Source organism: Nonomuraea sp. B10E15, assembly GCF_039871615.1.
Taxonomy (GTDB): domain Bacteria; phylum Actinomycetota; class Actinomycetes; order Streptosporangiales; family Streptosporangiaceae; genus Nonomuraea.
Map to the genome: position 1 here is coordinate 1 of NZ_JBDPMB010000017.1, position 54394 is coordinate 54394.

61 protein-coding genes (1 of these 61 cut by a window edge) are annotated in these 54394 nt (G+C 72.2%); 26 read left to right on the top strand and 35 right to left on the bottom strand.

The annotated features are described in order from the left end of the window. Positions 1–123 precede the first annotated feature (123 nt). Positions 124–447 (bottom strand): multidrug efflux SMR transporter, encoded by a 324-nt coding sequence (locus ABGB14_RS34800; RefSeq protein ID WP_347648094.1) that lies wholly within the window; start codon positions 445–447, stop codon positions 124–126. 193 nt (positions 448–640) lie between these two features. Here ABGB14_RS34800 and ABGB14_RS34805 point away from each other — a divergent pair, with 193 nt between their 5' ends. After that, positions 641–1594: a radical SAM protein gene (locus ABGB14_RS34805; RefSeq protein ID WP_347648095.1), complete on the top strand. Its 954-nt coding sequence runs from the start codon at positions 641–643 to the stop codon at positions 1592–1594. A gap of 51 nt (positions 1595–1645) precedes the next feature. Beyond that, on the top strand, positions 1646–2374 hold the full coding sequence (locus ABGB14_RS34810; RefSeq protein ID WP_347648096.1) for a phytanoyl-CoA dioxygenase family protein: 729 nt from the start codon (positions 1646–1648) through the stop codon (positions 2372–2374). Positions 2375–2437: 63 nt separating this feature from the next. On the opposite strand, the gene ABGB14_RS34815 is transcribed toward ABGB14_RS34810, so the two are convergent. Together ABGB14_RS34815 and ABGB14_RS34820 are read right to left on the bottom strand one after the other, a co-directional pair. Further along, positions 2438–3088 (bottom strand): response regulator transcription factor, encoded by a 651-nt coding sequence (locus ABGB14_RS34815; protein ID WP_347648097.1) that lies wholly within the window; start codon positions 3086–3088, stop codon positions 2438–2440. Further along, positions 3040–4281, bottom strand: coding sequence for a sensor domain-containing protein (locus tag ABGB14_RS34820; RefSeq protein WP_347648098.1), 1242 nt, complete (start codon positions 4279–4281; stop codon positions 3040–3042). Before ABGB14_RS34820 ends, ABGB14_RS34815 begins: the two co-directional genes overlap by 49 nt. 176 nt (positions 4282–4457) lie before the next feature. Between ABGB14_RS34820 and ABGB14_RS34825 the strand changes: the two genes are divergently transcribed. Further along, entirely contained in the window at positions 4458–5975 is a 1518-nt protein-coding gene (locus ABGB14_RS34825) for an alpha/beta hydrolase (protein ID WP_347648099.1), read from the top strand. 173 nt (positions 5976–6148) lie between these two features. Here ABGB14_RS34825 and ABGB14_RS34830 read toward each other — a convergent pair whose 3' ends face one another. Further along, positions 6149–7132 carry an AraC family transcriptional regulator gene (locus tag ABGB14_RS34830; protein ID WP_347648100.1) on the bottom strand — a complete coding sequence of 328 codons (984 nt, stop codon included), beginning with the start codon at positions 7130–7132 and terminating at the stop codon, positions 6149–6151. Between the two features lie 80 nt (positions 7133–7212). Here ABGB14_RS34830 and ABGB14_RS34835 point away from each other — a divergent pair, with 80 nt between their 5' ends. From ABGB14_RS34835 to ABGB14_RS34850, 4 genes are all read left to right on the top strand, one after another. Next, on the top strand, positions 7213–8058 hold the full coding sequence (locus tag ABGB14_RS34835; protein WP_347648101.1) for an NAD(P)H-binding protein: 846 nt from the start codon (positions 7213–7215) through the stop codon (positions 8056–8058). Between the two features lie 393 nt (positions 8059–8451). Then, entirely contained in the window at positions 8452–8778 is a 327-nt protein-coding gene (locus ABGB14_RS34840) for a PadR family transcriptional regulator (protein ID WP_347648102.1), read from the top strand. After that, positions 8775–9131: a DUF1048 domain-containing protein gene (locus ABGB14_RS34845; RefSeq protein WP_347648103.1), complete on the top strand. Its 357-nt coding sequence runs from the start codon at positions 8775–8777 to the stop codon at positions 9129–9131. Before ABGB14_RS34840 ends, ABGB14_RS34845 begins: the two co-directional genes overlap by 4 nt. Before the next feature lies 1 nt (position 9132). Then, complete coding sequence (locus ABGB14_RS34850; protein WP_347648104.1) at positions 9133–9441, top strand: DUF1048 domain-containing protein; 309 nt, start codon at positions 9133–9135, stop codon at positions 9439–9441. A gap of 318 nt (positions 9442–9759) precedes the next feature. Here the strand turns inward: ABGB14_RS34850 and ABGB14_RS34855 are convergent, their stop codons facing one another. Next, entirely contained in the window at positions 9760–9918 is a 159-nt protein-coding gene (locus tag ABGB14_RS34855; protein WP_347648298.1) for a hypothetical protein, read from the bottom strand. On the opposite strand from ABGB14_RS34855, the gene ABGB14_RS34860 reads away from it, so the two are divergent. From ABGB14_RS34860 to ABGB14_RS34885, 6 genes are all read left to right on the top strand, one after another. Then, entirely contained in the window at positions 9865–10542 is a 678-nt protein-coding gene (locus ABGB14_RS34860) for an alpha/beta fold hydrolase (RefSeq protein ID WP_347648105.1), read from the top strand. The two genes, ABGB14_RS34855 and ABGB14_RS34860, sit on opposite strands and share 54 nt — an antisense overlap. Positions 10543–10751: 209 nt before the next feature. Further along, a complete protein-coding gene (locus ABGB14_RS34865; RefSeq protein WP_347648106.1) occupies positions 10752–11105 on the top strand; it encodes a hypothetical protein in 354 nt (117 codons plus the stop codon). A gap of 336 nt (positions 11106–11441) precedes the next feature. Then, positions 11442–11624, top strand: a complete 183-nt coding sequence (locus ABGB14_RS34870) for a hypothetical protein (protein ID WP_347648107.1) — start codon at positions 11442–11444, stop codon at positions 11622–11624. Next, on the top strand, positions 11621–12034 hold the full coding sequence (locus ABGB14_RS34875; protein WP_347648108.1) for a DUF1048 domain-containing protein: 414 nt from the start codon (positions 11621–11623) through the stop codon (positions 12032–12034). The genes ABGB14_RS34870 and ABGB14_RS34875 overlap by 4 nt, the downstream gene beginning before the upstream one ends. After that, on the top strand, positions 12034–12798 hold the full coding sequence (locus tag ABGB14_RS34880; RefSeq protein WP_347648109.1) for an ATP-binding cassette domain-containing protein: 765 nt from the start codon (positions 12034–12036) through the stop codon (positions 12796–12798). The genes ABGB14_RS34875 and ABGB14_RS34880 overlap by 1 nt, the downstream gene beginning before the upstream one ends. A 9-nt stretch (positions 12799–12807) precedes the next feature. Beyond that, entirely contained in the window at positions 12808–13569 is a 762-nt protein-coding gene (locus ABGB14_RS34885; protein ID WP_347648110.1) for an ABC transporter permease, read from the top strand. Positions 13570–13709: 140 nt separating this feature from the next. On the opposite strand, the gene ABGB14_RS34890 is transcribed toward ABGB14_RS34885, so the two are convergent. The 4 genes from ABGB14_RS34890 to ABGB14_RS34905 all read right to left on the bottom strand — a co-directional run bounded on the left by ABGB14_RS34890 (position 13710) and on the right by ABGB14_RS34905 (position 18559). Beyond that, the gene (locus tag ABGB14_RS34890; RefSeq protein WP_347648111.1) at positions 13710–14474 is read right to left on the bottom strand and encodes a nucleotidyltransferase family protein; all 765 of its coding nucleotides are present in this window, start codon (positions 14472–14474) and stop codon (positions 13710–13712) included. 91 nt (positions 14475–14565) lie between these two features. Then, positions 14566–15066 (bottom strand): GNAT family N-acetyltransferase, encoded by a 501-nt coding sequence (locus ABGB14_RS34895; protein WP_347648112.1) that lies wholly within the window; start codon positions 15064–15066, stop codon positions 14566–14568. A 5-nt stretch (positions 15067–15071) separates the two neighbouring features. Next, positions 15072–16262, bottom strand: coding sequence for an Ig-like domain-containing protein (locus ABGB14_RS34900; protein ID WP_347648113.1), 1191 nt, complete (start codon positions 16260–16262; stop codon positions 15072–15074). Positions 16263–16390: 128 nt separating this feature from the next. Further along, positions 16391–18559, bottom strand: coding sequence for an ATP-dependent RecD-like DNA helicase (locus ABGB14_RS34905; protein ID WP_347648114.1), 2169 nt, complete (start codon positions 18557–18559; stop codon positions 16391–16393). 1064 nt (positions 18560–19623) lie between these two features. Between ABGB14_RS34905 and ABGB14_RS34910 the strand changes: the two genes are divergently transcribed. Continuing rightward, positions 19624–20199, top strand: a complete 576-nt coding sequence (locus ABGB14_RS34910; protein WP_347648115.1) for a DUF4091 domain-containing protein — start codon at positions 19624–19626, stop codon at positions 20197–20199. A 224-nt stretch (positions 20200–20423) separates the two neighbouring features. On the opposite strand, the gene ABGB14_RS34915 is transcribed toward ABGB14_RS34910, so the two are convergent. Both ABGB14_RS34915 and ABGB14_RS34920 read right to left on the bottom strand, forming a co-directional pair. Beyond that, complete coding sequence (locus ABGB14_RS34915) at positions 20424–20882, bottom strand: hypothetical protein (RefSeq protein ID WP_347648116.1); 459 nt, start codon at positions 20880–20882, stop codon at positions 20424–20426. A 93-nt stretch (positions 20883–20975) separates the two neighbouring features. Next, a complete protein-coding gene (locus ABGB14_RS34920) occupies positions 20976–21758 on the bottom strand; it encodes a BTAD domain-containing putative transcriptional regulator (protein WP_347648117.1) in 783 nt (260 codons plus the stop codon). 251 nt (positions 21759–22009) lie between these two features. Here ABGB14_RS34920 and ABGB14_RS34925 point away from each other — a divergent pair, with 251 nt between their 5' ends. The 6 genes from ABGB14_RS34925 (at position 22010) to ABGB14_RS34950 (ending at position 27683) form a co-directional block, all read left to right on the top strand. Next, a complete protein-coding gene (locus ABGB14_RS34925) occupies positions 22010–23341 on the top strand; it encodes a serine hydrolase domain-containing protein (RefSeq protein ID WP_347648118.1) in 1332 nt (443 codons plus the stop codon). 182 nt (positions 23342–23523) lie between these two features. After that, positions 23524–24420 carry an RNA polymerase sigma-70 factor gene (locus ABGB14_RS34930; RefSeq protein WP_347648119.1) on the top strand — a complete coding sequence of 299 codons (897 nt, stop codon included), beginning with the start codon at positions 23524–23526 and terminating at the stop codon, positions 24418–24420. Positions 24421–24508: 88 nt separating this feature from the next. Then, positions 24509–25108 carry a TetR/AcrR family transcriptional regulator gene (locus ABGB14_RS34935; RefSeq protein ID WP_347648120.1) on the top strand — a complete coding sequence of 200 codons (600 nt, stop codon included), beginning with the start codon at positions 24509–24511 and terminating at the stop codon, positions 25106–25108. 109 nt (positions 25109–25217) lie between these two features. Further along, positions 25218–25640, top strand: a complete 423-nt coding sequence (locus ABGB14_RS34940; protein WP_347648121.1) for an SRPBCC family protein — start codon at positions 25218–25220, stop codon at positions 25638–25640. 175 nt (positions 25641–25815) lie between these two features. After that, the gene (locus ABGB14_RS34945) at positions 25816–26457 is read left to right on the top strand and encodes a DUF305 domain-containing protein (protein WP_347648122.1); all 642 of its coding nucleotides are present in this window, start codon (positions 25816–25818) and stop codon (positions 26455–26457) included. 203 nt (positions 26458–26660) lie between these two features. After that, entirely contained in the window at positions 26661–27683 is a 1023-nt protein-coding gene (locus ABGB14_RS34950; protein ID WP_347648123.1) for a zinc-dependent alcohol dehydrogenase family protein, read from the top strand. A 27-nt stretch (positions 27684–27710) separates the two neighbouring features. On the opposite strand, the gene ABGB14_RS34955 is transcribed toward ABGB14_RS34950, so the two are convergent. Genes ABGB14_RS34955 through ABGB14_RS34965 form a run of 3 tightly spaced genes read right to left on the bottom strand, consistent with a single transcriptional unit; the run spans position 27711 to position 30047 of the window. After that, on the bottom strand, positions 27711–28355 hold the full coding sequence (locus ABGB14_RS34955; RefSeq protein ID WP_347648124.1) for a response regulator transcription factor: 645 nt from the start codon (positions 28353–28355) through the stop codon (positions 27711–27713). Then, a complete protein-coding gene (locus tag ABGB14_RS34960; protein ID WP_347648125.1) occupies positions 28346–29446 on the bottom strand; it encodes a histidine kinase in 1101 nt (366 codons plus the stop codon). Before ABGB14_RS34960 ends, ABGB14_RS34955 begins: the two co-directional genes overlap by 10 nt. Next, positions 29430–30047: a DedA family protein gene (locus ABGB14_RS34965; RefSeq protein ID WP_347648126.1), complete on the bottom strand. Its 618-nt coding sequence runs from the start codon at positions 30045–30047 to the stop codon at positions 29430–29432. The genes ABGB14_RS34960 and ABGB14_RS34965 overlap by 17 nt, the downstream gene beginning before the upstream one ends. Before the next feature lie 101 nt (positions 30048–30148). On the opposite strand from ABGB14_RS34965, the gene ABGB14_RS34970 reads away from it, so the two are divergent. The 3 genes from ABGB14_RS34970 to ABGB14_RS34980 all read left to right on the top strand — a co-directional run bounded on the left by ABGB14_RS34970 (position 30149) and on the right by ABGB14_RS34980 (position 34848). Then, on the top strand, positions 30149–32977 hold the full coding sequence (locus ABGB14_RS34970) for a DEAD/DEAH box helicase (protein ID WP_347648127.1): 2829 nt from the start codon (positions 30149–30151) through the stop codon (positions 32975–32977). Beyond that, positions 32974–34176, top strand: coding sequence for an SWIM zinc finger family protein (locus ABGB14_RS34975; RefSeq protein WP_347648128.1), 1203 nt, complete (start codon positions 32974–32976; stop codon positions 34174–34176). Before ABGB14_RS34970 ends, ABGB14_RS34975 begins: the two co-directional genes overlap by 4 nt. Positions 34177–34242: 66 nt before the next feature. After that, entirely contained in the window at positions 34243–34848 is a 606-nt protein-coding gene (locus ABGB14_RS34980; RefSeq protein WP_347648129.1) for a dihydrofolate reductase family protein, read from the top strand. Positions 34849–34948: 100 nt separating this feature from the next. Here the strand turns inward: ABGB14_RS34980 and ABGB14_RS34985 are convergent, their stop codons facing one another. The 9 genes from ABGB14_RS34985 to ABGB14_RS35025 all read right to left on the bottom strand — a co-directional run bounded on the left by ABGB14_RS34985 (position 34949) and on the right by ABGB14_RS35025 (position 41784). Next, on the bottom strand, positions 34949–35347 hold the full coding sequence (locus ABGB14_RS34985; protein WP_347648130.1) for a VOC family protein: 399 nt from the start codon (positions 35345–35347) through the stop codon (positions 34949–34951). Continuing rightward, a complete protein-coding gene (locus ABGB14_RS34990) occupies positions 35344–35964 on the bottom strand; it encodes an SRPBCC family protein (RefSeq protein ID WP_347648131.1) in 621 nt (206 codons plus the stop codon). The genes ABGB14_RS34985 and ABGB14_RS34990 overlap by 4 nt, the downstream gene beginning before the upstream one ends. Then, positions 35964–36314: a metalloregulator ArsR/SmtB family transcription factor gene (locus ABGB14_RS34995; RefSeq protein ID WP_347648132.1), complete on the bottom strand. Its 351-nt coding sequence runs from the start codon at positions 36312–36314 to the stop codon at positions 35964–35966. The genes ABGB14_RS34990 and ABGB14_RS34995 overlap by 1 nt, the downstream gene beginning before the upstream one ends. Before the next feature lie 48 nt (positions 36315–36362). Next, a complete protein-coding gene (locus tag ABGB14_RS35000; protein WP_347648133.1) occupies positions 36363–36968 on the bottom strand; it encodes an energy-coupling factor transporter transmembrane protein EcfT in 606 nt (201 codons plus the stop codon). Continuing rightward, positions 36965–37639 carry an ABC transporter ATP-binding protein gene (locus ABGB14_RS35005; protein ID WP_347648134.1) on the bottom strand — a complete coding sequence of 225 codons (675 nt, stop codon included), beginning with the start codon at positions 37637–37639 and terminating at the stop codon, positions 36965–36967. The genes ABGB14_RS35000 and ABGB14_RS35005 overlap by 4 nt, the downstream gene beginning before the upstream one ends. A 1-nt stretch (position 37640) precedes the next feature. After that, positions 37641–38822, bottom strand: a complete 1182-nt coding sequence (locus ABGB14_RS35010; RefSeq protein WP_347648135.1) for a thiolase family protein — start codon at positions 38820–38822, stop codon at positions 37641–37643. Continuing rightward, positions 38822–40198 carry an AMP-binding protein gene (locus ABGB14_RS35015; RefSeq protein ID WP_347648136.1) on the bottom strand — a complete coding sequence of 459 codons (1377 nt, stop codon included), beginning with the start codon at positions 40196–40198 and terminating at the stop codon, positions 38822–38824. Before ABGB14_RS35015 ends, ABGB14_RS35010 begins: the two co-directional genes overlap by 1 nt. A gap of 7 nt (positions 40199–40205) precedes the next feature. After that, entirely contained in the window at positions 40206–40811 is a 606-nt protein-coding gene (locus tag ABGB14_RS35020) for a biotin transporter BioY (protein WP_347648137.1), read from the bottom strand. 334 nt (positions 40812–41145) lie between these two features. Next, on the bottom strand, positions 41146–41784 hold the full coding sequence (locus tag ABGB14_RS35025; RefSeq protein ID WP_347648138.1) for a TetR family transcriptional regulator C-terminal domain-containing protein: 639 nt from the start codon (positions 41782–41784) through the stop codon (positions 41146–41148). Between the two features lie 94 nt (positions 41785–41878). Between ABGB14_RS35025 and ABGB14_RS35030 the strand changes: the two genes are divergently transcribed. Further along, positions 41879–42547, top strand: coding sequence for a GAP family protein (locus ABGB14_RS35030; RefSeq protein ID WP_347648139.1), 669 nt, complete (start codon positions 41879–41881; stop codon positions 42545–42547). 28 nt (positions 42548–42575) lie between these two features. Here the strand turns inward: ABGB14_RS35030 and ABGB14_RS35035 are convergent, their stop codons facing one another. From ABGB14_RS35035 to ABGB14_RS35045, 3 genes are read right to left on the bottom strand one after another with little or no spacing between them, the layout of a single operon-like run. Next, a complete protein-coding gene (locus ABGB14_RS35035) occupies positions 42576–43814 on the bottom strand; it encodes a DUF6596 domain-containing protein (protein WP_347648140.1) in 1239 nt (412 codons plus the stop codon). Further along, the gene (locus ABGB14_RS35040; protein ID WP_347648141.1) at positions 43811–44182 is read right to left on the bottom strand and encodes a YciI family protein; all 372 of its coding nucleotides are present in this window, start codon (positions 44180–44182) and stop codon (positions 43811–43813) included. The genes ABGB14_RS35035 and ABGB14_RS35040 overlap by 4 nt, the downstream gene beginning before the upstream one ends. Before the next feature lie 44 nt (positions 44183–44226). Beyond that, positions 44227–44880 carry a DUF998 domain-containing protein gene (locus ABGB14_RS35045; RefSeq protein WP_347648142.1) on the bottom strand — a complete coding sequence of 218 codons (654 nt, stop codon included), beginning with the start codon at positions 44878–44880 and terminating at the stop codon, positions 44227–44229. 155 nt (positions 44881–45035) lie between these two features. Here ABGB14_RS35045 and ABGB14_RS35050 point away from each other — a divergent pair, with 155 nt between their 5' ends. Beyond that, positions 45036–45461, top strand: a complete 426-nt coding sequence (locus ABGB14_RS35050; RefSeq protein WP_347648143.1) for a hypothetical protein — start codon at positions 45036–45038, stop codon at positions 45459–45461. Between the two features lie 150 nt (positions 45462–45611). On the opposite strand, the gene ABGB14_RS35055 is transcribed toward ABGB14_RS35050, so the two are convergent. The 5 genes from ABGB14_RS35055 to ABGB14_RS35075 form a co-directional block, all read right to left on the bottom strand. Next, positions 45612–46643, bottom strand: coding sequence for an ABC transporter ATP-binding protein (locus ABGB14_RS35055; RefSeq protein ID WP_347648144.1), 1032 nt, complete (start codon positions 46641–46643; stop codon positions 45612–45614). Next, positions 46640–47401 carry an ABC transporter permease gene (locus ABGB14_RS35060; protein WP_347648294.1) on the bottom strand — a complete coding sequence of 254 codons (762 nt, stop codon included), beginning with the start codon at positions 47399–47401 and terminating at the stop codon, positions 46640–46642. The genes ABGB14_RS35055 and ABGB14_RS35060 overlap by 4 nt, the downstream gene beginning before the upstream one ends. A 99-nt stretch (positions 47402–47500) precedes the next feature. Continuing rightward, positions 47501–48292, bottom strand: coding sequence for a molybdate ABC transporter substrate-binding protein (gene modA / locus ABGB14_RS35065; RefSeq protein WP_347648145.1), 792 nt, complete (start codon positions 48290–48292; stop codon positions 47501–47503). A gap of 10 nt (positions 48293–48302) precedes the next feature. Then, positions 48303–48713 carry a helix-turn-helix transcriptional regulator gene (locus tag ABGB14_RS35070; RefSeq protein WP_347648146.1) on the bottom strand — a complete coding sequence of 137 codons (411 nt, stop codon included), beginning with the start codon at positions 48711–48713 and terminating at the stop codon, positions 48303–48305. A 183-nt stretch (positions 48714–48896) separates the two neighbouring features. After that, positions 48897–50333: an FAD/NAD(P)-binding protein gene (locus ABGB14_RS35075; RefSeq protein ID WP_347648147.1), complete on the bottom strand. Its 1437-nt coding sequence runs from the start codon at positions 50331–50333 to the stop codon at positions 48897–48899. Between the two features lie 193 nt (positions 50334–50526). Here ABGB14_RS35075 and ABGB14_RS35080 point away from each other — a divergent pair, with 193 nt between their 5' ends. Next, positions 50527–51606 (top strand): helix-turn-helix transcriptional regulator, encoded by a 1080-nt coding sequence (locus ABGB14_RS35080; protein WP_347648148.1) that lies wholly within the window; start codon positions 50527–50529, stop codon positions 51604–51606. Between the two features lie 99 nt (positions 51607–51705). Here ABGB14_RS35080 and ABGB14_RS35085 read toward each other — a convergent pair whose 3' ends face one another. The 4 genes from ABGB14_RS35085 to ABGB14_RS35100 form a co-directional block, all read right to left on the bottom strand. Beyond that, positions 51706–52005 carry a DUF6204 family protein gene (locus ABGB14_RS35085; protein ID WP_347648149.1) on the bottom strand — a complete coding sequence of 100 codons (300 nt, stop codon included), beginning with the start codon at positions 52003–52005 and terminating at the stop codon, positions 51706–51708. Then, positions 51993–52646 carry a TetR/AcrR family transcriptional regulator gene (locus tag ABGB14_RS35090; RefSeq protein ID WP_347648150.1) on the bottom strand — a complete coding sequence of 218 codons (654 nt, stop codon included), beginning with the start codon at positions 52644–52646 and terminating at the stop codon, positions 51993–51995. The genes ABGB14_RS35085 and ABGB14_RS35090 overlap by 13 nt, the downstream gene beginning before the upstream one ends. Before the next feature lie 85 nt (positions 52647–52731). Further along, a complete protein-coding gene (locus ABGB14_RS35095; RefSeq protein ID WP_347648151.1) occupies positions 52732–53370 on the bottom strand; it encodes a response regulator transcription factor in 639 nt (212 codons plus the stop codon). Continuing rightward, positions 53358–54394, bottom strand: the 3' portion of a protein-coding gene (locus ABGB14_RS35100) for a sensor domain-containing protein (protein WP_347648152.1). Its footprint extends 196 nt past the window's final position; 1037 of the gene's 1233 nt are visible here — the last part of the coding sequence; its start codon lies off the right edge, out of view; the stop codon is at positions 53358–53360. The genes ABGB14_RS35095 and ABGB14_RS35100 overlap by 13 nt, the downstream gene beginning before the upstream one ends.

A 54394-nucleotide genomic window follows, 5' to 3' on the forward strand; every position in this document is an offset into this window, starting at 1 on the left:
ACGCCACGTCCGGTGGGTGCAGGCGAGCACTTCCCGCTCAGACCGACAGATCCCGTTGAAGACCCGAGGTCAGTCAGAGGGTGGGTCAGGACTGGCGGGAGGTGCTCCCCTACATCATCTCTGTCAGTGGGCGCCCGCGAGGTTGAGGACGACGACGCCGCCGATGATGAGCAGGATGCCGCCGATCTTGAGCGGGGTGAGGGTCTCCCCCAGGAACACGGCGCCGATCAGGGCGATGGCGGCGGTGCCGGCGCCGGACCAGACGGCGTAGGCGGTGCCCACCTCGAGGTGGAGTTTGAGCGCCTGGGCGAGCAGGACGAAGGAGACGATGTAGCCGGCGGCCACGACGGCGCTCCAGCCGAGATGGGTGAAGCCGTTGCCGAGTTTGAGCGCGGAGGTGGCCAGGACCTCGGAGACGATGGCGAGGGCGAGCAGGAGCCAGGCCATGGGTGGTCATCCCCCAGACGGTGAGCGGTGCGGGCGTACCACTTTAGGCCGGGGGTTGTGGCGCGGCTCTGGGCGAGGTGCCGGCCGACGCGTGGCGCGCGCCCCACGTCGCGGCGCGTCCGCCCGGCGGGGAGCGGGCGGGTGTGCGGGAACCGCTTGAAAACGCAGTCGAATGCGTGTTCCACTGGGGGGTGTGGCTTGGGACGCGCTTTCGCTGGTTGAGGCCGCCGACGATCGCCCGCTGATCGAGCGGCGCGCGGTGGTGCGCGGCGGCTTCTACGAGCTGCAGGCCCGCACGATGATCGAGCGGGTGCCGCAGGCCGCGGGCATCGCCCAGAGGTGGGCGCTGTCCCCTTACCGCGGTTGCGCTCATGCCTGTCTCGGGTGCGGCGCCCGTGGCGGGCACCGGCGGCTGGGGCTGGACGCGGGCGGCGATTTCGACACGCGCATCGTGGTCAAGCCCAACGCGGTGGCGCGGTTGCGGGCGGAGCTGGCGCGCTGGGACGGCCGGGAACTGGCCGTCGGGGTCAGCGGCGACTGCTACCAGGCGGCCGAGGAGACCTACCGGCTGATGCCCGGCGTGATCGCGGCGCTGGCAGGGGCGGGGGTGCCGTTCACCGTCTACACCAAAAGCGCGCTGGTGCTGCGCGACGCCGGGCTGCTGGCGCGGGCGGGGGCGCGGGTTGCGGTGTCGATCGCGTTCGTCGACGAGCGGATCCGGCGGGCGGTCGAGCCGGGCGCGCCCGGCGCGCAGGCGCGGCTGGAGCTGGTGTCGGCGCTGGTGGAGGCGGGCGTGGACTGCCGGGTGCTGATGGCCCCGGTGCTGCCGCTGCTCAGCGACGCCGCCGACCAGCTGACGGCCACGGTGCGGCGCATCGCGGGGGCGGGCGCGCGGGCCGTGGAGCCGGTGGTGTTGCGGCTGCCGCCCGGCACCCGGGCGTGGTATGCGCAGTGGCTGGCACGGGCGCATCCGCACCTGGTGGAGCGCTATGAGGAGCTCTACGATCGTGCGGGCCTGCCCTCCCCCGGCTACGAGGAGCGCATCACGGGGCAGATCGCCGGGCTGTGCCAGGTGTACGGGATGGCGTGCGGGGCGCCGCCGCCGCGGCCGCTCGAGCCCAGGGCGGCGCAGCTCGCCCTCGTGTGAGCCCGGAGACGTCGGCAAAAAGGGTTCGACGGCGCTGCTAGCGTGCCGGCCATGAATGTCATCGATGGAGAGGCGTTCGCCGAGCGCGGGTTCGCCAAGGTCGAGGCTGTGGTGCCGCGCGAGGTGGGCGACGCGGCCAGGGCGCTGCTGTGGCAGCGCATCGGCCTGTCTCCCGACGACCCTTCGGGGTGGACCAAGCCGGTGGTGTGGACCGCCGACCTGACCGGTGAGGGGCCGTTCGGGCAGATCATGGGCAGTGAGCGGCTGCGCGCCGCGCTGGACGCGGTGGCGGGGCACGGCAGGTGGGTGCCGCGCGGCAGCGCGGGCAACATCCCGGTGCGGTTCCCGGGGGTGGCGCCGGCCGATGACCGCGGCTGGCACATCGACGCCAACACCGTTCTGCCGGACGGAGGCTACGGGGTGAGCGGGCGTCCGCAGACGCTGCTGCTGCTGGTGCTGTTGTCGGAGGTGGGGCCGGACGACGCGCCGACCAGGGTCCGGGCCGGCAGCCAGCGGGACGTGGCCGCCCTGCTGGACGAGCGGGTGCACGACCCGGCAGAGCTGGGGCCGCTGCTGGACGCGGCGGGGCGGGAACGGCCGGTGGAACTGGCCACCGGCCTGCCGGGAGACGTGTACGTCGTGCATCCGTTCACGGTGCACGCCGCCCAGGAGCATCGGGGTGAGCGGCCGCGGTTCATGGCGCAGGCGCCGGTGTTCCTGGCCGGGCCGCTGGCCCCGGGCGACGACTCCCCGCTGGGCAGGGCCGCGGGCTGGTCGTGACGGCCCGCCTGCGGGGGTGCGCGCCGGAGCGCCCCGGCGGGCGGGTGCGAGGACGCGGGAGGTTCAGCGTGAGCCGGACTGCAGGTAGGTCAGGACGGCTCTCACCCGCCGGTTGTCGTCGTCGGAAGGGGCGAGTCCCAGCTTGAGGAAGATCGCCGTGATGTGCTTGCCGACCGACTTCTCGGTGATGAACAGCCTGCCGGCGATGGCGGCGTTCGAGCGTCCCTCGGCCATGAGCTCGAGCACCTCGCGTTCGCGCGCCGTCAGCCCGGAGAGCGGTTGGTCGCGGCCGCGCCGGGTGAGCAGCTGGGCGATCACTTCGGCGTCCATCGCGGTGCCGCCCGCGGCCACCCTCCGTACGGCGTCGACGAATTCGGCGACCTTGCCGATGCGGTCCTTGAGCAGGTAGCCGACCCCGTTGCCGCTGGAGAGAAGTTCTCTGGCGTAGAGCTGTTCGACGTACTGCGACAGGATCAGCACCGGCAGGCCGGGCTGGGTGCGGCGGGCCTGGACGACCGCGCGCAGGCCGTCGTCGGTGAGGGTGGGCGGCAGCCGTACGTCGACCACGGCGATGTCCGGCCGGTGCCGGGTCAGCGCGTCCAGCAGCAGCGGCCCGGTGGCCACGGCGTCGACGACGTCGAAGTCGTGCGCGCCCAGCAGCCGGATCAGCCCGTCTCTGAGCAGAGCGTGGTCTTCGGCGACGACAACGCGCACGGCACCTCCATGATGATCTCGGTGGGCCCGCCGGCAGGGCTGCGCACGGCGAGGGCGCCGTCGAAGACGGACAGGCGCTCACGGATGCCGGCCAGGCCGCTGCCGTGACGGGGGCGAGCGCCGCCGGCGCCGTCGTCGCCGACGACGAGCCGCAGCACGCCCTCCTCGTACGTCAGGCGCATCCAGGCGCGGCCGGCGCAGCTGTGCTTGGCGATGTTGGCCAGCGTTTCGACGGCGGCGAAGTACATCGCCGACTCCACCGGCGGCGAGGGACGCCCGGCCACGCCGAGGTGCGTGCGCACCGGCACCGGGCACAACATCGCGGCGGCCTCGAGGGCGCCGGGCAGGCCCCGGTCGGCGAGTACGGGCGGGTGAACGCCCCGGACCAGATCCCGCAGCTCGGCCAGCGCGGTGGTCGCCGACTCCCGCGCCTCCACCACGAGCCGGCGCGCGTGCTCGGGGTCGCCGGCGATGGAATGCTCGGCCAGTCCCAGGCTCATCGTGAGCGCGACCAGCCGGGCTTGGGCGCCGTCGTGGAGGTCGCGCTCGATGCGGCGAAGCTCGGCCGCCTGCACGTCGACGGCGGTCGTCCGCGAGGCGGTCAGCTGGGCCACGCGCGCGGCCAGCTCCGCACGGTCGGATGGCATCAGCAGATGCCAGGTCGCCTTCGCCTGCAGGCGGCTCAGCCAGGGCAGCAGGAGCCACGCGGTCAGGAGGAGGAGCGCGGCCACGAACGCCTCGGCCACCTTGCCGGGCAGGTCCTTCGGCTTGCTGATCACCGCCGCGGCCGCGAGCAGCAGCCCCGCCGGCGGGAGCGCGGTGGCGATGGCGAGCGGCCCGAAGGCGAGCAGCCAGCGCAGCTCGCGCCGCGTGCGCGGGTCGCGCAGGCGCGCGCCGAGCCGCCGGACGAGCCCGCCACCGTACGGTGGCCTGACGGTGGGGAGCGGGTCGCCGTGGGCGGCGCCGAGCACGCGCGCGGCCCGTTCGCGCTGCAGCCCGGCCAGCACCCGGACCAGCGCCAGCCCTTCGGCCAGCACGGGCAGGCCCAGACCTGCCACGGGCAGCGCCACCAGCCCGGCCAGGACAAGTGCTGTCAGCGACAACGCCGCGACGCCTGCGGCGAGGCCGAGCGCGAGGTGGCCCGCGGAGGCCGTGCGGCGCCGTGCGTCGGCGCGCAACCGCTGCACGAACATCCTTCGTCTCCCTTCGTCGGGGCCTATTGTCGCGCCCCGCGCATGGCCGCGCAGTAGACCTGGACCCCCCTCCCGGTGGGGGTCCCTGCCCCGGCCGGGAGGAGGTTCAGCTCCGTGGTGGCCGGTGCGGGCGGTCGTGAGGATGGGTCCCATCCCAGCGACGAAGGAGTTCACCCGTGCGCGCACGCCTCACGATCACCGCCGTTTCGGCCCTCGTGGCCGTCTCCCTGCCGGCCACGCACGGGCCGGCCACCGCAGCATGGGCCGCCGACGGGCCGCTGCTCCGCGACCGGGACTGGGGGCCGTGCCCCGCCGGTTCCGCGCCCTCAGGCGGCTGGCCCGCCGAGGCCAGGTGCGCCACCCTGCGGGTGCCCCTGGACTACGGCAGGCCGCGCGGGCGGACGATCGCCATCGCCGTCTCCCGCGTGCCGGCCGCCGGGCCGGGACGGCGGGGCGTGATGTTGTCCAACCCCGGCGGCCCGGGCGTGCCCGGGCTGGCCAGTACGGTCGCCTTCGCCGCCATGGGCCCTCCGGCCGTGCAGCGGGCCTTCGCGCAGTACGACCTGATCGGGTTCGACCCGCGCGGAACCGGCAGGAGCAACCCGATCTCCTGCGGTCTGACCGGCGAGCAGATCATCGACGCCCAGGTGCCGTTCCCGCGGCCCGGCGACGCCTCCATGGCCGAGTCGATCGCCGCCTCCTGCGCGCGCAACGCCGCGCCCGTGTCGGCGCACATCACCACCGCCGACACCGCCAGGGACATGGACCTGCTGCGCAGGGCACTGGGCGAGGAGAAGATCTCCTTCTACGGCAACTCCTACGGCACCTACCTGGGCGTCGCCTACGCCACGATGTTCACCCGGCACACCGACCGCGTCACCCTGGACTCCAACGTCGACAGCCAGCACGGCTGGTACCACCAGAACCGGCTGATCGGACGGGCCACCGAACGCCGCTTCGACGACTTCGCCGCCTGGGCCGCCGGCCAGGGCCTGCCGCTCGGCGCGGACGCCCCCGCCGTCCGCGCCCGCTTCCTGGCGCTGGCCGGACGCCTGGACGCCGACCCGGCGGGCGTCGTCGACCTCACGGTCGACGGCCGCCGGCTGCGCATGGCAGCGTACGCGCTGCTGCGCTCCGACACCACATTCCCCGCCCTGGCCGGGCTGCTCCAGCATCTCGACCGGCTCCCGGGAGCGCCCGGCGAGAAGGCGGTCCACGAGCTTCTGAGCGCGCTGACCGACGCCGTCACCGCAGGCGGCGACGGGGAGGTCTCCGCCTACCTCGCCGTACGGTGCTCCGACACCGCATGGCCGCGCGAGCTGGAGGTGTACCGGCGCAACACCCGGGCCGACGCCAGGCGCTACCCCATCACCCAGGGCGGGTTCGCCGGCGTCGACGCCTGCGCCTTCTGGCCGGGCGGGCCCGCCGGCGAACCGGTCAAGGCCGGCCCCCGCGGCCCGCGCAACATCCTCATGCTCAACAACACCCGCGACCGGATCTCCGACCTCGGCGGGGCGCTGGCCACCCGCCGCGCCTTCGGCAGGAGGGCGGCGTTCGTCACCGTGCAGGGATGGAACCACGGCATTCTCGGCAACGGCAACGGCTGCGCCGACGCCCTCATCGCCGGCTGGATCGGCCGCGGCGCCCTGCCCGGCAAGGACGTGTCCTGTCCGGCCGGCCCTGAAATCCGCTGACCGGCCGGGCGTCACGACCGGGAGCGGAAGGCGGCCACTTCCTCGGCTGCCTCGTTCAGGGGCGGCCCCGGCGTTCGTGGACCCGGAGGGCCGGTGGACCGGTTGGGGCTTGCTGTCCAGACGGCGGATCCGCCGTGGTCGGGGTTCGTCCCGGCGAGGTCACTACGGCGCCGTCAGCCGCGGCGACCCGGGGGCAGGACGGTTGGGGCTGGACCGGCGGGTGTGTGGGGCACGGGTATCGGGCTCCGGTGGTCGCTGGGGCGGGTGCCGCGCAGTCGTTTGAACGCCACGCTCAGTGCGAAGGCATTGGCGTAGCCCACCTTCCTTGCGATCGTGTCCACCGTGTGGTCTGTCTCGCGCAGCAGGTCGGCGGCCAGGGCGATCCGCCAGCTCGCGAGGTAGGACATCGGCGGTTCGCCGACCAGCGCGGTGAAGCGCCGGGCGAGCGCCGCCCGCGACACCCCCACCTTGGAGGCCAGGTCCGCCACCGTCCACGGGTGGGCGGGGGCGTCGTGGAGCAGTCGCAGCGCGGCGCCTGCGACCGGATCGTTCAGCGCGCGGCACCACGCCGGGGCGTTGGTGTCGGGGTTGTCGAACCAGGTGCGCAGCGCGGAGACCAGCATGAGGTCCAGTAGCCGGTCCAGCACCAGCTGTTGTCCCGGACGGTCTTGGGCGATCTCTTCGGCCACCATCTCCGCCGATGGGTAAGGGCCTCCCTCGGTCGACACCACCAGCACAGCGGGCAGGGCCCGCAGCAGCCGGTCACTGAGATCTCCCCAGCGCTCGAAAGCACCGCTGACCAGCACGGGGGCCTCGTCGGATGGCGTTCCGCAGGTCCGGGCGGATCTGAAGGCGTGCTCGACGCCTTCGGCGCCCGGGCAGTAGTCGGCGCTGGTCACCACCAGCGAGGGTGTGGACGCGGGGTCGTCGGCCACGGTGTAGGGCACATCACCGCGGACGACGGCGATGTCGCCGACGCCGATGGGGACCGGTTCGTGCTGGTCGACAACGATCCAGGCGTGACCGTTCAGCATCACGGCCAGGGTCAGCGGGGCGCCGCCGGCCATCCGCAGTGCCCAGGGCGGCCGCATGATGGTCCGCCGGAAGACGGCGCCGCGCGCGCGTACCTCTGCCAGTAGCTGCGACACGGCGTCCACGCCCCCACTGTAGACGCCCAGACATCAAAGTGAGCTATCCAGCCATGGTCTGTCCCGACGGCAGCCGGTTGGCTGGGGCCATGACTGAACTTCCGATCCTGGTGACCGGTGCGACGGGGAAGTCCGGCCGCCGCGTCGTCAGCCAACTGCGGGCCAGGGGCCTGCCGGTTCGCGCGGCGGGCCGCAACGGCGAGCACGTCTTCGACTGGACCGACCGGGGCACCTGGGACGCCGCTCTGGAGGGCGTGCGGTCCATCTACATCGTGCAGTTGGACGGCACCAAGCTCGTCCGCCCGTTCGTCGAGCGGGCGGCGCGGCATGGGGTGCGGCGAATCGTACTGGCCTCCGGGCGCGGGATCGACATGCCCGGCTACGCCCAGGACAGCAGCGGCGTCCTGGAGGGCCTCCTCGACAGCGAGACCGCCGTGCGGGAGAGCGGACTTGAGTGGACGATCAGCAGGCCGGGCTGGTTCGCGCAGAACTTCAGCGAGGGCTTCTTCGCCGACGCCGTCCGTGTCGGTGAACTGCGGCTCCCCGCCGGCGACGGGGCGACCGCCTTTGTCGATGCCGAGGACATCGCCGCGGTGGTGGTCGCCGCGCTGACCGAGGACCGGCACGCGGGCCAGATCTATGAGCTGTCCGGCCCTCGAGCGGTGACGCTGGGCGAGGCGGTCGCCACGATCTCTGAGGCCACCGGCCGCGAAGTACGGTACGTGCCGCTCTCCGTCCAGGGCTACGTCGCCGAACTCGTCCAGCAGGGATGGCCGCCTGCCGACGCCGAAAGCTTCGCGGACGTCATCGAGCCCCTCAGGACGGGCAAGGACGAATACGTCTCCAACGGTGTGCAGCGGGCCCTTGGCCGCCCACCGCGGACCTTCGCCGAATTCGCCAGGTCCACTGCCGCCGCAGGTGGCTGGCCGGCCTGACCTCCTCATCCGGGATGACCCATCAGAACCGGCGGCCATCCAGGGCCATCACGGGCCTGGACGACCGCCGGTTCCCGAGCCGCCGCCCGGCCTCCACCACCGCGCCCCCACCCAGATGAGCGACGCCACCCGGGCAGAGATCACGATCAAGGCCACCGCCACGCCGATCACCTCTGCACGATGACCCGTACGGCGAGGGACGCGGTCGCGGCGCTGCAGAGCGTGATGCGTGCTGACGGCAGCGCCCTGACTCGATGGTGGTGCAGCCGGCGGCGACCAGGTCGAGAATCGTTGCCGTGGTCGGTGCTCGCCGCTTGCCAAGGCACTACTCTTTGGTACCATGTAGTGGTACTCGGTGGCACAATGTACCAGGAGAACCGAAGAGGATCCGCGATGGACGACCTGACGGAGATGCTGAAGGGCACGCTTGAGGGATGCGTGCTTGAAATCATCGGTAGCGAGGAGACCTACGGGTACGCCATCACGCGTCGGCTGAACGAACTCGGCTTCGCCGACGTCGTCGAGGGGACGGTTTACACCATCCTGCTGCGGCTGGAGAAGAACGGGCTCGTCCAGGTCACGAAACGACCGTCCGGGCTGGGGCCGCCGCGCAAGTTCTACGCGCTCAACGACGCGGGACGCGAAAGACTCGCAACGTTCTGGGCGAAATGGGAGTACATCACATCACGGATCGACAAGCTGAAGGAGGGTGGGAGATGAACCTCTGGGAGGCCATGACGGGCAGCGATCTCACCAGGGAATGGAAGGCGTTCGAAGCCCGGGCCGAGGCATTGCCGGCCGACTACCGGGCGGCGTGGGAAGAGATCAAGGTCCATCTTTTTCCCTACTCGGACTTCACAGGTCGAAACCTGATGCCGATTCTCGACGGCGCCCTGGGGCTGCTCGAAGAGACGGCGTCCGGCGGGCGGAGCGTGCGCCAGGTGCTGGGTGACGACTTCGAGGGCTTCTGCGCGGAGCTGGCCGGCGGAGAGAGGGCCCGCAGCTATCGCGACCGGTGGCGCGAGCAGTTGAACAGGAACGTCGCAAGGAAAGTGGGCCGGCTAGGAGGCTGACGTGGGCATCCAAGACGTCATCGAGGGCAAGAGGCGGTGGCGGGCGCACATGGCGCGGGTCAAGGCGCTCCCGCCGGACTATCAGATCGTCTACAAGGAGATGCAGAGGTACCTCTTCAAGGCCGGACCGATCGACTTGCTTGACGGGCCCTCGCTCTCGGGGATCATCGATTTCTTCGAGGAGGGCGTCGCGACCGGCAAGGGAGTCCTGGAACTCGTCGGCAACGATGTCGCTGCCTTCTGCGACGACCTGATCAAGGACTCGCGCGCCCGCGCGGATATTCATCAGGAGTCGGGGGTGGACCTGTAGTGGAACCGGTCCGTACGGTAAGCGCCTTCCCACAGGCCGGGGCAGGGTCCTACAGGACTCGCGCGGGGTCGTTAAGCGTACGTTCCCGTTTCGGCGCAGCCCACCTGTGATCATGGTTTCGGGGTGGATCGGCTGGTGGGTGACGCCTGGCGACGGTGATCTTCGTGTCCTGGCTGTGAGGGTGTCCGTCGACCTCTCGGAAGCGTCCGAAGCCCCGACCGGAATCAACGTTGAAAAACAGCCGTCACCGAGCCGGGTTTCGGTACATGATCGAGGCTATGAGAACGGAGAGCCGATGCCACCAGGTCTCGGTCGACATCAGCCCTTTGACACCGGCTGCTGGATCGCTGGGGCGGCGTCGGCCGGGCCGGCGGCAATGACTGCGTCGAGCATGCCTTGTGACGCCTGCAGGTCTTTGATCGCGTGGGTGATGCGCTCGCGCTCTTTGCGCAATTGCGCTACCAGGTCGGAGCACACGGGCGCAAGGTTCGGGCCGTCGTCGCGGACGCAGGGCAGGACCTGGGCGATGGTGTCGCCACCGCCGTGGAGGAGGGCGTGGAGACCTTCGCCATCGCCGGGTACTCGCTCGGCAGCCCGGTCGCCATCCGGGCCGCCACTCGTCACCCTGATCGCGTGACCGCTCTGGTCCTCACCGCGGGCTTCGCCCACCCCAACCCGCGGTTCCTGCTCGCGGCCCGGATGTGGCGCGACCTGCTCCGCGCGAACGACCTGGAGCACCTGGCCGGCTTCCTGTCCCTCATCGGCCTCAGCGCCCCCGCCCTGGACGCCGTCAGCGAGGACGACCTCGACACGGCCATCAAGACCACCGCGGCCACGACCCCGCCGGGCGCGCCGGAGCACCTCGACCTGCTCATCAACCACGTCGACGTACGGGCTGATCTCACGGCGCTCAGGGTGCCGACCCTCGTCATCTCCACCACGCTCGACCAGCTCGTCACCCCGCACCACCACCGCCAGCTCAGCAACGCCATCCCCGAGGCTCGCTACGCCGAGATCCCCACCGGGCATCTCCCCTTCGTCGAGCAGCCCGAGCAGTGGGGCGCCCTCATCCGCGACTTCCTCCGCGACAGCCGCACCTGACGACAGCCCCGCACCGACGAAGCGCATGCCGTCGATCGCGGCGACCATCCCGCCACCCAGCGCCCGGGCGAAGCCGATGGCGGCCTGGGCCTCGACCAGGTGCGGGTTGGCCGCGGTGAAACCGGCGGCGCGCAGGTAGGTGCGGCCGGCGTGCCCGATCCGGCGCCGGTCCAGCGCGGGTACGCCGGGGCTGGACCGGCCCGTATCCGATGTTGAGGGCTTGGCTGGTCAGGCAGGCCGCCACGGTGACGTTCAGGTCCGCCATCCGGCTCGTCCCGCCGGACAGGGCGGTCAGCGAGGGAAGGAACTGCGGCACCCAGCCCATCACCTCCAGGACCTGGTCCCCGATGTCGATGCGGGGCAGCATGGCCGCCACCCGCTTGCGCAGATCGATCAGCGACGGCGGATCCTTGATCGCCTTGTCGCTCGTGGTGGATCTTCCCCTGCCCGTCCACCCGCACGTCGGCGTTGGCCGCCAGGCGTCCGCCCAGGTCCTGATCACTAAGGAACTCGACCGGCATGGCCCGCACCATAGAACCCAAGCACCACAAGCCGAACGATAAGCGATCGGACCGTTACGTAAGGCTGCGCCGAAACGGGAACGTACACTAACGACCCCGTGCGAGCCCTGCAGGACCCTGCCCTGGCCTGCGGGCGACGTCGCGTCGGCGGCCGTGTCAGCGCGGCAACGGTCCGGTGTCAGCGCTTTCGGTGATGGTGGATGCCATGAACCGTTCGGCGATGGCGCAGTCCGCTCCCACGCTCTCAAGCTTCCGCTCTGCACCTCATCCATGCGGTGTTGCTCGGTCCAGGTAGTCGGTGATACTTTGTACCGGTAGTAAGCACCACCGAGTAGTCCACGGCCGGCAAGGCATCCCCGGGACAGGCTCGAAACGGAGATGCCCAAGGGAACGCTGGAGGGCATCGTCCTGGCGCCCCCTGTCCGGCCGGCCCGCGTACGGCTACGAGATCACGGCGTGCTGAGGGACCAGCGCTTCTCCGACATCGACGAGTTCTGGCGGACCTGGGGCTTCCCGGCCGACCGGCTCGAACAGCTCCGCACGGGAGGCAAGGAGACATGACGACAGGAACGAGCGAGCCGAAGAGCCGCTACCAGCAGTACTTCGAGATAGTCACCGGATCGCTGGAGGAGAAGAAGCGCTACCGGCGGTACAAGGCACGTATCAAGCAGCTTCCCGAGAACTACCGCATCGCGGTCGAAGCGCTGGAGCGGTACCTGATGCACTTCGGGCCGGTCGACGGCGCCGGGGCGATGGCGATGTACGACGACCTTGCCGAGCTGTTCGAGCAGGCCGCGGCGGACGGCACCCCCATCCGCGACATCTTCGGCGAGGACCCGGTGGAGTTCGTCGAGGCGTTCGTGGCCAACTACCCCCTCGGCCAGTACAGGAACCGGGAGCGCAACCGCCTCGCCAGCGCCGTCGAGCGAGCCGCCGGCGAGAACTCCACGACGAAGGACAGGACGGACTGATGACGACACAGCAAGCTGCGGCGATCCAGGTGCAGGGCCTGGAGAAGTCGTACAAGGAGCTGCGGGTGCTGCGCGGCGTGGACTTCACCGTGGCGCGGGGCAGCATCTTCGCCCTGCTCGGCTCCAATGGGGCGGGCAAGACCACGGCCGTGAAGATCCTTTCCACGCTGCTCAAGGCCGACGCGGGGACGGCACGGGTGAACGGCTTCGACGTCGCCGCCCAGGCCGCGGACGTACGCGCGTCGATCAGCCTCACGGGGCAGTTCGCCGCAGTGGACGAGATCCTCAGCGGGCGGGAGAACCTCGTGCTGGTCGCCCGGCTGCGGCATCTCAAGGACGCGGGCGCTATCGCGGATGAGCTGCTCGCCCGCTTCTCCCTCACCGACGCGGGCGGACGGAAGGTCGCGACGTACTCCGGCGGCATGCGCCGCCGCCTGGACATCGCGATGAGCCTCATCGGGAACCCGCCCGTCATCTTCCTCGACGAGCCGACCACGGGCCTCGACCCCCAGGCCCGCATCGAGGTCTGGCAGGCCGTCAAGGAACTCGCCGGCCGCGGCACCACGGTGCTGCTCACCACGCAGTACCTGGACGAGGCCGAACAGCTCGCCGACCGGATCGCGATCCTCCACGAGGGCCGGATCATCGTCAACGGCACCCTGGCCGAGCTCAAGCAACTGCTCCCGCCCGCCAAAGTCGAATACGTCGAGAAGCAGCCGACCCTCGAGGACGTCTTCCTCACCCTCGTCGGCACGAAGGCCTGAGGAACAACGATGAGCAAGCACTTCTTCACCGACACGACCGTCCTGCTGGGACGCTCCTTGCGTCACATCACGCGCAGCCCCGACACCATCATCACCACCGCGATCATGCCGATCGCCATGATGCTGATGTTCGTCTACGTGTTCGGCGGCGCGATCAGAACAGGGTCGGACTCGTATGTGAACTACATGCTGCCCGGCATCCTGCTCATCACGGTGGCCTCCGGCATCGCCTACACCGCGTACCGGCTGTTCATGGACATGAAGGGCGGCATCTTCGAGCGCTTCCAGTCCATGCCGACCGCGCGGTCGTCGGTGTTGTGGGCGCACGTGCTGACCTCGCTGGTCGCCAATCTGATCTCCCTCGTAGTCGTCATGCTCGTGGCCCTGCTGATGGGCTTCCGCTCCTCGGCGGGAGTGCTGGCGTGGCTGTCGGTGGCGGGCATCCTGATCCTGTTCACCTTGGCGTTGACCTGGATCGCCGTCATCCCCGGCCTGTCCGCCAAGACCATGGAAGGCGCGAGCGCGTTCTCCTACCCGCTCATCTTCCTGCCCTTCCTCAGCTCGGCCTTCGTGCCCACCGACACCATGCCCGGCCCGCTGCGCGTCTTCGCCGAACACCAGCCGGTGACCTCCATCGTCAACGCCATCCGCGCCCTGTTCACCGGGCAGCCGGTCGGCACCGACATCTGGATCGCCCTCGCCTGGTGCGCCGGCATCCTCACCGTCGCGTACGGCATCGCCATGAGCACGTACCGCCGCAAGATCTCCTAGGCGAGTCCATCGCGCATGTCATGATCCCTCGACCCCCGTCCCCTGTCAGGCCGCCTCCGGCGCGCCGGTGGCGGCCTGACAGGAGAACTGCTTCACGGCATCGCGTGGACGTGGTTGCAGCGGTCAGCGCGCACCGGCCGTCACGACCGGGAGCGGAAGGCGGCCAGTTCCTCGGCGGCCTCGTTCAGGTCCTTGGCCGTGTCGATGGCGCGCCAGTACACCCCTTGCGGCAACTCGTAGCCCGCCAGGCGGCGCCGGCGGGCCAGGTGCGGGAAGGTGCTGCGCTCGTGGTCGCCCCTGTCCGGCAGCATCGAGGCGAACGCGGCGGAGAAGACGTAGACGCCGGCGTTGACCGGACAGGGCGAGGGCGGTGCCTCGACGAAGTCGAGGACGTTGCCGAACCGGTCGACGTCGACGGTGCCCCACGGCAGCCGTGGGCGGGCCAGGGCGAGCGTGGCGTGGGCGTCGCGCTCGTGATGGAAGGCCGCCATGGCGCGCAGGCCGAAGCGGGTCCAGATGTCGCCGTTGGTGGCGTACCACGGCTCGCCGGGGCGCGGCAGCGAGGCGGCGGCGAACTTCAGGCCGCCCCCACGTCCGAGCGCCTCCGTCTCGACCACCGGGATGACCTTGAGGGGCAGGGACACCGTGCCGAGCCAGCCGAGCACCACCTCGGCCAGGTAGCCGCAGGAGATGACGACGTCGCTCACTCCCTCGGCCGCCAGCCATTCCAGCTGGTGGCCGATGATGGGCAGGCCGGTGCCGGGAATCTCGACCATCGGCTTGGGCCGGGTGTCGGTGTAGGGGCGCAGGCGTGAGCCCTGCCCGCCGGCGAGGATCACGGCCTGAGTCGGCCGCGAGGCGGGCGGCGACTCCCCGGCGGACGGGATGAGATCGTCGATGGTCATGTCGGCAATCCAGGAGGGCTCGGGGCGGCCGGTCGCCGGGTTCGGCCCGCAGCCGCCGCGCGGTCACGGCCCGGCAGGGGAGGTCGCGGGTTCAGGTGACGCGGCGCTGCAGGAGCATGCCCGGCCACTCCCCCACGGTGAAGGGGGCCGTGCGGGTGAAGCCGCAACTTTCGTAGTAGGCGACCAGGCGGCCGTCGTCGCCGGCGTAGCAGTCGACGCGCAGCAGGCTCACGCCGAGCTCGCGGGCCCGCTCGTAGGCGTGATCGAGCAGGGCCCGGCCGACGCCCTGCCCGGCGAAGGCCTGGTCGATGACCAGGCACTGGACGTACAGCTCGCTCTCGGCGGCGGGGGTGACGTAGTCGTGGGGGGCGCCGACGACCAGGCAGCCGGCGGGCCGGCCGGCGACCTCGGCGATGCGCATGCCGCCGCCTTCGGCCCAGCCGGCGATCTGCTGGGCGCGTTTGTCGTCGCCGGTGAACGGGCGGCTGCCCCACTGGCCGGTGCGGCCCTGTGAGACCAGCCAGGCCACGGCGCTGTCGAACATGGCCAGCACGGCGGGGACGTCGCCGCCGTCGCCTTTGCGGATGTGCATGGAGGTCAGGTCTTCTCCTTCAGGGCGCTGCCCTTCTTCCACTTGGAGAACGACAGCTGCCAGTAGCCCCAGCCGTTGTTCCATTCTAGGTCGCGGTCGGTGCCCTTGACGTCGACGACGTCTCCGCGCTGGACGTTGTCGAAGAACCATTTGGCCTGGTCGGGGCGGGCGTTGATGCAGCCGTGGCTGACGTTCTGCCTGCCCTGGGCCCAGACGTTGTTCTTGGCGTGGACGTACTCGCCGGAGTTGGAGATCCGCACCGCGTGGTCGATCATGACGTCGTAGTACTCGGGGTCGCCCTTCTTGCGGCCCGGGGAGATCATGCGGACGGGGTTCGCACGTTCCATGGTCAGGTGCACGCCGGAGGTGGTGGTGTACTCGCGGGTGGTGGCCTTGCCGGCGCTGATGCGCATGGTCTTGACGCGCTTGCCGTCCTTGTAGACGTACATCATGTGCTTGGCGACGTCGACCTTGCTGATCTGCTTGGCGCCGATCTTGAGGTTCGCGGTGTAGTCCTTGACGCCGTAGAGGCCCTTGCCGCCCTTGATGCCGGTGATGTCGGCGTGGAACTTCACCGTCTGGTGGGCCGGCCAGTACTTGGCGGTGCGGTAGATGACCTTGTTGTCGGCGACCCAGCGCCAGGCGCCGTCGACGGGCTTCTCCGCCTCCACATCGAGGGCGCGCTCGATGGCGGCCTTGCTGGTGACGGGCTGGTTGAACGTCACGATGATGGGCGCGCCGACGCCGAGGGTCTCGCCCTTGGCGTTGGGGGTGACGTCGACGACCTGCAGCGCTCGCTCGGGCTTGGCGGTGGTGAAGCCGCTGGTGGAGGAGGTGGCGCCGGCCTTGGCGGTGACCGTGTAGTCGGTGGACGGCTTGAGCGGGGTCTTGGAGATCCACCGGGTCCTGTCCGCGTTGAAGCGGCCCTGGACCGGCTCGTCGTCGCCCTCGACGGTGACGTCCTCCAGGGCGCCGCCGGAGGCCGCGACGGTGATTCTCTTCTCCGGGCTGACCTTGGCGCTGCCCTCAGCGGGAGTGATCTTGATGGTGGGCGCCTGCGGGGTGGCCGAGGTGGTGGCCTCGGGCGCGTCAGGGGTTCCCGAGGGTGCGCCACCGGAGCATGAGGCCGTCAGCGCCGCCGCAGTGAGCAGCGCGAACGCGGTGGCGGGCTTCCTCCAAGCAGGCGCAGCGTTCAAGACGATCCTTTCCCATAAGGGCACCAAGGCACCCCAAAAACCATAATGCTCCTGCAAGTGAGACGACGAATGATTTAGGAGAGTTCGGTCACATTTCAATCACTTCTGCGCGGGTGATCTCCCGCAGGTCAGCGCGTTGCGAGGCGGTGGGTGAGGCCGGTGTGCCGGCGTCCCGCCCCTCTGGTGCGCACGGCCTGGGCCAGAGCCCGGCGCGAGCCGACGATCACGACGAGTTTCTTGGCGCGCGTGATGGCGGTGTAGAGCAGGTTGCGCTGCAACATCATCCAGGCGCTGGTGGCCAGCGGGATGACGACCGCGGGATATTCGCTGCCCTGCGAGCGGTGGATGGAGACGGCGTAGGCGTGGGCCAGCTCGTCCAGCTCGTCGAAGGCGTAGTCGACCGCCTCGTCCTCGTCGGTCAGGACGGTCAGCTTGTGCTCGTCGGGACGGATGTCGGTGACGATGCCGACCGTGCCGTTGAACACCCCGGCCGCGCCCTTGTCGTAGTTGTTGCGCAGCTGGGTGACCTTGTCGCCGACGCGGAAGACACGGCCGCCGTAGCGGCGCTCCGGCATGCCCTCCCGGGCCGGGGTCAGCGCCTCCTGCAAGGCCGTGTTGAGCGCGCCCGCCCCGGCCGCGCCGCGGTGCATCGGCGCCAGCACCTGCACGTCGCGGCGGGGATCGAGCCGGAAACGGCGTGGGATGCGGCGGGCGACCACGTCGACCGTCAGCGCCGCGATCTCCTCCGGCTCCTCGCACGGGAACAGGAAGAAGTCCCCCATGCCTTCCAGGACCGGATGGTGACCGGTGTTGACCCGGTGGGCGTTGACCACGACGCCGGACTCCTGGGCCTGGCGGAAGATCTGCGTCAGCCGCACGCGCGGCACGTCCTCGGCGGCCAGCAGGTCCTTGAGCACCTCTCCGGCGCCGACCGAGGGCAGCTGGTCGACGTCGCCGACGAACAACAGGTGCGCGCCCGGGGCGACCGCCTTGACGAGCTTGTTGGCCAGCAGCAGATCCAGCATCGACGCCTCGTCGACCACGACGAGATCGGCGTCCAGCGGGTTGTCGCGGTCGAAGGTGGCCTCGCCGCCCGGGCGCAGCTGCAGCAGCCGGTGCACCGTGGTGGCCTCGTGGCCGGTCAGCTCCGCCAGGCGCTTGGCGGCCCGGCCCGTCGGCGCGGCCAGGATCACCCGGGCCCGCTTCGCCCTGGCCAGCAGCACGATCGAGCGCACGGTGAAGCTCTTGCCGCAGCCAGGCCCGCCGGTCAGCACCGCGACCTTCTCCGTCAGCGCCAGGCGCACCGCCTGGCGCTGCTCGGCCGCCAGCTCGGCGCCCGTCTGGCCGCGCAGCCACTGCTCGGCCCGCTCCCAGTCGACGTCGGCGAACGCCTTGAGCCGGTCGTGGCCGTTGCCCAGCAGCCCCCGCAGGCCGGAGGCCAGCGACAACTCCGCCCGCTGGAAGGGCGGCAGGTAGACGGCCGGCACCACGTTGTCGCCCGCGGGGATCGGCTCGCGCACCACGCCCTCGGCCGCCACCAGCTCCTCCAGGCAGGCGGACACCAGGTCGGCGGGCACCTCCAGGATCTTGACCGCGTCGCCCACCAGGTTGGGGGCCGGCAGGTAGCAGTGGCCGTCGTCGGCGGCCTGCGACAGGGTGTAGCGCAGCCCGGCCATGACCCGCTCGGGGCTGTCGTGCGGGATGCCCACCGCCTGGGCGATGGTGTCGGCCGTCTTGAACCCGATCCCCCACACGTCGTCGGCCAGTTTGTACGGCTGCGTCCTGACGACGGAGATGGACGACTCGCCGTACTGCTTGAAGATGCGCACCGCGATCGAGGTGGACACGCCGACACCCTGCAGGAAGATCATCACCTCTTTGATGATCTTCTGTTCCTCCCAGGCGGCGGCGATCATCTTCGTCCGCTTGGGGCCCAGCCCCGGCACCTCGGCCAGGCGCCCCGGCTCCCGCTCGATGACCTCCAGCGTGTCGACGCCGAAATGGTCGACGATCCGCTCGGCCATCTTCGGGCCGATGCCCTTGATCAGTCCGGAGCCGAGATAGCGGCGGATGCCCTGCACGGTGGCCGGCAGCACCGTGGTGTAGGACCACACCTCGAACTGGCGGCCGTAGCGGGGATGGGAGGTCCAGCGGCCCCGCAGCCGCAGCGACTCGCCCACCTGCGCACCCAGCAGCGGGCCGACGACAGTCAGCAGATCGGAGCCGGAACGCTCGGTCGCCACCCGGGCGATCGTGTAGCCGCTGGTCTCATCGGCGTAGGTGACGCGTTCAAGCACTGCGCACAGTTCGGTAACGTTATTTTCTGCACCTGCGTCCGGCCTTCCCACACGATGAGATTAGGGCAGATCAACATCTCCCGGCACCTGCCCCGAGCCGCTGAGCCCTCGAATCATCATGAACGCGTGAGCACTTCTTCCCTCTCCGGGCCTTGATGGCGTCCCGCCGGGGCTTCACATCACCTCCTCCTCGGTCGCGGAGCGCGGCGGCGAGGACGAGCGCCCGACTCATCCTCGGACGCCCGGACCGAAACCCCGAGTTGGGTGGCACCGTCACCCGCTGCGGCCTGTGACTCTCCATTTCGGGGCTCATGACACGGATCCGAGCGGGCTACACCTATGTCAGACGGCGTCTGTCCGCCCGTCCCCATCAGAAACGGGGACGGCAGTTATGACGGGATTATGACGGCCCCATGGTTGCCTCGGGGGACCCAGACGCAACACATCCAAGGACGTAGGGAAAGGCAAATATGAGATCGCTGCTAAGGCTGGCGGCCACGGCTGCGCTTGTTGCCGTGGGCACTGCCAGCGTGGCCACGCCTGCCGGGGCCGCCTATGAGCCCTGGATCCGCGGGGAGTGGGGGACGTACGTTGCGACAACGCCCAACTTCAACGACACGCGGCACTGCACATGGGATCTGACGAATCGTGCCGCCCGAGCCTGCGCCACGAAGTCTGCCGTCTACGTCGGCGACGGTGCGCCGGACAGTCGGTCCGCGGTGGGTGAGATGGTCGTACACGTCCACGGCTCCACCCATAGGGTTGTGTGCCGCAACGGCGCCGGCTACGGAAAATGGGTCAAGTGCTCGATCGACACCACTAGCGCGTCTTACATCGAGGTCGGGGCAGGAACGTACGGCTACGACGGCTACCACGGCTTCAGGGCTCCGAGAGGAGTTTACGCGTGGCCTACCTAGGATGGGGAGATCGACGTCAGCCTGCAGGCTCCGGTGAGGAGCCGAACTTCAACCGGCGATCTGTACACAATGGCACTTCCCCATAAGGGCCCTCGTGGAGTTGGCCCGGGTTCGGTGGACACCTGATCTCAGTACATCGACTGGTGGGTGCGCGACGTTCCCTGGTACGACCCGCAGACCACCGCCGAACGTCACGCCCAGGGACGCGAGGCGTGGTGGTACCTCCACGCGGGCAACGTGAATCCGACACCGAACATGTTCGTCGGCTACGACCCCGGCCAGCTGCGCACGCTGCTCGGCCCGATGGCTCACCAGGCCGGCGTCGACGGGTTCCTCTACTACCGGGTCGACCGCTGGTACGGCCATCCGATCCTGGACGACGGCCCGCTCAGCACCTGGGACCCGCGCACGTGGAACACCTACGCGGGCGACGGATCGCTGCTCTATCCCGGCCGCGACGGACCGATCCCGTCGATCCGGCTGGAGAACGTGCGCGACGGCCTGGAGGACTACAACCTCCTGGAGTCGCTGCGCGAGGCGATCGACGGCGCCCCGACCGGCACCGACCCGGCCCTGCCGGCGAAGGCGAGGCGGCTGGCCGGCGCGAAGGACGTCGTCACCGACACCTACGAGTACGTCTGGGTGCCCGCCGCCTACCGCGACTGGCGGACGGACGCGATCAAGGTCACCACACGGCTCCGACCCGAAGGCGCGCAGCGATGACGAGCCGACGCACGTTCCGCAACCAGCTCGGGCTCAACGGTCAGGACATGGCCCGGCTGGCTCGGCTGGTCGCGGGGAGTCCCGTCACCGGGGACGGACACAGGCACGGGCACGGCACGAAGGAGGGCTCCGTCCCGCTGCCGGGACGGAGCCCTGGTGACGTCCGGGTCGTGGCCGCGGCGCCTCACCCCTCGCGCGCGGGGCGAGGCCCCTCGGTCACCCTGTCACTGACCGCCGGGAGCGCCGCCGCCGCCGGGAGCGCCGCCGCCGCCCGGAGCGCCGCCGCCCGGAGCGCCGCCGCCGCCGGGGGCGGGAGTGGTCGGGCTCTGCGTGGGCTTCGGACGGGTGCAGCTGCTGAAGCCCTCGTTGTAGCCGTCCCGGAAGCCGCGCCGGAAGGCGCCGCTGCCGGACATCTGCAGGTCGTGGTCCCGGCCGGCGCGGCAGTCCGCGCGGCCCTCGGCGAAGCCGTCCCTGCGGCCCGCGTTGTAGCGCCGCCTCTTGGCCCTGCGCCGCGGCGGCTGGGCGAGTTCTTCGGTGGCACTGTGCATGGTGGTGGAGGTCGTCGCGGTGAGGTTCTGGGCGATGGACACGGCAGAGGTGTCCGAGGCAACGGCCGGGTCGACGGCCAGTGCGGCGATGAGCGCTGGACTGAGCAGCAGCACGCCTGCCTTGGAGCGCTTCATGCTTCCCCCTTTTTCTGCGGTCGCCGGGCCCGGCGTGACGGTCGATGCCGTCGCCGTGGTCCGGCGTCTTCCGACAGCGTGGCGAATGCCTTGTCACCGGCCCGTCATGCGGGCGTGACCGGGGCGTGACGGCGCCCGCATGGGAGGAAGGCGCTCCGTGAGCAGACCCGCGACCCGCTCGCGCAAGCGGGGCGTCGGCGTGATGCCGAGTTCGTCGCGCAGATTTCGCTCGAACGCCTGGAAGTGACGGAGTGCATCAGCCTGGTTACCCTCGGCCAGGTGCGCGTCCATCAAGGCGGCGCAAGCGCTTTCCCGCAGCGGTTCGGCGTGGACGGCCACGCCCGCGGCAGCCACCGCCTCGGCGAAGCGCCCCGCCTGCAGGAACCAGCCCGACAACGCCTCCAGCGCGTGCAGGCGCAACTGGTGCCATTCGTCCGAGGCGGCCAGCACCCATTCGTCGTACCAGCCGGGCAGCAGGCCGTCCGACAGCGCCTCGATCGAGCCGGCGCACACGTCGCCGTCCTGCGGGGGCTCCAGCGGGTCCAGCAGGCGCCGCGCCAGGGACCTGGCCTCGTCGAGGTCCACTCCGACCTCCGGGCACAGTCCGAGGCCGCTCGAGTCGACGCGCAGCAGCCGCCGGCCGTCCCCGTCCAGGCGGGCCAGAGCGGAACGCAGGCTGGCCTGCGCCCGCCGCTCCGGCACCCCCGGCCACAGCGCCGCCGCCATCACCGACCGGGTCACCGTGTTCCTGCTGAGCGCCAGGTACGCCAGCAGGCGCTCCGATCCGCTGGACAGCACGATCTGCTCCTCACCGGCCATCAGCCGGAAACCACCGAGAAGCACGAGAAGGACGGCCCGCGAGCCGCTGTCCGCCATCTCCGGTCCCCTTCACTGTGCGGGATCAGACTCATCCGTGGGGGACCCAGACCATCGGTCTGCTGCACACCCTACCTGCGGCGATAGCACCGAACCGGTAGAAAATCGTCGGTGCCGTCACGAAATTTCGGCAACGTCGGCGCCCTCCGGCGTCCGGAGGCGCGGGCGCGCTCCCGCGTGGCGGGCCCGGACGGACGGTCAGGAGGAAAGGGCCCGACCCGGCCCCCGCGTGGCGGCTAATCTTGTCGCCCATGACGCAGGTGGGACACAGGACGGCACGTGCGCTGCTGCGCAGGCTCGCCGTCGAACAGGCCGAATGCAGGGTGCCGTCGCTGACGGCCGCGATCGTGCGCGACGGCGCGACGGCGTGGTTCGGCGGGCGCGGTCGCGTCGACGGCGCCGCACCGACCGCCGCCACCCAGTACCGGCTCGGATCGATCACCAAGAGCATGGTCGCCGTCGTCGTCATGCGGCTGCGCGACGAAGGCACGCTACGGCTGACCGACCCGCTGGACGAACACCTGCCCGGCGCGCCACTGGGGCACCTGACGATCGCCCAGCTGCTGTCGCACACCGCCGGTCTGACCGCGGAGCCGCCCACCGACTGGTGGGAGCGCACCCCCGGCGTGCCCGCAGCCGAGTTGCTGGACCGTCTCGGGCCTGGCGAGCTCAAACACCGGCCAGGCCGGCGTTTCCACTACTCCAACCTCGGCTTCGCGCTGCTCGGCGAGCTCGTCGCCCGCCTGCGCGGCACCACGTGGCTCAAGGCCGTACGCGCCGAGGTACTCGACCCGCTCGGCATGCACGACACCACCGCCCGGCCCCGCGCCCCCCACGCCACCGGCTACGCCGTGCACCCGTGGGCCGACGTGGTGCTGGCCGAACCCGAACACGACGCCGACGCCATGGGCCCCGCGGGACAACTGTGGTCCACCCCGCACGACCTGGCCCGCTGGGCGGCCTTCCTCGGCGGCGACACCGCGGGCGTGCTGTGCCCCGGCACCCTCGCCGAGATGCGCGAGCCGGCCGGCGTCGACGACGGCGACACCTGGACCGGCGGGTTCGGGCTCGGCCTGCAGCTGGCCAGGCCCGGCGGCCGCCGCCTGGCCGGCCACACCGGGTCGATGCCCGGCTTCCTGGCCACCGTGTGGGCCGACCCCGCGGCCGGCGCGGGGGTGCTGTTCATGGCCAACACCACTTCCGGGCTCAGCGGCAGGCTCGCCACCGACCTGCTGGACATCCTGGAGGAGTACGAACCGCGGCTGCCCGACGAATGGCAGCCGGCCGCCGCCGACCCCCACCTGCTGGAGCTGACCGGGTTGTGGCACTGGGGGCCGAAACCGTACGCGCTGCGGCTGCTGCCCGAGCGCGGGCTGTCGCTGGAACCGGTCGGCGGCGGCGGGCGGGCCTCCCGGTTCGTGCCGCAGGACGACGGCACGTGGCTGGGCCTGGACGGCTACTACGCCGGGGAGACGCTGCGGGTGGCGGCCGACCACCTCGACCTCAACACCTTCATCTTCACCCGCGACCCCTACGACCCCGGCGCGCCGGTGCCGGGGGGCGTGACCGGCTGGCACGCCTGACCCCAGCCGGACGGCCGCTCCTCTGGCGGTCGCCCGGCGCCGCGGCGCCGGGTCAACCATGTTCGGCCCGGTCCTGGGCAGGTGGGGCGGAACCCTCCCCCCGGTGTCCGGGGAGATCGCCGCGCTGATGCGGGAGCTCTCCCCGGCAGGAAGAGCTCGTCGAGTAGCGAGGACCGGCAACGATGCAGTCGAACGAAGACCTGGCGGCAGGCTCCGGCAGCCTGCGAGAGGCCGAGCAGGCGTTCCAGGCGGTACGCGGGCGCCTGTTCGGGATCGCGTACCGCATGCTGGGCAGCGTCAGCGAGGCCGACGACCTGCTCCAGGAGGTGTGGATCCGATGGCAGACGAGCGACCGGCGCAACGTGCGCAACGCCGAGGCGTTCCTCGCCACCACGACCACCCGGCTGGCGATCAACGTGCGGCGATCGGCACGGGCACGCCGCGAGACCTACGTCGGCCCGTGGCTGCCCGAGCCCGTCGACACCAGCGCCGACCCGGCGCTGGGCGCCGAGCGCGCCGAGGCCCTGGAAGTCGCGGTGCTGATGCTGCTGGAGCGGCTCACGCCCACCGAACGCGCGTCGTACGTGCTGCGCGAGGCATTCGACCACTCCTACGAGCGGATCGCCGAGATCATCGGGCACACCCCGGCGAACGTGCGCCAGCTGGTCAGCCGCGCGCGCAAGCACCTGGCCGCGGGGCGGCGCGCCAGCGTCGCCGCCTCCGAGCAGCGGCGGCTGCTGACCGCGTTCGTGGCGGCAGCCCGGTCAGGGGAGATCGCCGGGCTCGAGGCGCTCCTCGCCGAGGACGTCGTCTCCTACTCCGACGGCGGCGGCGCCGTGCGCGCCTCGAAGTTCCCGGTCGTCGGCCGCCACCGCGTGGCCAGGTACGTGCACGCGTTCGCCGGCACGTTCTGGCAAGGCGTGACGGTGGAGCCGGTCGAGGCCGACGGGCACGCCTCGGTCCGGCTGTCCCACGAGGGGCGGGTGGTCGCCGTCGTCACGGTGAGCGTCACCTCCGACGGCATCGACCGGGTGTTGTGGATGATGAACCCGTCGAAGCTCGCCGCGGTGGCCGCATGAGCCGCGCCGCCCGGCCCCGCGGGCGCCAGGGCCGGGCGATGCGGGCCACTCCGGCAAGGGCGGCGTGGCCGGGCCTATAGTGAGTCAGATGGCTGACTCGAAGGGTTCGCGGGCCACGACGGCGACCGCCAAACGGCAGCGGCTGACGGCCGCCGCCGCCCGGGTCGTGCACCAGCAGGGCGTCGAGCGCACCACCATCGCCGACATCGCCCGCGCCGCCGACGTTCCCGTGGGCAACGTCTACTACTACTTCAAGACCAAGGACGACCTCGTCGCGGCCGCACTCACCGAGCACGCCCACGCGCTGCGGACCCTCACCACCCGCCTCGACCGCATCCCCGACCCCAGGCAGCGGCTCAAAGGCCTCGTCGAGGCCTGGGTCGGCGAGCGCGAGCTCGCCGCCCGCTACGGCTGCCCCACCGGCACCCTCGCCGCCGAGCTGGGCAAACGCGAGGAGGGCGGCCTCCACGAGGAGACCGGCAAGGTCATCCGGCTGCTGCTCGACTGGGCCGGACGCCAGTTCCGGCAGCTCGCGCTGCCCGACCCCGACGGGCTCGCGCTGACGCTGGTCAGCGCCTACCAGGGCATGTCGCTGCTGGCCAACGCGCTGCGCGAGCCCGGCGTCATGACCCGCGAGGGCCGGCGGCTGACCGACTGGCTCGACTCCCTCCCCGACCTGCGCGACTGACCCGCGACCGGCTCGGCCGCCGTCGCGCGCCGCGGCGTCGTGCCGGACCGCCGGCGCGGGTAGGGTCCGAGCGGGAGGAGACCATGTGGTCACGCGCCTAGGGAGCCGGATGAAACCCGTGTACACGGCCGTCGCCGTCCACGTGCCCGCGCCGCCGGAACGCGTCTTCGCGCTGATCACCGACTGGCCGAGGCACCGGGAGTGGATGTTCATGACCACCGCCCGCCAGGTGGGCGAGCACGCCGTAGAGGCCTACACCGGCGTGCGGCCGTTCGGCTTCCTCGACACGATGACGATCACCCGCTGGGAGCCTCCCACTCTGGTGATCATGAACCACACCGGGTGCGTGGTGCGCGGCCGCGGCGCGATCCGGGTGCGGCCGCACGACGGCGGCAGCCGGGTCGTCTGGGCCGAGGAGCTGAGCCTGCCGTTCGGGCCGCTCGGCCGGGCCCTGTGGCCGCTGGCCCGCCCGCTCGTCCGCGCCCTCGCCCGCCACTCCCTGCGCAAGCTGGGCGCGCTGCTGCGCCGCTGATCCCGCCGACGCTGCGCGGGATCGGGTCGATCGACGCCGCACGGGGGCGTGCGCGGCTCCGGACGTGCGGTCAGATCAGGGCCGGCGGACCTGACGTCGGCCGGTCAGAACTGCGGGATTACCGTGGGAAGAGGTGTCGATCCGGCGTGGGGGACGACGCATGAAGCGACGCTCCATGAAGACTGTGATCGCCGCCGGGGCTTTCCTGGCCGCGATCGTCACGGGTTCGGGGGCCACCGTGGCGGCCATGGGATCTCCGCCGATCCCTTCCCCGAGTCCTTCTCCCACGGGCCCGCAGCCGACGTGCCCGGGCATGGGGCAGATGCGTCCCGTCACCAGCGAGTACGACTACCTGTCGCGGATGGTGCCGCACCACGAGGACGCCATCACTGCGGCCCGGCAGTTGCGGCGGTCCACCAGACCCGAGATGCGGCAGCTCGGGCAGTCCGTCGTCACGACGCAGACCGCCGAGGTCGGCAGGATGAAGGGCTGGCTGGAGCAGTGGTACCGGCAGAGCCCGGCGCCGAGCCCGAGCGGGACCACGATGCCCGACCTGCCGGGGTTGTCGGGAGATCAGCTCGACAGGACGTTCCTGCAGCACATGATCCCGCACCACATGATGGCGATCATGATGTCGCAGCAGCTCCTCATGCACGGTGAGGCGCAGCATGCCGAGGTCTCCGACTTCGCCCGCAAGGTGCGCGACGACCAGTGGGCGGAGGTCCGCACGATGCGGCAGTACCTGGCCCAGTGGTTCGGACAGGGGAACATGCCCTGCATCCCGGAAGCGCCCGGCATGCCCGCAAGCCCGAAATGACGCCAGGGCCATACCGGCGGTCATGGCCCTGGCTCGCGCCGGCGCGCTGAGCCGTTCAGGCCCCGGCCACCTGGGGAACGTTCACCCTGAGGTGGGAAACCAGGCGGGACGCCGTAACCGGGCGACGCACCGCCGAGGCGGGACGCGACCGTCCACGGGCGTCCGCCGTCATCACAACGACGCCGTCGAAGGAGACACCTGTCATGCGTGGAGCAGTTCTGCACGGTCCGGGCGACGTACGCGTCGAGGACCGCGCCGACCCGCGGATCGTCCAGCCCACCGACGCGATCATCCGCGTCACCGCGGCGTGCGTCTGCGGCTCGGACCTGTGGCCCTACCGCGGCATCGACCAGGGTGACGGCCCGGCACCGATGGGACACGAGTACGTGGGCGTCGTCGAGCAGACCGGCGACCAGGTTGAAACGATCAAGGTCGGGGACTTCGTCGTCGGCTCGTTCTTCGCCTCCGACAACACCTGCGAGATCTGCCGGGCGGGCTATCAGTCCCGGTGCGTGCACGCCGAGCTGATGGGCGCGATCGGCACCCAGGCCGAGTACGCCCGGATCCCGCTGGCCGACGGCACCCTCGTCGCCACCCCCGGCCAACCGGACGCGGGCCTCGTCCCCAGCCTGCTGACCGCCTCCGACGTGCTCGGCACCGGCTGGTTCGGCGCCGTCGCCGCAGAAGCCGGGCCCGGCAGGACGGTCGCCGTCGTGGGCGACGGAGCGGTCGGGCTGCTCGGCGTCCTGGCCGCCAGGCAGCTCGGCGCCGAACACATCGCCGTCTTCAGCCGCCACGCGGACCGGCAGGAGCTCGCCGTCGAGTTCGGCGCCACCGACATCATCTCCGAACGCGGCGACCAGGGCGTCGCCCAGCTGAAGGAGCTCACCGGAGGTCTGGGCGCGCACTCGGTCATCGAGGCCGTCGGCACCCAGGAATCGATGATGCAGGCCATCTGCTCCACCCGGCCCGGCGGCCACGTCGGCTACGTCGGCGTCAGCCACGACGTCGCGCTGCCGGGCGAGGAGCTGTTCTTCTCCGCCGTGCACCTGCACGGCGGCCCGGCTCCGGTCCGGCGCTTCCTGCCCGAGCTCATCGACCTGATCTGGGACCGGAAGATCGATCCCGGCAGGGTCTTCGATCTCGACCTCCCACTGGAGGAGGCCGCCGAGGGCTACCGGGCGATGGACGAACGCCGCGCCATCAAGACCCTGCTCCGCCCCTGACCCGCCACGAAGGAACAACCATGGGACTCAGGACTCCAGGAAGTGCAGCACGGCCAGCACCCGGCGGCTGTAGCCGGCCGTGTGCGACAGACCGAGCTTGTCGAACAGCGAGTTGACGTGCTTCTCCACCGCGCTCTGCGACACGTGCAGAGCCTGCGCGATCGAGGCGTTGGTCAGCCCCTGCGCCATCCGCTCCAGCACCTCGCGCTCGCGCGCGGTGAGCCGGGCCAGGGGATCGACCTGGGTGGTGCGGGCCAGCAGTTGCCGCACCACCTCGGGGTCGAACGCCGCTCCCCCGGCCCCCACCCGCTCCAGCGCGTCGAGGAAGTCGCCGACCTGCGCCACCCGGTCCTTCAGCAGATAGCCGACCCCTTCGACGTCCGCGCTCATCAGCTCGGTGGCGTACCTCTTCTCGACGTACTGCGACAGCACCAGCACCTTCACCGCCGGCCAGCGTGTCCTGATCTCCAGGGCGGCTCGCAGCCCCTCGTCGGTGTGGGTCGGCGGCATGCGCACGTCCACCACCGCGATGTCCGGCTCGTACGCCGCCACCGCCGACACCAGCGACTCGGCGTCGGCCACCGCGGCGGCGACCTCGTGGCCCTCCTCCACCAGCAGCCGGACCAGGCCCTCGCGCAGCAGCGTGGAGTCCTCGGCCAGGATCACCCGCACGGCAGCACCGCCGTGATCGACGTCGGACCGCCCGGCGGGCTGGTCAGCTCGAACGTGCCGTCCAGCGCCGCCACCCGCCTGGCCAGCCCGGACAGGCCGCCGCCCGCCGGGCTCGCGCCGCCGCGGCCGTCGTCGCGCACCCGCACGACCACCTGGGAGTCCTCCTCGTGCACCTCGACCGTGATGAGCGTGGCGGCGGCGTGCTTGGCGGCGTTGGTCACCGCCTCGCTGACCACGAAGTAGGCCGCCGTCTCCACCGCCATCGGCGGCCGTCGCCGCAGCTCGCAGGCTACCTTGACGGGAACGTTGGACCGCTCGGCCACGCCCGCCAGCGCCTCGCCCAGACCGAGGGAGTCCAGGCCGCTCGGATAGGCCCGCCAGGCCACCTCGCGCAGCTCCGCGAGCGCCTCCTGCGCCTCCTGGTGCGCCTGCTCCAGCAGTTCCGTGCGGCCCCGCTTCGAGCGTCCGATCAGCATCGACAGCGCCACCAGCCGCTGCTGCAGCCCGTCGTGCAGGTCACGCTCGATCCTGCGCCGCTCGGAGTCGACCGCGGCCACGATGCCGGCCCGGCTCTCGGCCAGCTCGGCGATCCTGCGTTCCAGCACCTGGGTGCGGTCGGGGCCCAGCATCCGCATGATCAGCATGCGCTCCAGCGCGTGCACCCCGACGATGCCCGACAGGTCGAGGAACAGCAGCACGCTGCCGGCCACCACGGTGTAGGCCAGCAGGGGCACGGACGGCAGCATGCCGTCCAGCGGCTTGCCCTGGCCCCAGAACACGACGATGTACACCGCCGCGCCCGTGCCGTAGACGAGCAGCGCGATCACCATCCCGCCCAGCAGCCCGAGCGGGACGCGCGCGGCGAGGTAGCGAGACGCGCCCAGGTCGCTCTCCGTGAGCGCGGTGAGGCCGGCGGTGTCCAGGCGCAGGCGGCGGGCTTCGAGCCGGGCCAGGCGCCGGGAGGCGGCGACGACGTTGGGATTGGCCAGGAACGGCAGCGCCACCAGCAGGAACACGAGCCCGCACAGCGCCGTCATGGCGCCGAGCGTCACGGCGCCGAGCAGCCGCAGGCCCTCAGCGGCCAGACGCATGCCTGCCCTTGCGCCGTTCGGTCAGCCGGACCCCGATGAACACCAGGATGGCCAGCACGACCAGGCCGACCACCACGTAGCTGCCGGCCCCCACGTACGTCTCGACGACCGACCACTGCTCGCCCAGGAGATAGCCGGCCATCACGAAGATCGTGTTCCAGATGAGGCTGCCGGCCGTGGTCAGCGCCGTGAAGATCGGCAGCGGCATGCGCTCCACGCCGGCGGGGATGGAGATCAGGCTGCGGAAGACGGGGATCATCCGGCCGAAGAAGACGGTCTTGCGGCCGTGGCGGCCGAACCAGGCCTCGGTCTTCTCGATGTCGGACGTCTTCACCAGGGGCAGCTTGGCGGCCAGCGCCAGGGTGCGTTCGCGGCCCAGCGCCGCGCCCACCCCGTAGAGCGCCAGGGCCCCCAGCACCGAGCCGAGCGTCGTGAACACCAGCACCTCGATCAGGCCCAGCTCGCCCCTGCTGGCGGTGAAGCCCGACAACGGCAAGATCACCTCGCTCGGCAGGGGCGGGAAGAGGTTCTCCAGCGCGATCGCGAGGCCCGCCCCGGGCGCCCCGAGGCTCTCCATCAGTCCAACCAACCAGTCAGTCATGGCAGCAACGCTAGGCAAGATCGGACATGACGGTAATGCGGCAGGTGGCCGTCCAGGACTGCGGTAAACCACAGCCCCGACGTACCGTACACTGTACGGCCGTGAGCCCCTTGACGGATCTGGTACGACACGCGGCAGTCTTCCAACCCGGCGATCCCCCCAGGTCGGGGGTCGTCGCCTTTCTCGATCCGGACGGCGAGTCCACCATGACGGTGGCCGAGCAGAACGGTGGCGAGGTGCGCACCCAGCAGGTCGCGGCGACCGTCGTGCCGGTGCACGAGGCGGTGGCCGCGCTGGCCCGGGCCCGCACCGGCCCCGACGTCCACCCTGCCACACGATTCTGGGGCGCGGTGGCCCTCGTGGCGCTCCAACTCGTCACGCGGGGCCGCCTGCTGCCCGGGGTGACGGCGGGCGAGCACGACTCCTGGCGGGCGGGGCCGCTGGACGCCGCCGACATCCGGCGCGTACGCGACCTGGCCGATGCCATGCCCGCCACTGCCCGCGCCGTACCCCTGGGAAACCCGCGGGACGCCGGGATCCGGCTGCCCGACGCCGAACCGCTCGTGCGCGCCTTCCTGGACGCGGTCGCCGACACCATGCCGCGCTCCCCCGGCGCCGTCAGGGCCACCGGCACCACCGCCTACGCCGCCATGAAGCCGGTCAAGGTGCCGCACCTGCGCGGATGGGCCGAGGAGGTGTCGGCCGGGCTCGACGCCGGCGTGCGCCTGTCGCTGCGGCTGGAGGCCGGCGACCTGTCCGGCGAGCCGGCAGGTGACCTCGCCGGTGAGCTGGCCGGTGAGCTGGCCGGTGAGCTGGCCGGTGAGCTGGCCGGTGAGCTGGCCGGTGAGTTCCGCGCCGTCGTCCAGGTGCACAGCCTGGCCGACCCATCGCTCGTCGTCGACGCCGCCGCCCTGTGGCAGGGCGGCGGGCACAGCGGCGGGCACAGCGGCGGGCACGGCCTCGGCGCCCGCGCCAGGATCGAGACCACCCTGGCCGTCCGCCGCGCCGCCCGCGCCTGGCCTCGCCTCGAACGGCTGCTCGACAGCGCGGTCCCCGACGAGCTCACCCTCTCCGACGGTGACGTCGACGACCTCCTCGCCGGCGCCGCGGAGCGCCTGGCCGCCATCGGCGTCGAGGTGCACTGGCCCAAGTCACTCGTACGCGGCCTGAGCGCCCGCGCGGTCATCGGCGAGCGCGACAGCGCCCCCTCCGACATGCCCTCCTTCCTCGGCGGCCACCAGCTGACCAGCTTCGACTGGCAGCTCGCCCTCGGCGGCGAACGCCTGACCCCCGCCGAGATGGACCTGCTCGCCGAGGCCCACCGCCCCGTCGTACGGCTGCGCGAGCAGTGGGTGCTCATCGACCCCGACCTGGCCCGCAAGGCCCGCCGGCGGGAGCTCAAGCCCCTGACCGGGCTCGAAGCGCTCGGCGCCGCCCTGACCGGGACGGTCGAGGTCGACGGCGAGCAGATCGAGGCCGAGCCCACCGCCTGGCTGCGCGACCTGCGCGAACGCCTCGCCGAGCCCGCCGACGCCGGCCCGCCGCCCGGGCTGGCCGCCACCCTGCGCGACTACCAGCTGGCCGGGCTGCGCTGGCTGGCCAGGATGACCTCCCTCGGCCTCGGCGGATGCCTGGCCGACGACATGGGCCTCGGCAAGACGATCACCGTGATCGCCCTCCACCTGCACCGCACGGGCACCGGCCCGACGCTCGTGGTGTGCCCGGCCTCGCTGCTGGGCAACTGGGAGCGGGAGATCACCAGGTTCGCGCCCGGCGTGCCCGTGCGCCGCTACCACGGCTCCGCCCGCACGCCCGCCGACGAGGGGTTCGTGCTGACCACGTACGGCACCATGCGTCTCGACGCCGACCGCCTGGCCGCCCACCCGTGGGGCCTGCTCGTGGCCGACGAGGCCCAGCACGTCAAGAACCCCGCGTCCGGGACCGCCAAGGCCCTGCGCGAGATCCCCGCCGCCGCCCGCGTCGCGCTGACCGGCACCCCCGTGGAGAACAACCTGTCGGAGCTGTGGGCCATCCTCGACTGGACCACGCCCGGGTTGCTCGGCCCGCTCAGCAGGTTCAGGGCGCGATGGGCCAAACCCGTCGAGTCCGGCGACCGCCAGGCGGCCGAACGGCTGGCGCGGCTGGTCGGCCCGTTCCTGCTGCGCCGCCGCAAGAGCGACCCGGGCATCGCGCCCGAGCTGCCGCCCAAGACCGAGACCGACCGTCCCGTCGCGCTCACCACGGAGCAGGCCGGGCTGTACGAAGCCGCCGTACGCGAGATCATGGCCCAGATCAGGGACGCCCAGGGCATGGCCAGGCGCGGCCTCATCGTCAAGCTGCTCACCGGGCTCAAGCAGATCTGCAACCACCCCGCCCACTACCTGCACGAGGCCGACCCGGGCATGCCCGGCCGCTCCGGCAAGCTCGAACTGCTGGACGAGCTCATCGACACCATCACCGCCGAGGACGGCGCGGCGCTGGTCTTCACCCAGTACGTCGCCATGGCCCGCCTGCTGGAACGCCACCTCACCGCCCGGGGCGTGGGCACCCAGCTGCTGCACGGCGGCACCCCGGTCGCCCGCCGCGAGGAGATGGTCCGCCGCTTCCAGGACGGCCGGGCGCCGGTGTTCCTGCTGTCGCTCAAGGCGGCCGGCACGGGCCTCAACCTCACCAACGCCGACCACGTCATCCACTACGACCGCTGGTGGAACCCCGCCGTCGAGGACCAGGCCACCGACCGCGCCTACCGCATCGGGCAGACCCGTCCCGTCCAGGTGCACCGCCTGATCGCCGAGGGCACGATCGAGGACCGCATCGCCGGCATGCTCGCCGCCAAACGTTCGCTCGCCGACGCCGTGCTCGCCTCCGGCGAGGCCGCCTTCACCGAACTGACCGACGCCGACCTCGCCGCGCTCGTGGAGCTGAGGTGAACGCCGCCCGCGGGTTCCCCGCCTTCGCCCCCCAGCGGGCCGGCGCCCGTTTCGCCACCTCCTGGTGGGGCCGCGCCTGGGTCAAGGCCATGGAGGACACCTCCCTCGACCACGTCCTGCTGCGCAAGGGCCGCGCGTACGCCAAGACCGGGCAGCTCGGCCCCATCACCGTCAGCCCCGGCCGCATCGCCGCCGTCGCCGAGAACGAGTACGACACCGTCGTACGCGTCGAGCAGCTCACCGGCGCCGCATGGGAACGTTTCCTCGGCCAGGTGGCCGCCAAGGCCGGGCACATCGCTGCGCTCCTCGACCGCGACATGCCGCACGACCTGGTCGAGGCCGCCCAGGACGCCGCCGTGCCGCTGCTGCCCGCCGTCGGCGATCTGGAGCCCGAATGTTCCTGCCCCGACTGGGGCCACCCGTGCAAGCACGCGGCCGCCCTGTGCTACCAGGCCTCGTGGCTGCTGGACGCCGACCCGTTCGTGCTGCTGCTCATGCGCGGGCGCGGCCGGGACGAGCTGATCGAGGCGCTCCAGCGGAGCGACGTCCCTGCCGGCGATCCCGCCCGTGAACCCGGGGGCGTGCCGGCCGCCGAGGCGTTCGCGCTGGGGACACCGCCGCTGCCCGCCCCGCCGCCGGACGACGTCGCCTTCACCCCGCCCGCGCTCGAGCCCGGCCCCGGCGGCGACATCGGCGTCGACGTCGCCGCGCTGGGCGTGCTGGCCGCCTCCGCCGCCTCCCGGGCGCGCGAGCTGCTGCTGCGCGGGCGGTTGCCCCGCCTCACCGACTACCAGGACCGCGTACGGCTGGCCGCCGAGCACGGCCTCGGGCTCGACCGCGGGCTTGAGGCCGCCGTCGAGGCCTGGAGGTACGGCGGCGCCGACGGCCTCGACGTGCTCGAAACCCCGTGGACGCCGCCCCGCCAGGACCTGGCCAGGGCGCGGGCCCGGCTGGAGGCCGGCTGGGAGGGCACGGGCCCGCCGCCCGTCGAGGCGTGGCGCAACCGCTGGACGCTCGGCCCGCTGCAACTGCGCTACGGGCGCGACGGGCGGTGGTACCCCTTCACCGAACGCGTAGGCTGCTGGTGGCCGGCCGGCCCGCCCGAACACGACCCGTCGGCCCTCGTCAGCGGTGGCCGGCCACGACCGACGGTGCCAGGACCGATGAGTTTCGGCACGCCACGGTGTCCACAACAGTAGGGAGGGAGTCTCCCCCCGAAAGCGACTGAGTCGGCCATCGGGGCCGAAGAGAGTGTGTGATACGCCATGAAGCTGGTTGTGCAGCAGTTCCTGAGCCTCGACGGTGTCTCCCAGGGGCCGGGGGCCCCGGACGAGGACACCAGCGACGGGTTCATGCGGGGCGGCTGGTTCGTGCCGCACCTGGACGAGGAGTTCGACCGGCTGGCCGGCACCTGGCTCCGCCAGGCGGACGCGTTCCTGTTCGGCCGCCGTACCTACCAGAACTTCGCGCGGGACTGGCCGAAGATGACCGACCATCCCTCCGCAGAGCTCATGAACGGGCTGCCGAAGTACGTGGCCTCCAACAGCCTGACCAGAGCCGAATGGAATCCGACCACGATCCTGTCCGGCGACGTCACCGCCCGGGTCGCCGAGCTGAAGCGGCGGCCCGGCAGGGAACTGCAGATCCACGGCAGCGCCCGGCTGGCGCAGTCTCTGCTGGCCGCCGGGCTGATCGACACGTTGCGACTCGTGATCGCCCCGGTGGTGGTGGGCCGGGGCCTGTTCCCGGACGGCGGCGCCCCCGCCGGCCTGCGGCTCGCCGGCCACCAGACGACACCGGGCGGCCTGTCGGTGCACACCTTCGAACCGACGGGGCTTCCGGCCTACGGGACCTACGGGACCGACACGTAGGTCCCGGGTGACGGCCCCGCGTCCCGATCACGTCCCCGGGCGCCCCGGCCATGGGCCGGGGCGCCCGGGGACGGGCTCTGATCGGCCGCGGGGCGGGCGTTCAGGCCAGGTTGAGCTGCCACGAGACGCCGAAACGGTCGTTGACCCAGCCGAACTTCGTGCTGAACCCGTAGGAGCCCAGCGGCATCAGCTCGCCCCCGCCCTCGGCCAGCGCCGCGTACAGGCGGTCGAGTTCCTCCTCGGTGTCGCAGTCGACGAACAGCGACATCGAGGGCGTGAAGTCGAAGCCGTGCGGCGTGGGGCTGTCCAGGCACATGTACTCCTGGCCGGCCAGCGTGAACGTGCCGCGCTTGACCGAGCCCTCCGCGCCGGGCTCGCCCGGGCCGAAGCGCTCCAGACGGGTCACCTTGGCGTCGTCGAACAGCGACACGTAGAACGTCATCGCCTCCTCGGCCTCGCCCTTCTGGAACATGAGGAACGTGTGAATCTTCTGGGTCATGCGGGGGACTCCTCCTCGGGAGCGTAGAAGGCGGTGGTGGCGGCCACGGCGGCGGCGGCCTGGTCGGCGGGGGCGCCCGCGGCCTGGAACGCCTCACCCCACGCCTGGCTGCTCGTGGTGATGAAGCTGCGGCCGTCGGCGGTCAGGTGGAAGGTGGCCTCGTCCACCTGCTCGCCGCCCGACAGGTGCAGGCCGAGGCCCAGCAGCGACAGGTCCCAGCCCACGCCGGTCGCGCCGGGCCCGTACTGCGACCACATCTCGGCCGGCATCTCGGCGGTGTGCTCGAGCTCGAACAGGGTGCCGCCGTCCTCGGCCGACAGCCGCACCTCGACCTCGGAGAAGCCGGGGTCGGGGCCGAACAGCCAGGTGACCTTGAGCAGGCGCGGCGGCTCGCAGCGCAGGATCTCGCCGCCCGCGTTGCCCTTGAGCTGGTACGTGCCCCCCACCCGGAGGTCCCCGGTGACCGGCAGGAACCAGCGGCTCAGCCGCTCGGCGTCGGTGCAGGCCTCCCAGACGTCCTCCACGTCCGCGTCGTAGTGGCGCCGCAGCGCCACGGTCTTGCGCTCGCCGTTGACCACCTCGCGGTGGGCTCGGTTGAGCTCGTCGATGAAACTCATCAAGTGTCCTTCGTGTCGTCTTGGGCGCGGCGTTCGCGTTTGCCTCGTGCCAGCTCGGTGGCCAGCGCGTCGAGCCGCTGGTTCCAGAAACCGCGAAATCGTTCCAGCCAGAGGTCGACCTCCCGCAGCGGCCCCGCCTCGACGGCGTAGAGCCGCCGGGCGCCCTGGGCGCGCACGCTGGCGAACCCGTTGTCGCGCAGCACCCGCAGGTGCTGGGAGACGGCCGGCTGGGAGATGCCGAACTCCTGCTGGATGACCGCGGTCACCTCGCCGGAGCTGCGCTCGCCCTCGGCGAGCAGCTCCAGGATCCGGCGTCGCACCGGATCTCCGAGGACGTCGAATGCGTGCACGCCGCTCACTATTTCAGGTCACACTTATATAAGTCAACACGGGTATAACTAGTCGTCCAGCCCGCGCGCGCTGAGCGCCTCCCCCAGCGCGTCGGCGTGCCGCAGCGAGCTCACCACCAGCGGCACGGCGAAGGCGCGCAGGCTGCGCTCGACCCCCCTGGCCCGCTGCGCCTCCCGGACGCGCACGGCCAGCGCAGCGATGACGGGCACGCTGCGTACGGTCAGCGACAGCAGCAACGACAGGCGGAACGGGTCGAGCCCGACCAGCCTCGCCGGCCCCAGACACCGTTCCAGCGCCGCCATCATGGCCGACGTGCGGGTGGTCAGCGTGACCAGCCCCGCCAGCGCGACGGCCAGCAGCACCCGCAGCGTCGTGACCGCCGCCCCCTCCAGGCCGACGAACACCCACTGCAGCCCGAACAGCGCCACCACGAAATAGCGCACCGGCCGCACCTGAGCCCACGCCGCCGCCGGCCCCACCCGCGACACCGCGTAGAGCCCGGCCACGACGGCCGCCGCGCCGGCCAGCGCCGCCGGCGAGGACAGCAGCACCAGCACCGTGCAGGCCACGGCCAGCCCGGCCAGCTTCGCCCCGGCCGGCAGGCGGTGCAGCGGCGAGGAACCCGGCACGTAGGCGCCGGTCAGGCTGTTCACGCCATCATCTTCCTGTAGTGGCCGATGGCCTCCTGCGGGCTGCCGTCGGCCACGATCCGGCCCTGGTCGAGCACCAGCACCCGGTCGAAGTCCGCCAGCAGCGGCAGGTCGTGGCTGACCGCCACCACCTGCTGCGGCAGCTCGCGCAGCACCTCGGCGACCTGGCGGGAATGGCGCAGGTCCAGCAGCGTGGTCGGCTCGTCCATCACCAGGATGTCCGGCTGCAGCACCATCACCGAACACAGGGCCAGCAGCTGCTTCTGGCCGCCCGACAGATGGTGCGCGGGATGGTCGGCGTGCCCGGCCAGCCCGTACGCGGCCAGCGCCTCGTGCACCCGCCGCGCCACCTCCTCCCGCTCCAGGCCCTTGCGGCGCAGGGAGAAGGCGACGTCCTCGGCCACCGTCGGCATCACGATCTGCGCGTCGGGATCGGTGAACAGGAATCCGACCGCCCGCCGGATCTTCGCCGCCTGCCGCCGGGTGTCGAGGCCGAGCACGGTCACGCTGCCCGAGGTGGGCACGGCCAGGCCGTTGATCAGCCTGGCCAGCGTGCTCTTGCCCGAGCCGTTGGCGCCGACCACGCCGACGCGCCGCTCGGGAAGGCGGGCGGTGACGCCGCGCAGCACGTCACGGCCGCCCAGCCGGACGTGCACGTCCGCGAACTCGATCACCTCACACCACCTCGAACAGCGCGGCCACGCCCAGGCCGCCGCCGACCGCGGCCGTCGCCAGGCCGAGCGTGCCCGGCGGGGCGCCGCCACGGACGAGCTGGGTGAACAGCCTGGCCACCACGACCGCCCCGGAGGCGCCCCACGGATGCCCCAGCGCCAGCGCGCCCCCGTCGGGGCACACCCGCTCCCCGTCGGCGCCGAGCGGGTCGAGCCCGAGCGCGTCGGTGACGGCCAGCACCTGCGCCGCGAACGCCTCCACGATCTCCACCGCCGCCACCCGTTCCATCTCGACTTCCGCACGCGCGAGCACCCGCCGCACGGCGGGCACCGGCCCCCACCCCGGCAGCCCGGGATCGCACCCGACGACGGACCCGGCCACCAGCCGCATCCCCGGCAGGCCCGCGCGCAGGTGGTCGGGCACGATGGCCACGGCCGCCGCTCCATCGCTGACCGGGGACGCGTTGCCGGCCGTCACTGTACCCCCGGCCACGAACGCCGCGGGCAGCCGGGCCAGCGACGACGCCCGCAGCGGCCGCGGCCGCTGATCGTCGGCCCGCCCGCCGACCGGCACGATCTCCCCCTCGAACCGCCCCGCCTCGCGGGCGGCCAGCGCCGCCGCGTGGCTACGGCAGGCGTAGGCGTCCTGGCGCTCCCTGACGACGCCGCACGAGGCCGCCAGCGCCTCCGCGGCCGGACCCATGTCCGGGTCGGGGTGCCCGGCGGGAGTGAAAGGCGCCCTGGCGTACGGCTCCGCCTCCCCCCGGCGGGTGCGCAGCGGCGCGGTCGACGCGCTCTCGACACCTCCCGCGATCACCAGGTCCGCGTCACCCGCGCGCACCGCCTGCGCGGCGAGCAGGATCGCGGCCAGGCCGCTGCCGCACTGCCGGTCGACCGTGACCCCCGGTACGGCGTGCCCGAGGCCGGCCGCCAGCGCGGACACCCGCGCCACGTTCCCGCCAGGGCCCATGCAGTTGCCCAGCACGACGTCCTCCACCGCCCGCCCGGCCCTGTCACCGGCCCTGTCACCCGCCCTGTCACCCGCCCTGTCACCTGCACCGTCACCCGTTACGTCGTCCACCACCGCGGCGATCACGGGGGCGGCCAGCCGGTCGACGGTCAGCTCCTTGTACGCGTGCCCGGCCGTGCCGATGGGCGTGCGCCGGGCCGCCACCACGACGGCCATCAGACCAGCCGCCGGATGTCGGGATCGCCGCCCGCCAGCCGCGCCGCCACCAGGGCGCGGGCGGGTTTGCCCGACGGCGTACGCGGCAGGCTCGGCACCGCGTACCAGCGGCGCGGCCGCTGAACCGCGTCCAGCCCGCCCCTGGCCATCGCCTCCAGCAGCTCCCGCGACGGCGGCGAGGCGCCCTCCGCCTCGAGAATCGCCGTGACCACCGAACCCAGGGACGGGTGCGGCGAGCCGACCACCACGACGTCGCCCACACCCGGCACCGTCCTGAGCACCTCTTCGACGTCCTCGGCCACGACGGTCGCGCCGCCGGTCTGGATCGCGCCCTCACCCCGGCCGCGCAACCGCAGCACCTCACCCTCCCGGTAGGGCCGCGCCACGTCGCCCACACTGGCCCAGCCGCCCGCGCCGCGCCGCAACGGGCCGGGCACGTCACCCAGATAGCCGTCGGCCAGCCACGGCGAGCGCACCCACACCTCGCCCAGCGCCGCCCCCGGCTCGGCCCTGACCTCGATCTCCACGCCGGGGAACGGGCGCAGCCCGCCTCCGTCGGCGTCGACGGCCACGAACGACAGCTCGGTCGCGCCGTAGTACGCCACGACGTTCACCCCCGCCCGCGCCGCGGCCGCGCGCCCTCCCGGGGCGAGGGCCGCGCCGCCGGCCACGGCCGTGCGCAGCGCCCCTGAGCCGCGCTGACGGCGTAGGACGTCGTCCAGCAGGTGCGGCACCAGGTGCACGACGGTGGCCGACTCCGCCCGGGCTTTCAGTTCCCTGCCGGGGCGGCGGCCGGGCAGGACGGCGGTCGCGCCGGCGGCCAGCGCGTGCACGGCGGCGAAGGCGTACAGGCTGGAGGTCAGCGGCCCCGGCACCAGGATCACGTCTTCGGCGCCGATCCCGGCCAGGTCGCTGAGGTGCGCGAACGAGTCCGTCCACGACGCGCGGCGGCGTAGGACGGCGCGCGGCCGGCCCGTGCTGCCGGAGCTGAAGCAGGCCCACGCCAGGTCGGCGGGGGCCGCGTGCGGGGTCATGGCCGGACCGGGCGCGTACGGGAGCGGCTCGGTCACCAGGAGGCCGGGCATGACCGCGCCGGTGAGGCGCGCCCAGCGCTCGCGCCCCCAGGCGGGGTCGCCCACCAGCGGCGTCGCGCCGGCCAGGTCGGCGGCGAGCACGGCGGTCAGCAGCGCGACCGGACCGGCCGGCCCGATCGCGACCAGCGCGCCGGGGCCGATCCCCCGGCCGCGCAGGTGCCGGGCGGCGCCCTGGAGGTTCGCGGCGAGCTCGGCGTAGGAGAGCTCGCCGTCCTGGCCGCACACCGCCGGCCGCGCCGGACGCTCGGCGGCGTGCCGCAGCACGTGTTCTGCTACCGGCATCGCGGGGTCAACGCTCCCCGGTGCGCAGCCGCTCGCGGTGCACGGCGGGCACCGCGTCGGGGTAGGACGCCTGCACTCCCCGGGCGACGTAGGCCGTCACGACCGCCTTGATCACGTCGCCGGGCAGGAACGCGGCCGTGAGCAGCGCCGCCGCGCCCAGCGACACGCCGGAGACCATCGCCTGGAAGGGAATCCCGACCAGGTAGACCACGCCGACGCCGCCCACCAGGCTCGCCACGAACAGCTGGATCCAGCCCGGCCGGCGGCCCGCCCGCTCGACCAGCCAGCCGGTCACGGCCGCGCCGGGCAGCCAGCCCAGCAGGAATCCCGCCGACGGCGCGGTGAAGGCGCCCAGCCCGCCGCGCCCGCCCGCCAGCAGCGGCAGGCCGGCCGCGACCAGCACGAGCAGCACGGCGACGGCCAGCGCCGCCCGCCATGAGCCGAGGATCGCGCCCGCCAGCATCACGCCCGCGGTCTGCAGGGTGATCGGGACCGCGTTGCCGAAGACGTTGATGGTGCCCGGCAACCCGAGCACGGCGATCAACGCGGCGAACACGGCCACTCTCGCCAGGTCGCCCGTGGGGAACCTGCGCTGCTTCCCTTCATCCTTCATGGGGTCGATCTCACACCAGAACGGCACGCTTCAGTCATGGAGGTATCCCACAACATTCAACGCGATCATCAGTTATCTCCCTGGAAGAGCGCACCCGCGCCTGTACGCCGCACGGGCGTCGCGTCTCCCGAGCGCGGAGTACACTCGCTCGGCGTTCCGTGGCGAGTACGACGCGGCCCGGAACGTGCTCGCCGCCGGGCCGGCGGAGAGCTGAAACACCTGTGGAGCTGGTGTAAGACCTCAACCAGAGTCCTCTCGGGCAGGCAACCGGCGGCGAAGCAGGACCCTCAGGGGCGCCCGTGAGGGTTCCCCTCGTCTGGAGGGGGAGAGGAAGTCAACCGCCACCGGGATGCGCGGCTGCTGTTCGTAGCAGAGCGCGCAGCAGGTGCCCGGCGGTGCCGGCCGGCACCTGGCCGGGGGTGTGGACGATCTGGGAGGCGAGCCCGTCGACGAACGTGTGCAGGAGAGCCGCCCAGAGCTCGACCTCGGCATCGGGGTGCGCGGCCGTGGCCTGTCCCGGGTCGCGTACCGGCTCGTGCCCGCGCAGGGCCGCGATGCACTGGCGGTGCAGCGCCCGCTGGTCGTTCCACGTCACCGAGCCCCCTTCCTGAGGGTGGTGACGCTCCCATTCCACGACCGCCGACCACAGCGCGTACTCCTCGCGCCGCTCGTCGTCGAGCGGCAGCATCTCCTCCACGATGGTGGCGACCTGCTCGACCACCGGGCCTTCGGTACGGGGCCGCTGGACGCGCGGGAGGACCCGCCGGCGGAGGGCGTCGGTGGTGGCCTGGACGACGTAGGCCTGCAACTCGTGCTGATTGCTGAAGTAGTGCCGCAAGGAGCCGGTGGACCAGCCGGCTTCGGCGGCGACGCCGCGGACGGTCACGCCGGCCAGCCCGTCGCGCAGGATGATCCGGATGGCCGCCTCGCCGAGCTCGGCCCGCCGCTGGTCGTGGTCAACGAGTCGTGGCACGTCCACATGTTAATACGCATGTGCTAACACGCCCGTGCTAGGGTACTGACACAGGCGTGTTATTACGATCCTCCGACCCCCGCGGGAGACAGGTTTGCCGATCGAGACGATCGTGGCGGTGCTGGGGCTGGCCCTGCTCGACACGCTGAGCCCCGCGGTGATCGGGATCACGCTCTACCTGCTGCTGGCCAGGCCGCACCGCGTGGGCCTGCTGCTCGGCGGCTATCTCGGCACGGTCGCGATCGCGTACTTCGCCCTCGGCGTGCTGCTCATGCTCGGCCTGGGCGCTGTCGTGCCCCGCGTCGATGACACCGTGTGGGCCTGGGGGCAGGCCGCCTTCGGCGCGGCCCTCGTGGTGGGCAGCTACTTCATCCCGGACCGGGACCCCGAACGCGCGTCCGTCAGGGCACGGTCCTTCACCATGCGCTCGATGCTGCTGCTGGGGCTGGCGACCTGGCTGTTCGAGTTCGCCACCGCCGTGCCCTACTTCGGCGCGATCGGCATCATGACCCTCGCCGGCCTGCCCGCCGCCCAATGGTCGCCGCTCCTCGGCGTCTACGTGACCATCATGGTGATCCCCGGCGTCCTGCTCTTCGCCGCATGGGCCGCCCTGGGCGAGCGGATCCGCGAACGGTTCGAACGGTGGCAGGGCAGGCTCGACTCCGGCTCCCGCACCACCCTGCGCTGGATCGTCGGGATAGCGGGAGTCCTCATCCTGCTGGACGCGTTGCCCGCCCAGATCACCATCACCGCGGGTCCGTGAGGTCCCTCCGTGTCGGTCCCCACGTCGCTCAGATGAGATCGCCGGCCTTGCTGAGCAGGTAGCGCTGCTCGACCTGGTTCGCGGTCAGGTCGGCCGCCTGACGGTAGAGCGCGGCTGCCCGCGTGGTGTTGCCGGTCATCTGGAGCAGGTGGGCGCGGACCGCGTGTTCCCGCTGCCTGGTGAGCGGGTGCCGGTCCAGGTGGTGGCGTTGGTTGAGGTCGTCCAGGAGCGCCATGCCGCGGGCCGGTCCGTGGGCGTGGGCCACCGCCACCACGCGGCTGAGCTGGACCGGTGCGGTGGGGGTGAGCCGTTCGAGCCACAGGTACAGCATGGCGATCTGAGCCCAGTCGGTCTGGTCGGGTGAGGAGGCAGCGGAGTGCACGGCGGCGATCGCGGCCTGAAGCTGGTAGGGGCCCGGCTGGTTGCGGTTCCAGACGCCGTCGATGAGAGCGGTGCCCTCGTCGATCAGGTCGTGGTCCCACCGGGCGCGGTCCTGCTCGTCCAGGGGAACCAGGTCACCGCCATCGGTGCGGGCGGCGCGCCTGGACTCGGTGAGCAGCATCAGCGCCAGCAGGCCGGTCACCTCGGCGTCGTCGCCGAGCGTGGCGTGAAGCATGCGGGTCAGGCGGATGGCTTCGCGGGTCAGGTCGACGCGGGCGAGCCGGTTGCCGGCGGTGGCGGTGTAGCCCTCGTTGAAGATCAGGTAGAGCACCCGCATCACGGCGGCCATACGGCTGTCGCGGTCGGCGTCGGTGGGCGGGGTGAAGCGGGCTCCGGCGCGGGCCAACCGCTGTTTGGCGCGGCTGATCCGGGCGCCCATGGTGGGCGCGGTCGTACCGTGGGCGTGTGCGATCTCGGCGGTGGTCAGGCCGCCGACCGCGCGCAGCGTGAGCGCCACCTGGGAGGTGGGGTCCAGCGCGGGATGGCAGCACAGCAGCAGCAGGGTCAGGCTGTCGTCGGTCTCGCGTGCGGGATGTGCCCGTCGCCCGGGTCCTTGCATGGCCAGCTCGGCCACTCCGGCCTGCTGCTCGCGGCGGTGGCGGGCCTGGTCGGAGCGGATCAGGTCGACCATGCGCCGGTATCCAACGCGGATGAGCCAGCTGCGCGGGTTCTCCGGGACGCCCTCGGCCGGCCAGACCTGGCTGGCGGTCAGCAGCGCCTCCTGCACTGCGTCCTCGGCGATGTCGAACCGGCCGAAGCGGCGGACCAGCGCGCCGAGCACCTGCGGCGCCTCGGTGCGCAGCAGGTGCTCGTGCTCGTGGTTCACGCCGCGAAGTCCTCACCCATGATCGGGCGGATCTCGATCGGTTCGCCGAGCGCCTCGACGATGCGTGCGGCGATCTCGACGGCGCGCTCCTTGCCGGCCACGTCGATCACGGCGAAGCTGGCCAGGACCTCCTTGAGCTCGGCGAAGGGACCGTCAGTGGCGACCACCTTGTCACCTTTGCGGTGGACGGTGGTGCTGACCGCAGGGTGTCCCAGGCCCTCGCTGGTGACGAACTCGCCGGAGGCGATCAGCTCCCGCTCCAGCTTCTGGTAGGTCGCGAAGGCGGCCAGCGCCTCCTCGGACGGGACGTCGGCGGTGGCGGCGTCCCACTCGGCGGCCGGAGTGTAGGCGAGCAGCAGGTATTTCATGGTGAATCCCTTGATGGATCGTCGCAGGCCATGTTAGGTGCGTCTCAGGCGGCGCGCCGCAGCGACGTCGCGAGGACGGTCGTCCAGGTGAAGGCGACCAGGCCGTTCAGGGCGATCTGGATGCTCATGTAGCCGGGCGACATCGGCACCAGCAGCACCAGCGCGGCGAGGGCGCTCAGCATGGCGGGCGGCGTCGCCCGGCGGCGGGCGCACCGGACGGTCATCACGATGGCCGCGATGGCCAGCGCGGTGAAGGCCACAGCGGCGGCGGCCGAGTGCACGATGCTGTGCCAGGACATCTGCGCGACCGGTCCCTCAGGGGTGCCGACCGGGAAGCCCTTCTCGGGGTCCATGGTGAAGATCCCGGCCGCCACCAGCCCGGCGCCGAAGATGCCCACCAGGATCGGCAGCGCCCGCCGCCCGACCCCTTCGGTGAGCGTGCGCCCGGCGCCGGCGGCCAGCGCCAGCGCCCCCGTCCCCGCGAGGACGAAGGAGAGGATCTGGATCCACCCCAGGTCGCCGGTGGACAGCTGGCTGATGGGGTGCCGGGTGATGTCGAAGCCCTCACGGGTGAGCATCTGCGTGATCGCCGAGGCGAAGAAGAGCGGCCCGGCCAGCGCTCCCGCCAGCAGCAGGCGTCCGGATGTCCGAGCGGTCCTGCGGACGGGAACGCCGGTGGCAGTGGTGGTGGCGGTCATGACGTCCTCCCTTGTCGGTGGGTTCTCGCTCGTTACCTCGGACCCGCATCGGCTTTCTTGACGGCGGTCGAATGTGATTCAGACCACACTGATTCCGTGTCAAAGCCCGGCAGAGGTCTCCGAGGTACCGGCGAGCAACCACAGAGGAGGACAACATGATCGAGACCCAGCAGCCCAGCCCCGAGTTGAAGGCCCTGGAACGCCTGGTCGGTACCTGGAAGGTCGCCGGCGGTGCGGAGGGCACCGTGCGCTACGAGTGGATGCCGGGCCGGTTCTTCCTGGTCCAGCACGTCGAGCTCACCCAGTTCGGCGAGCCGGTCACCGGCATGGAGATCATCGGCAACCTGCGTCCGTTCGGTGAGCCGACCGGGGCGGACGTGGTGTCGCGGTTCTACGACTCGGCGGGCAACACCTTCGACTACGTCTACGAACTGGAGGGCGACAGGCTGACCATCTGGGCCGGGGCCAGGGGCGGCCCGGCCTACTTCGAGGGCACCTTCGACGCCGACGACACCACGCTCACCGGTGCGTGGGTCTACCCCGGCGGCGGCGGGTACGCCTCCACCTCGACCCGCATCTGATCGAGGGACCGGTCTCCCGCCCTACCCGGAGAACATGTCGTAGCGGCGAGCCGCTCTGGACGGCTCGCCGCTACCGGCCTGGCCGCCGGCCGCCGAACATCAGCCGGCCGGCGGTCGCGGCGTCGAAGCGATCGTGGATCGCGGTGCGGTTCATGCCGGGTAGGCGTGGGTTTCGGTCGCCTTCACCGACACCCAGACCTGCCGGCCCGGGGTCAGGTCGAGGTCGGCGACGGCGGCGGGGGTGATGTCGGCGAAGGCGGCGACGGGGCCGTCGAGGTGCACACGGACGTTGTCGCCGTGGCGTTCGATGCCGTCGACGCGGCCCTGCCACAGGTTGCGCGGGCTGCCGTCGGGCCGGGAGCGGTAGAGCGCGACGGCCGCCGGCGGGAAGGCCACGAACACCGGTCCCTCCAGGTGTTGTGCGGTGGTCAGCAGCAGTTCGCCGACCCTGACCCGGGCCCCGTCGGCAACCCCCCGGTGCAGGTTGAGCCCGACCAGGCGGGCCACGTAGTCGGTGCGCGGGCGGCGGGCCACCTCGGCCGGGGCGCCCTGCTGGACGAGGGCGCCGTGCTCGATGACGATCAGCCGGTCGGCCAGCACCATCGCGTCGAGCGGGTCGTGGGTGACCAGGACGGTCGCGCCGTCGAAACCGGCCAGGTGGCGGCGCAGCTGGGAGCGGACCTCCAGCCGGGTGTGGGCGTCCAGCGCGGCCAGCGGCTCATCCAGCAGGAGCAGGCGCGGCCGCACGGCCAGCGCGCGGGCCAGCGCCACTCGCTGGGCCTGCCCGCCGGACAACTGGCGCGGCCTGGCGGAGGCCCGGTCCGCCAGGCCGACGCGCTCCAGCAACCGCGCGGCCAGACGACGGGCCTCCGCCCTGGCCACCCCCTGGCAGCGTGGCCCGAACGCGACGTTGTCGAGGGCCGAAAGGTGCGGGAAGAGCAGGTAGTCCTGGAAGACCATGCCGATCGGCCGCTGCTCGGCGGCCAGGCCGTCGATGGAGCTGCCGTCCAGCAGGATCCGGCCGCCGGTCATGGCGGTCAGCCCCGCCAGCGCGCGCAGCGCGGTGGTCTTGCCCGCGCCGTTGGGTCCGAGCAGCGCCACCACCTCACCCGGCGCGACCTCGACCTCGATGTCGAGCGTGAACGCGGCCCGTTCGACCACGAGACGAGCGTGCAGGGTCATGCCGCGCTCACCCACCGATCACGCAGGCCGGCCAGGATGGCGACGGAGACGGCCAGCAGCACCAGGCTGAGCACGATCGCCGCTTCCGGCTCGGTCTCCAGCGCCAGGTAGACCGCCAGCGGCATGGTGCGGGTGGTGCCGGGGAAGTTGCCCGCGAACGTGATCGTCGCCCCGAACTCGCCCAGCGCCCGGGCCCAGCACAACACCGCGCCGGCCACCACGCCCGGCATGACCATCGGCAGCGTCACCCGGCGGAACACCGTCCAGCGCGAGGCTCCGAGCGTGGCGGCGGCCTCCTCGAAGCGCTGGTCAGCGGCGCGCAGCGCGCCCTCCACGCTGATCACCAGGAACGGCATCGCCACGAACGCCTCGGCCACGACCACCCCGGCGGTGGTGAACGGCAGCGTGATGCCGAACGTGGCCTCCAGCCACTGCCCGGCCAGCCCGCGCCGCCCCAGCACCAGCAGCAGCGCGACGCCGCCGACCACCGGAGGCAGCACCAGCGGCACCGTGACCAGCGCCCGCACCAGCCGCCGGCCCGGGAACTCCACCCGGGCAAGCAGCCAGGCCAGCGGGACCCCGAACAGCAGGCAGAAGGCGGTGGCGAGGGTGGCGGCCACCAGCGACAGGCGCAGCGCCTCCAGCACGTGCGGCTCGGCCAGCCGCTGCGGCAACGTGGACCAGGGTGCCCGGATCAGCAGCCCGGCCAGCGGCAGCACCAGGAACGCCAGCCCTGCCAGCGCGGGCACGATCAGCATCCACGGCAGCCGCCCGGAGACCTTGCGACCCGCGGCCGGCCGCCCGGCGGGCGGGTCCACCGGGTGCGGTTGCCGTGGCGCAGAAGAGCTCATCGGAGATCAGGGAACGTCGAAGCCGGCTCTGGTCAGCACGTTCTCGCCCTGCTGCGACAGCACCAGGTCGACGAACTGCCGGGCCGTCTCACCAGCGGGAGCCTTCGCCAGCGCGGCGATCGGATAGTCGTTGACCGCCTGGTCCGCCTCCGGGAACGCGATGCCACGGACCCTGCCCGCCGCGGCGATCACGTCGGTCGTGTAGACCAGCGCCGCGTCCACCTCGCCCAGCCCCACCTTGGTGAGCGTGGCCTTGACGTCCTGCTCGAACGTCACCGGGGTGACCTTGAGCCCGGCCGCGTCCAGCGCCTTGACCGCCGCGGCGCCGCACGGCACCTGCTCGGCGCAGAGCGCCACCTTCACGTCCGGATCGGTGAGGTCCTTCAGCTCGTCCACCTTCGCCGGGTTGCCGGCGGGCACGGCGATCTGCAGCCTGTTGCGCACGAACGTCGTCGGCGAGCTCGCCAGGGACGCGTCGGTGACCGTCTTCATCGTGGCCGGGCTGGCCGAGGCGAACACGTCGGCCGGCGCGCCCTGCACGATCTGCTGGGCCAAGGTGGCGCTGGAGCCGAAGTTGAGCCTCACCGTGGTGCCCGGATGGGCGGCCTCGAAGGCCTTGCCGAGCTCGGTGAACGTCTCCGTCAGCGACGCCGCCGCGAACACCGTCACCTCCTTCGCGTCCCCGCCGCCGATGGTCGCGGACGAGGCCGGCCCACCGGAGCCGCATCCGGCCAGGCACACGAGCGCGAGCGCGGCCGGCAGGGCGATCGCCCCTCGGAAAAGGCGCCTGAACACCACGGCGGGCTCCTCACACATGGCTGGCCACGCGTTCGTGACCGGGGATCTCCACGACGACGTTGGTGGACTTGATCACGGCGTCCGCCACCACCCCCGCCTCCAGGCCCAGCTCGTCGGCGGCCTGGCGGCTCATCAGGGACACCACCCGGAACGGCCCGGCGGCGATCTCCACCTGCGCCATCACCGCATCGCGGATCACCTCGGTGACGATTCCGCGAAAGCGGTTACGTGCCGAGGAACGGCCGCCGTCGACCGCCTCGACCTGGGTGCGGGCGAAGGCGGCCAGGTCGGTGCCGCTCACCTGCCGGTGGCCGTGCGCGTCCCGCTCCGCGGCCAGCTTGCCGGCGTCCACCCAGCGGCGGACCGTGTCGGAGCTGACCCCGAGCAGCGCAGCGGCCTCGCTGATCCGAAACGTCGTCACACCCCTTACCTTATCTCTTGCACATGCCAGCCTGAACGCCTCTCTTCCACCGCAACAGCGGGCCATCCCACGCATCTGTCATGGCATCCACGGTCGACGTCCCGAACGTTCCCTGCGAACGCGGCGCCCTGACGGCCGCCGTGCCCTTCCTCAGGGGACGACGCTCCCCCGGCCCTCGACTGATCAGCCGGTACGTGCGTCCAGCAGCGCGCGTACGGTACGAGCGCCCGCTGCGGCGACGCCGGGGATGCCCGAGGTGATGAACGGACCGCCGCCGGTCAGGTCGCCCACGACGTTCAGGCGCGGGTCCGCGGGGACCAGCCCTCCCGACGGGTGCAGGGCGGCCAGCCCATCGGTGAGCAGGGACGTGACCAGCGGCTCGGCCGCGCGGGGCACCGCCTGGGGCGGCGGGTTCACGGCGTTGACGGCGACGTCGGCGTTCAGGTCGCCACCGTCGCCCCGGACCCGAAACCCTCCCTTCGCAGCCTCGATCTTGCGTACGCCTGCCACCATGGTGAGTTGCCCGGACTCGAACAGCCGCAGCAGAGCCGCGGCGTTCACCGGCACCATGGGCGAGGCCGTGCTGGTGGCCAGACGGACGTGCCCGCGCAGCCGTTCACGGTCGGGCCCGGGCAGCAGCCGCCAGGCGTACGGGCCGACGGTGTGGGCGGTCTCCTGCAGCACCCGCCGCCCGATCCGCGGGTCGTCGACGGCGGCCAGTTGCCGCCGCAACCGCCGTACGGGCTCCTCCGACCCCGCCGCAAGCAACTCGGCCGTGAAGTCCGCGAAGTCCTCGCCCGTCCCGGCCAGTTCGGCGCGGAGCAGCCCGGCGAGGTCGTCGAGGGTGACGCCGCCGTGCTCGCGGCACAGCGCATTCACCCGCTCGACGGTCAGGTGCACGGGCCGGTGGCCGAGGGGACGCTGCCAGACGTGGGGCAGCATGCCGCTCCGCGACACCAGCGCGATCCGCCCGGCATGGCCGCGCGCGGCGAGCGACACCACCACGTCCACGGCGGTCAGCCCGCTGCCGATCACCGCGACGTCGGCTGCCGCCGGGACGTGGCCGAGCGTGTACGCCAGCGGGTAAGGATCGCCCACGAACCCCGGAGCTCCGCCCAGGCCGTAGTGGTCCTGCGGCGTTCCCCCGCCCACGCACACGACCACCCGGTCAGCCGGATGGTCGTGCCCGTCCTCGGTGCGCAGCGCCAGCCGGAGGCCCTCGCCGGAGCGGGCCACCGCGACGACCCGGGCGGCGACGACCCGCGTCCGCCACCCGCGCTCGCGCAGCGCGGCCAGGCCGGCCTCGGCGGTGTCGGCCAGGTACGCCCCATAGAGGGCGCGCGGCACCAGAGGCTGTCCCAGCAGGTCGTCCCGGTAGGCGGCGGCACGCTCCGGGCCCAGCCAGGAGGCATAGTGCCCCGAGTCCTGATGGCGGATCGACATGATGGCGGGCGGGGCGTTGACCAGAACGCTGTCCAGATCCGGCCCGTACGGCCGTCCCCGCCACAGGTACGCGGACGGCTCGAACACGGTGACCTCCCCCATCCCCGTCCCGCTGACGGCCAGCGCGTCCAGCAGGCCGACCGTGGCGGCGCCCGCTCCTATGATCGCGATACGCACGACGTTTCTCCCCTGTTCGTCCAGAAGGTCCTTCCGACCCTCGTGGACGCCATGACCCCGCTCCATCCCCCGCCTGCGGGGGATCGGCGAGAGACGACCCCCTCAGATGAGGGGTTGGCGACGGAAGGGAGACACGGCAAACTGACCCGCGTCCACCCCCCTTGCAAGTGACCCGGCGCCAGAAGGAAGCTCGATGTCCCACCCGCACCGCCACGCCGAGATCCTCTCGGCTGCCGAGCGGGCCGCCGGCGCGCTGGAGCTCTTCAGCCGTGCCTCGGCCAGGCTGCGGCGGCACATGCCGTTCGACGCCTCGGTGTGGACGGCCACCGATCCGGAAACGGGCCTGGTCACCGCACCCATGCTGGTGGAGAACCTCGGCTCAGGCGAAGGATGCGCCGCCTACTGGGAAAGCGAACTCCTGGAGGAGAACATCCTGCCGTTCCGCGACCTCGCCCGCGCGGCCGTCCCCGCGGCCGGTCTGCGCGCGGCCACCGGCGACCTGCCCGCGCGCAGCGCCCGATACCGCCGCCTGCTCGGCGGCCAGGGCGTGGACGACGAATTGCGGGCCGTGCTGCGGATCGGCGACCGGCCGTGGGGCGTGGTGAGCTTGTTCCGCATGCGGGGAAGCCCGGCGTTCGGCACGCACGACATCGCGTTGCTCGCCGATCTGTCCGGCCCACTCGCCGACCGGCTGCGCCGGTACGCCCGTCCGTCCGGATCGGACGGCGAGCCCGTCGCCTCCGCACCCGGCCTGCTGCTGTTCGACGAGCACGGCGAGGCCACGTCGATCAACGAGGAGGCCCGGCACTATCTCGCGCTCCTGCCGGACGGACCATCCGTGCCCACGGCGCTCGGGCTGAGGCTACCCATCTGGCTGATCGGCACGACTCTGCAGGCGCGGGCCATCGCCCAAGGCCACGATCGGGGCAGCGCCAGGATGCGCATCCGGACCCTCGACAAGCGCTGGCTGACCTGCCGCGCCTCATGCCTGAGCGGTCCCGGCGGACGGCCAGGTCCGACAGCGCTCGTCATCGAGCCCGCGCCCTCCGCCGACCTGGCGGTTATCGTCGCCCAGGCATACGGGCTGACGCCACGGGAGTTCGAGGTCGCTCAGCTCGTGGCACGGGGCCTGTCCACCGCCGAGATCGCCACGGCCCTGTTCATCTCTCCCCACACCGTTCGCGGTCACCTCAAGGCCGTCTTCGGTAAGGCGGGGACCTCCAGCCGCGGTGAGCTCGTCGCGCAGCTGTTCGCCGAACCCCTCCGGCCGTAGCCACCATCAGTGCCCGCCGGGCACCCACACCTCACCCGATCTGCGCCGCTCACGCCGGATCACCCTGCCGGGCGTGCCGGCTGCCCGGCCTCTGCGCTCTCACGCAGGCCCCGGCCGGCGTCGCCGGATCCTGATGTCGCGCATGTCGGTCACCCCGATCTTCAGGATCTCGTACGGGTGCCCGTGCGCATCCAGCGCCGCCATCGCGCCCAGAGCCGCCTCGTCCTCGCCGTCGTCCGGCCCGGCGGGCACCTGGCAGCGGAAGGTGAACGCCGAGAGGCTCCGGTCGTGGGTGAACGTGCCGGCCTCGGTGAAGGCGGTGCCGCTCGCCGCCAGCACCCTGGTCCGTCCGGCGTCGTCCAACCCCGCGAACTTGCCTCTGATCGTCACCCTGAACATGGTCGTTCCTCTCGTACGGCATAGGTGAGAACCTGCTCGCCGAGCACGCTCTCCACGGTGTCGAGCAGCTCCAGCACCCGCTCGGCGATCACCTCCGGCCGCTCCCCCGCGGTGGTGCGGCGGGCGATGTCGCCGAGGACCAGCGCGTGCAGCGACCCGATGTGCCAGGCCATGACGCGCGGCAGCGGGTCGTCGGGGGCCGCGCCGCTCTCCTCGGCCAGCGTGGCGGCCAGCGTGTCCGTCATCCGGCGGCCCAGGCCTTCCAGCCGGGCGGTCAGCGTGGGGGCGGCCAGCATCATCTCCAGGACACGTCCGAACCCCGGGCTGAGGCCCACCTGGCGCTCGCGCCCGCGCACCTCCTGGCGCAGCCGCCCCAGCACGGCGCCCGCCGCCGACTCGCCCGGCTCGCGCGCCCGCACGATGCCGGCGAGCCGCTGCGGCGACGCCTCGTCCGGTGGCAGGACCAGGTCCTCCTTGGACTCGAAGTAGTTGTAGACGGTGTTGACCGACACTTCGGCGGCCGCCGCGACCTCGGCGATCGTCACGCTGTCGAAGCCGCGCGCCACGAACAGGCCGAGTGCCGCCTCGGAGATGCTCTGCCGGGTCCGCCGCTTCTTCCGCTCCCGCAACCCTTCCGCCATGAACGGGAACCTACTGCAAAAGTTAAGTCGACTGCAATTTTTTAGTCGACTTAAATCGTCGTGCTACGGATCAGGTCCGGTACCGTCAGACTCCGAGATAGGTCAGTACGGCGCGCACGCGGCGATGCCCCGAGTCGGTGGGGGCCAGGTCGAGCTTCAGGAAGATGTTGCCGATGTGCTTGTGCACGGCACGTTCCGTGACGACGAGCCGGTCCGCGATGTCGGTGTTGGCCAGGCCCTGGGCCATGAGGGTGAGGACCTCGCGCTCCCTCGGTGTCAGGTCGGCGAGCGGATCCGCCCTGCGGGCCAGGAGCTGGGAGATGACCTCCGCGTCGAGTGCGGTGCCCCCGTGGGCGACCCGGCGCAGCGCCTCCAGGAACTCCTCCAGCCGGCTCACCCGGTCCTTGAGAAGGTAGCCCACCCCACCCCGGCCGTCCGCGAGCAGCTCCCTGGCGTAGACCTGCTCGACGTACTGCGAGAACACGAGCACGGGAAGCCCCGGCCTGCTCCGCCTCACCTCCAGCGCGGCGTGGATTCCCTCGTCGCGGAAGGACGGCGGCAGGCGGACGTCGACGACCACGACGTCAGGCTGGTGCCGTGCCACGGCGGCCACGAAAGCCGGTCCGTCGGCGGTGATCGCGGCCACCTCGTAACCCGCGGACATGAGAAGGAGGTTGAGGCCCTCGGCCAGGACGACGTTGTCCTCCGCGATCACCACTCGCACGGCAGGGTCACTTCCAGGGTCGTCGGTCCTCCGTGCGGGCCGCTCAGACGTGTGGTGCCGTCGAGGGCGGCGACCCGGTGCCGGATGCCGGTGACGCCACTGCCCCGCGACTCGTCCACGCCGCCGATGCCGTCGTCGGTGACCTCGATCGACAGAGCCGCCTCGTCGCGCCGGATCCGCACGCCGGCTCGTCGCGCTCCGGAATGCTTGGCGATGTTGGTGAGCGCCTCCGCGATGACGAAGTACGCGGTGGACTCCACGGCCGCCGGCACCGTGCCGAGCCGGTCCACCGTGATGTGGGTGGGTACGGGGCATCGCGCGGCCAGTGCCGCGGCCGCGCCGTCGAGCCCCCGGTCGGCCAGGATCGGCGGATAGATCGTCCGTACGACGCCGCGCAGTTCGGCCATCGCCTCCTCCGCGCCGTTCTGCGCCTCGCGCAGCAGCCGCATGGCCGCCTCCGGATCGCTGGTCATGGCCTGCTGGGCGACTCCGAGACGCATCGCGAGGGCGACGAGCTGGGCCTGCGTGCCGTCGTGCAGATCCCGCTCGATGCGGCGCAGCTCCGCGGCATGCGCCTCCAGCGCGCCGGCACGGCTTTCGGTGAGGACGTCGACCCGCTCGGCGAGCCGTCCGGCCGCCGAGACACCCAGCAGGGCCCGTGACATGCGGGCGTGCACCCGGGCCAGAAAGGGAGCGGCCCACGACAACAGCGCGGCGCACACGAGGAGCTGGGCCGCCCCCGCGCCGAAGGCCAGGCCCCAGCCGGTGACGGGAATGGCCAGCAGGGTCAGCGGCTTGTGGGCGGGAGCCAGCCACCACAACGCGATGTGGACGACCGTGATCGGCGGACCGGCGACGGCCATCAGCCCGATGGCGCCGAAGGGTATCCCCACCACGATGTGCGCGAACATCCAGCCGAGATCCCGCCACGTCGCCGGATCGGCGAGCACACGGCGGAAGCGGGCGCCGGACCCCTCGGAAAGGTCGCGGTACCTCGACGCAACGGGCTCTCCGAGGTAAGCGC

Coding starts and splice junctions, on each gene's coding strand:
- ABGB14_RS34820 (WP_347648098.1), bottom strand. CDS start 4,281: ATGTTCGTGCAGCGGTTGCGCGCCGACGCACGGCGCCGCACGGCCTCC.
- ABGB14_RS34925 (WP_347648118.1), top strand. CDS start 22,010: ATGACGCAGGTGGGACACAGGACGGCACGTGCGCTGCTGCGCAGGCTC.
- ABGB14_RS35020 (WP_347648137.1), bottom strand. CDS start 40,811: ATGAAGGATGAAGGGAAGCAGCGCAGGTTCCCCACGGGCGACCTGGCG.
- ABGB14_RS35010 (WP_347648135.1), bottom strand. CDS start 38,822: ATGGCCGTCGTGGTGGCGGCCCGGCGCACGCCCATCGGCACGGCCGGG.
- ABGB14_RS35055 (WP_347648144.1), bottom strand. CDS start 46,643: ATGACCCTGCACGCTCGTCTCGTGGTCGAACGGGCCGCGTTCACGCTC.
- ABGB14_RS34990 (WP_347648131.1), bottom strand. CDS start 35,964: ATGAGTTTCATCGACGAGCTCAACCGAGCCCACCGCGAGGTGGTCAAC.
- ABGB14_RS34915 (WP_347648116.1), bottom strand. CDS start 20,882: ATGAAGCGCTCCAAGGCAGGCGTGCTGCTGCTCAGTCCAGCGCTCATC.
- ABGB14_RS34845 (WP_347648103.1), top strand. CDS start 8,775: ATGAACCTCTGGGAGGCCATGACGGGCAGCGATCTCACCAGGGAATGG.
- ABGB14_RS34835 (WP_347648101.1), top strand. CDS start 7,213: ATGACTGAACTTCCGATCCTGGTGACCGGTGCGACGGGGAAGTCCGGC.
- ABGB14_RS35080 (WP_347648148.1), top strand. CDS start 50,527: ATGTCCCACCCGCACCGCCACGCCGAGATCCTCTCGGCTGCCGAGCGG.
- ABGB14_RS34940 (WP_347648121.1), top strand. CDS start 25,218: ATGAAACCCGTGTACACGGCCGTCGCCGTCCACGTGCCCGCGCCGCCG.
- ABGB14_RS34870 (WP_347648107.1), top strand. CDS start 11,442: ATGCCCAAGGGAACGCTGGAGGGCATCGTCCTGGCGCCCCCTGTCCGG.
- ABGB14_RS34810 (WP_347648096.1), top strand. CDS start 1,646: ATGAATGTCATCGATGGAGAGGCGTTCGCCGAGCGCGGGTTCGCCAAG.
- ABGB14_RS35060 (WP_347648294.1), bottom strand. CDS start 47,401: ATGCTGATCGTGCCCGCGCTGGCAGGGCTGGCGTTCCTGGTGCTGCCG.
- ABGB14_RS35050 (WP_347648143.1), top strand. CDS start 45,036: ATGATCGAGACCCAGCAGCCCAGCCCCGAGTTGAAGGCCCTGGAACGC.
- ABGB14_RS35045 (WP_347648142.1), bottom strand. CDS start 44,880: ATGACCGCCACCACCACTGCCACCGGCGTTCCCGTCCGCAGGACCGCT.
- ABGB14_RS35040 (WP_347648141.1), bottom strand. CDS start 44,182: ATGAAATACCTGCTGCTCGCCTACACTCCGGCCGCCGAGTGGGACGCC.
- ABGB14_RS34980 (WP_347648129.1), top strand. CDS start 34,243: ATGAAGCTGGTTGTGCAGCAGTTCCTGAGCCTCGACGGTGTCTCCCAG.
- ABGB14_RS35085 (WP_347648149.1), bottom strand. CDS start 52,005: ATGTTCAGGGTGACGATCAGAGGCAAGTTCGCGGGGTTGGACGACGCC.
- ABGB14_RS34945 (WP_347648122.1), top strand. CDS start 25,816: ATGAAGACTGTGATCGCCGCCGGGGCTTTCCTGGCCGCGATCGTCACG.
- ABGB14_RS34840 (WP_347648102.1), top strand. CDS start 8,452: ATGGACGACCTGACGGAGATGCTGAAGGGCACGCTTGAGGGATGCGTG.
- ABGB14_RS34865 (WP_347648106.1), top strand. CDS start 10,752: ATGTTGAGGGCTTGGCTGGTCAGGCAGGCCGCCACGGTGACGTTCAGG.
- ABGB14_RS34800 (WP_347648094.1), bottom strand. CDS start 447: ATGGCCTGGCTCCTGCTCGCCCTCGCCATCGTCTCCGAGGTCCTGGCC.
- ABGB14_RS34920 (WP_347648117.1), bottom strand. CDS start 21,758: ATGGCGGACAGCGGCTCGCGGGCCGTCCTTCTCGTGCTTCTCGGTGGT.
- ABGB14_RS34930 (WP_347648119.1), top strand. CDS start 23,524: ATGCAGTCGAACGAAGACCTGGCGGCAGGCTCCGGCAGCCTGCGAGAG.
- ABGB14_RS34875 (WP_347648108.1), top strand. CDS start 11,621: ATGACGACAGGAACGAGCGAGCCGAAGAGCCGCTACCAGCAGTACTTC.
- ABGB14_RS34960 (WP_347648125.1), bottom strand. CDS start 29,446: ATGCGTCTGGCCGCTGAGGGCCTGCGGCTGCTCGGCGCCGTGACGCTC.
- ABGB14_RS34950 (WP_347648123.1), top strand. CDS start 26,661: ATGCGTGGAGCAGTTCTGCACGGTCCGGGCGACGTACGCGTCGAGGAC.
- ABGB14_RS34985 (WP_347648130.1), bottom strand. CDS start 35,347: ATGACCCAGAAGATTCACACGTTCCTCATGTTCCAGAAGGGCGAGGCC.
- ABGB14_RS34890 (WP_347648111.1), bottom strand. CDS start 14,474: ATGACCATCGACGATCTCATCCCGTCCGCCGGGGAGTCGCCGCCCGCC.
- ABGB14_RS34965 (WP_347648126.1), bottom strand. CDS start 30,047: ATGACTGACTGGTTGGTTGGACTGATGGAGAGCCTCGGGGCGCCCGGG.
- ABGB14_RS34880 (WP_347648109.1), top strand. CDS start 12,034: ATGACGACACAGCAAGCTGCGGCGATCCAGGTGCAGGGCCTGGAGAAG.
- ABGB14_RS34895 (WP_347648112.1), bottom strand. CDS start 15,066: ATGCACATCCGCAAAGGCGACGGCGGCGACGTCCCCGCCGTGCTGGCC.
- ABGB14_RS35090 (WP_347648150.1), bottom strand. CDS start 52,646: ATGGCGGAAGGGTTGCGGGAGCGGAAGAAGCGGCGGACCCGGCAGAGC.
- ABGB14_RS34885 (WP_347648110.1), top strand. CDS start 12,808: ATGAGCAAGCACTTCTTCACCGACACGACCGTCCTGCTGGGACGCTCC.
- ABGB14_RS34935 (WP_347648120.1), top strand. CDS start 24,509: ATGGCTGACTCGAAGGGTTCGCGGGCCACGACGGCGACCGCCAAACGG.
- ABGB14_RS35015 (WP_347648136.1), bottom strand. CDS start 40,198: ATGCCGGTAGCAGAACACGTGCTGCGGCACGCCGCCGAGCGTCCGGCG.